Raw genomic sequence first — 57,156 nt, 5'->3', positions numbered from 1 at the left:
CAGCCGGTACAGCAGCTACCGCAACCGGGTCTGGGGGCGCTGGCCGATGGCCGGTCCGACCGAGCTGTTCGGCTCGGCCGGGGAGTACCAGCGGCAGGTCGACGACATGGTGGCCAGCGGCGTCCTGCGCGACCGCGGGATGGTCTACTTCGACGCCCGGCTCTCCCACCGCTACCCGACCGTCGAGATCCGGGTCGCCGACGTCTGCCTGGAGGCCTCGACGACGATCCTGGTCGCCGCGCTGGCCAGGGCGCTGGTCGAGACGGCCGCGCGGGACTGGCGCGCGGGCCGGCCGCCGCTGCCGCACGGCGTCAGCCTGCTGCGCCTGGCCGCGTGGCGGGCGGCGAGGTCCGGAGTCGACGAGGTCCTGCTCGATCCGGTGACCATGCGGCCCGCCCCGGGGGCCGACGTGGTGCGGGCGCTCATCGACCACGTCGAGGACGCCCTCGCCGACACGGGTGACCTGGACATGGTCCGCAGGACGGCCGCGGGCCTGCTCGAACACGGCAACGGGGCCCGTGTCCAGCGCGAGCTGGTGGAGCGCACGGGCAGCCTGAGCGCCATGGTCGCGGAGTGCGTGCGCCGCACGCAGGCGTCGTAGCCCCCACAGGACGCCTCAACGGGTCCACCGTTGCCACACCTATCGTTTTTCGATACATTCCCATCGTGGGTCGATCGACAGTCGTCGGCCCGTGACCGAGGGGTGGAAAGACGATGGGACGAACGACCGTGCTGGCCCTGCGCGCCGTGATCGCGGCGCTCGGGGCCGGTTCCCTGTTCGCGCAGGCGGTACTGCTGCCGCTGCTCGCGGCCGACCTGGACGGCGCCGACGCGGCGCTCGCGGCGCAGCGCACACCGGTCCTCACGATCGTCCTCCTGGGCATCGTGTCGGCTCAGGTCGTCATGACATGCGTATGGCGGCTCGTGACGATGACGCGGCGCGGCACGGTGTTCTCTCCCGCCGCCTTCCGCTACGTCGACACCGTGGCCGGGGCCTTCGCGGCCGCCGCCCTTCTGGTGTTCGCCCTGGGGGTCGTCCTGGCGCCCGGCGAGGCCGTCGCGCCGGGCGTCGTCCTGCTGCTCGGCGGGGTCGGCGTGGCGGTCATGGGCGTCGCGCTGGTCGTCCTCGTCCTGCGGGCGCTGCTCGCCCAGGCCGTGGCGCGGGACGTCGAGGCCACCCGGATGCGGGCCGAGCTCGCCGGGGTGATCTGATGCCGATCGCCGTCGACATCGACGTGATGCTGGCCCGGCGGAAGATGTCCGTGGGCGAGCTGGCGGAGCGTGTCGGGATCACCCCCGCCAACCTGGCGGTCCTGAAGAACGGCCGCGCCAAGGCGGTGCGCTTCTCGACCCTCGCCGCGCTCTGCGAGGTGCTCGACTGCCAGCCGGGCGACCTCCTCCGCTTCGAGGACGAGCCCGCCCGCGCCCCGGCCGAGGCGCCGCTGTGACCTCGGGCGCCGGCGGACCGGCCGTGAGCGGGCCCCCATCCGTGCCGATCTCGTAGAGCTTTGCCGTCGACACCATGGAACCCGGACGAGGCCTCCCATCTCGCAGCTCACGCCCGGCCCCGGGCGTGATAGCACGGAGTGATCGATTCCGAAGGAGACCACGGACATCATGGGTATCTTCAGCCGCCGCCAGACGGCGACCATAGAGCGGACGCAGGATGTCGGACCGGGCGCGCCCTTCTCGACGGCGGCCGGCGCGGCGCCGCTCGACCCCGCACTGCGCGCGCTGACCGGGGAGTGGACCATCGACCGCCCGCACAGCCGCATCGGCTTCTCGGTGCGGCACGCGATGGTCACGACGGTGCGCGGCGCCTTCGGCGACTACGACAGCACGCTCTACTTCGACGGCGCGCGGCCCTCCGCGTCGCGGGCCGAGATCACCATCCAGGTCGGCAGCGTCGACACGGGCGTCGAGCAGCGCGACGCGCATCTCGTCGGCGCGGACTTCTTCGACGCGCGCCGCCATCCGGAGATGACGTTCCGCAGCACGTCCACGCTCCACGAGGGCGGCGAGAGCTTCCGTATGACGGGGGACCTGACCATCCGGGACGTCACCCGCCCCGTGGAGCTGCAGCTCGACTACCTGGGCTCCGTCGTGGACCCCTTCGGCTTCGAACGCGCGGGCTTCGACGGCACCACCACGATCGACCGCACGGAGTGGGGCCTGGTCTACAACCAGCGCCTGGAGGCGGGCGGCACCATGGTGAGCGAGAAGGTGCGCCTGCAGTTCGACATCTCGGCGATCAGGGCCACGCCGGGCAGCGCCACCGGGCTCCCGGCGGAACCCGCGACTGCCTGAAGCCCGCCCTCCCGGGCGTCGCCACCGCCGGTCCGGCGTCGCGCGAACTGCCCTTAAAGGAATGCCGCGGCGGCCCCCGGATGTGGCCCTTCGCCTCGTCCGGTGAGGCGGGGCCGCCGGATATACCTGGGGGTTCGTCCACTCGGAGGTGGTGCTCGTGCACGCACGCAAGCCGGTACACAGGGCCGTAGCGAGCCGGAAGGGACACGGGCGTGCCGAAGCGCCCGCCGGCCCCGACGGGCTGCTGGCCCTCCAACGTCTGGCGGGCAACGCCGCCGTGGCCAGAGCCGTCGAGGAGCAGCGGCACGAACACGGCGCCGGCTGCGGGCACGAACCCGCGGTGCAGCGGTCGGCGGTCCACGAGGTGCTCGGCTCCGCCGGCCGGCCGATCGACACCCCGCTGCGCACGGAGATGGAAGCGCGGCTGGGCGCCGACTTCAGTGACGTACGGCTGCACACCGACGAGGCCGCGCGGAGTTCGGCGGCGGAGATCGGCGCGCGGGCCTACACGTCCGGCCATCACGTCGTCGTCGGCCGTGAGGGCATGGACAAGCACACGCTCGCCCACGAACTCACCCATGTGGTGCAGCAGCGCCGGGGCCCGGTGGCCGGGACGGACAACGGCGCCGGTGTCCTGGTCTCCGACCCGTCCGACCGCTTCGAGCGCGAGGCCGAGGCGAACGCGACGCGCGTGATGAGCCGGCCGTACGCCGGGGAAGGCGCGGTCCAGCGCTCCGCTCACACGGCTCGCGCCGCCGAGGACGCGGCGCCCGTGCAGCGGGCGGACGACGGGCGGGCCGCGGCGCGGCCCCGTACGCCCGACTCCGCCGAATCGTCCGGGTCGGAGGAGGAGGACGGCGGACTGACGCGCGCGCAGGTGAGGTTCAAGGGGGACGCGAGAGTCCTGTGGGACCGCATCAACCGCGTCAAACCGCTGAGCACGAAGCCCGGGTTCAGGAAGGGCGTGAAGGACTGGCTGGGCACCCTGGAGGAGGACCTGCGGATGGCCGTGGGCGGCCGGAAGGAGCGGAGCCCCGTCAATCATTCCGCCGTCACCGGGATCATGGAGGGACTCCATGCCGACGACGTGATGGGGCACAAGGTCAACTACACGTGGTTCCTGCAGCACCAGGACACGGAGGGCATGTTCGACGGAGGCCTGGCGGGCCGCGCCTCGGCCTCGGCGGAGCGCGGTCAGATCTGGTCGAAGATGGGTGCGGCCGAGGCCATCAACGACGCCAACGTGGGCCGGGGCGTGGCCCTGGAGTCGTCGGTCCAGGGCTACATCTTCAACGGCCTCGGATTCGGGCTTCCCCGGTGGGACGACTCCCCGACCATGGGTGAGCTGTGGCTGCGGCTGTCGAGGTCGTACGCGGAGGCGCTCACGGACTGGGTCAGCGCGCACGTGCTGGACGGGATCGACGCCCGAAGCGTCCTCACGACGACCGAGTGGCCCGAGATCAAGAAGAAGATCGAGAGCGGCGAGGTCAACGGCCTGAACGTCTTCGTCTACGCGGCCCACCCCGGTGAGACGAGGAGCGAGCTGCGGCTCGTCGACACGTTCACGGTGCAGACCCAGGAGGATTTCGACGGCATCCCCAGGGTGCCCGGTGACGACGCGTGGCGGAGCAAGCAGGGGAGGATCGACTCGGAGCAGAAGGTCGCGCTGGAGGAGATCTACGCACGCCAGCGGCAGATCAACGGCCTCGACGCCTATGTGAAGAAGGTGTTCGGCGAACACGGCGGCGAGGACAGGATCCGCTTCAGCGCGGTGCGCACACCGAACAGCACAGCGGTCGGCACCTTCGCCCCTCCGCACCGCACCTTCACCGTCCGCAAGCCCTCCGCCTGACCCCGCCGCGGAGGACGGGCCGGGCCGGGGGCGGCCGGCCCGCCCGGTGGGCGGGCCGGGCTCGGGCCTCCCGGCCCCGGCGGTCACTGGTCGTCGACGGCGGGCCCCTCGTCCGGGGCCGGGCGCTCGGTGATCCTCGTGGCGACCCCGCCCTTGACCACCACGTCCGCGGCGACCGACCCGCTCTTGGCAGCGTCGCGCAGGTCCTTCAGCGAGCAGCGCGTCGTGGCCCTGGTGCTGTACTCGCCGCACAGCGTCCCCGCGCCGTACACGCCGGTGCCGCTCGACACGTAGAACTGCTGCTCCTTGCCGTCGACGCTCACGATGTACTTCTCCGGGGCGAGGTACTCCACGGTCCCGCCCGCGAAGGCGCCGTTCACGCCCTTGTCGACGCCGGCCGGGGCGTCGTCCCCCGCGGCGTCCTCGTCGGCGGCGCTGTCGTCGGCCGCCGAGTCGTCGTCCGCCGAGTTGCCCTGGCCGGCCGAGGCGCCCTCGGCGGACGCGGCCGTGGCGGAGCCGCCGGACCCCGCGTCGGTCGCGTCCTCCCGGCAGGCCGTGAGGGTGCACGCCCCGGCGGCGATGGCCGCGGCGATCAGAAGTGTTCGGGCACGGTGGGTGGCACGCATGAGAATCGTCTCCTGTGCGAGAGGGGGACCCGGCGGACGCGCCGGGCCCCGGTGGCTCACTGACACGATCACCATGCGCAGGCGGAAGGCGGCCGGGGCCCCGAGTGGCGCGAGCCATGTCGTTCTTGTCACCGTCGCGGGCCGGGGCCCCCGCGGGGCCGGGTGTGGACCGTGCCGGAACCGCTGGGGCGCGCTTCCCGTTCGACACGGGTGACTGTGCCCCCGCGGGTAGGCGCTTCTGCCCCTGGGCACCCTGACCGGCGGGCGCCGGCCGTCATAGCGTCGCCGGGTGAGCCTTTGGACATCCCTCGAACCCGCCTCGACCACCGTGGCCCCGGGCAGCACGGCGACGGTACGGCTGCGGCTGCGCAACACCGGCGACGTCGTCGACGAGTACCGCTTCAGGCCGGTCGGCGCGCTCGCGCCGTGGACGACCGTCGAACCCGCGGCCCTACGGCTGTACCCGGGCACCACGGGAGCGGTCGAGCTGACCTTCGCGCCGCCCCGCACCCCGGACGCCGCCGCCGGCCCGCACCCCTACGGCGTGCAGATCACGCCCACCGAACACCCCGAGGCGACGACCGTCCCCGAAGGCAGCGTGACCGTCACGCCGTTCACCGAGATCCGGGCCGAACTCGTCCCGCCCACCGTCCGCGGCCGGTTCCGCGGGCGCCCCCGGCTGGCCGTCGACAACCTGGGCAACACCAAGGTGACCGCCTCGGTCTCGGGGTCGGACAACGGCGGTCAGCTCTCGTACGACATCCGGCCGAGCAACGTCCAGATCGAGCCCGGCCGGGCGGCGTTCGTCAAGACCGTCCTCAAGCCGCGGCAGATCACCTGGTTCGGGACCGCGGAGGACCGGCCGTACACCCTGGGCATCACTCGGTCCGGCGACCCCCGTCTCGACGTGGACGGCACCTATGTGCAGAAGAGCTTCCTGCCGGGGTGGCTCGCCACCTTCTTCGGGTTGCTGCTCGCCCTCGCCATCACTTTCGTGATGCTGTGGTTCACCTACGCCCCCAAGGTCCGCACACTGGCCCAGGAGAAGCAGGTGGCGGTGGCTCCCTCCGCCCTGCCCGAGGACACCTCCTCCGAGGAGCCCGCCCCGGAGGAATCCGAGGCCTCCGGGCCCGCCGAGTCCGCGGAGCCGGACTCCCCCGCGGCCACGGAGGAGGGGGGTGGCTCCGGTGACGCGGAGACCGCCGCGGAGTGCGCCGTCGACGAGGACGACGGCCGCCTCTACTGCTCCAACACGCCCGACGCCACCGGCTACGAGAAGCGCTCCTACGACTCGGCCGTGCGGGGTGAGCTGGAGACCCAGTACAGCTGGTTCGAGTGCTGGGGGCACGGCGAGCAGACCCGGAGCGACCACGAGGACGACGGCGACGGTGACGACATCTGGTACTGGACGAAGCTCGACAACGGTTCCTGGGGCAACGTCGCCTCCAGCGACCTCAGCGCCGAGCAGCACCCGGTGCCCGGACTCCAGGAGTGCCGCTGAGCGCGTACGGGCGCCGGCCCCTCCGGTGCACCGGTCCAGCCAGTGGCTGAACAGTTCTTGAGCAGTGGCTGATCTGGTGGCCGGGGGCCATCCGGTCCGACGATGGCGATGCGGGGTCCGTGTGCCCCGGACCCGAAGGGGCGACCCGGGAGGTCCGGCGGTGGCCCGCGCTCGTCATCCTGTCCCGGAAGGGCGGCGAGGCTCCACGAACCACTCCGGGCAGCACTTGGGAGACGTCAGCCTTGCTCAGTTCGGTACCCCTCACACAGCCGTCGCCGGCCGACCACCGCATACCGGTCGTCATCCACACGGCCGACCCGCTGTCCGGCGCGGGAGTGACCCACCACCTCGGGCCGCACCCGGCGATCGAGCTCGTCGACTCCGCGGCCGACCACCCGCCGACCGACGCCTCCCGCGTGGTCGCCGTCTTCGTGGCCGACACCCTGGACGACACCACGCTGATGCGGCTGCGGCGGCTGATGCGCAGGGACGGCGCCCGGACGGTCCTCGTGGTCCACCGGCTGCGGGAGTCGGACCTGCTGGAGATCATCGCCTCCGGCGTGAGCGTCGTGCTGTGGCGGCACGAGGTGTCCTCCGCCCGGCTGTTCGAGGCCGTCACGGCGGCCTCCCGCGGCGAGGGGGACATGCCGGCCGAGCTGCTCGGCCGGCTGATGACCCAGATCGGCTCGCTGGCCCGGACGATCCCGGGCGGCACCGCCGCCCCGACGGGCGGGTTGACGCCGCGTGAGGTCGAGGTGGTCCGCCTGGTGGCCGAAGGCCTCGACACCAAGGAGATCGCGGCCGCGCTGAACTACTCCGAAAGGACGATCAAGAACAATCTGCACGCACTCACCACCCGGCTGCACCTGCGCAACCGCGCCCACGCGGTGGCCCACGCGGTGCGCGAGGGCTACATCTGACGGCCGGTCACCGCGGTGCCGGGGCAGACGACCGGTCGCCCGGCGCCGCCCCACGGCCCGGAACGGCGCCGGGCGACCGCACACAGCGCAGGAGTACCGCGTGATCCACGAAGTGGACCAGCTCATCAAGAACCTGTTGGGAGGGGGTGCCCTCCACGACAGCGGGGTCGACGTCCTCTTCGACGCCCCGACACGGGAGTGGGCCGCGCGGCGCAACGGCCCGACGATCGACGCCTACCTCTACGACATCCGCGAGGACGTGCGCCTGCGCGAACGGGGAACCACCCCGGTCCGTGACACGCGGGGCGCGGTCGTCAGGCACCGCAGGCCGCCGCGGTGGTTCCGGCTGTCCTACCTGGTGACCGCGTGGACGAAGCGGGCGGAGGACGAACACCGCCTGCTCTCCGCCGTCCTCGCGACGCTGCTGCCCCACGAGGTGCTCGCGCCCGACCGGCTGCCCGAGCGGCTCGCGGCCCTCGGCCTGTCGGTGCCGCTCTCGGTGGCCGGGGTGCAGAACGAGGCGCGGTCGGCCGCCGAGATCTGGTCCGCTCTCGGGGGCGAGCTCAAGCCGTCCGTGGACCTCGTGGTGACCGTGCCCTTCCCGTCCTTTCCCGAGTACGACGCGGCGCCTCCGGTCACCGAGGGAGCCGTCGTACGGGTGCGGGACACGACCGGCGCACCCGCCGGGCCGCCCGTGCCGGACACCGCCCATGCCCGCCCCGTGCGCACGGGGCGGCGGACATGAACAGCGCACGCTCCACCGTGCCGTCCGGGACCGACGGCGCCGGCCCGGCCCGTCGGGACCCCACCGGCCTGCTCGCCCCGCTCGACCGGCTGCACGCCCGGGTCGCCGACCTGGTGACACGGCGCTCCCGGCAGGACCCCACGGCCTCCGACCCGATGCGTGGCCTCTTCCTCACCGAGGACGCCGTCGCGCACGCGCTCGCCACCCGAGGCGCCGGCCTCGCGGACACCGGACCCGCTCCGCGACCGCCCGCGGCCGGACTCCTGGACGAGGACTCCGGCGGCGCGCTGCACGCGCTGGCACGGCGCTTCGCCCTCTCCCCCTTCGACACGCAGGTGCTGCTCATCGCCCTCGCCCCCGACCTTGAGCGCGGCTTCGAGCCGTTGTACGGCTATCTCAACGACGACGTGAGCCGACGCCGTGCCACCGTCGGCCTGGCCCTCGACCTGTGCGGGATTCCCGAGTCCGACCCCGCCGCGCGGGGCCGCTTCCGCCCCCGCGCACCGCTGGGCGCGCTCGGGCTGCTCCGGGTGGAGGAGCCCGAGCGCCCGTTCCTGAGCCGTTCCCTGCGGGTGCCCGACCGGGTCGTCGCCCATCTGCTCGGCGACGACACCTCCGACGACGCGCTGGCGGACCGCCTTCACCCGCTGCCCGCGCCCTCCGCACCCGACCCCTCCGACACCCTGCGCCGCAGGCTCGCCGCCCGCCTGGCCTCGGCGCCGCTGACGGTGTACGTACGCGAGGCCCGGCAGGGGGACGGGGCGCCCTGGGTGTCGGCCGCGCTGGCCGAGGCCGGTCTGAAGACCCTGCTCTACCGGCCGGACGCCGCCTCGCCGCCGCCCGGGGCCGGGCACCCCTCGGACCCCGCGGCGGGCCCCCAGGTCGACGTCCGGCCCGAGCCGTGGCACGACCTGCTGCGGGAGGCGCGGCTGCGCGACTGCGCCGTCGTGGTCCATCCGCTGCCGGAGGTGCCGGGCCCGGTGATGCGCGCCCTGAGCGCCGACGACGTGCCGGTGCTCTTCGTGGACGGCCGGCCCTACGACCCCGCCTGGTGCGACGCCGACCCGCTGGTCGTGGACGCCCCCGGACCGGCCACTGGCGGCACCCGGCTGTGGCGGGCGGAGCTGGGCGACACCGCGCTCGCCGCGGACCTGGACCTCGGGGCCACGCTGGCGCCCTACCGGCTCGGCTCGGCGCAGTCGGTCCGCGCGGCGCGGGCCGCGCTGCGGCTCGCCGCGCTGGACGGCGGCACGCTCGACGCCTCCCATGTGCGGCTGGCCGCCCGTCAGCAGGCCGCCTCCGGTCTCGAACGGCACGCGCGCCGCATCAGGCCCGCGGTCGGCTGGGACGATCTCGTCCTGCCACCGGAACCGCTCGCGCGGCTGCGCGAACTCGCCGCCCGTGCCCGGTTCCGCAAACGCGTGCTCGGCGAGTGGCGGCTGAGCGCGGGCGGTGGCAGAGGACGCGGCGTGCTCGGCCTGTTCGCCGGGGACTCCGGGACGGGCAAGACCCACTCCGCCGAGGTGGTGGCCGCCGAACTCGGCCTCGACCTGTACGTCGTGCAGCTCTCGTCGGTGGTGGACAAGTACGTGGGCGAGACCGAGAAGAACCTGGAGCGCATCTTCGCCGAGGCCGACGTGACGGACTCGGTCCTGCTGTTCGACGAGGCCGACGCGGTCTTCGGCAAGCGCTCCGACGTCAAGGACTCGCACGACAAGTACGCCAACATGGAGAGCGCCTATCTCCTCCAGCGCCTGGAGGCGTTCGACGGCATCGCGCTGCTCACCACCAATCTGCGCGCCAACATCGACGACGCGTTCACGCGCCGCCTCGACGTGGTCGTCGACTTCCCGTTCCCCGACGCCGACCAGCGGCTCGCGCTCTGGCGGCACAGCCTGCGGCACGTGCCGTGCGCGGAGGACATCGACCCCACCGCGTGCGCCCGCCAGTTCGAGCTCGCCGGGGGTTCCATCCGCGGCGCGGTGGTGACGGCGGCGTACGCGGCGGCCACCCGTGGCTCTCCGGTGACCGAAGCGGACCTGCTGGAGGGGGCCCGGCGCGAGTACCGCAAGGCGGGCCGCCTGGTGATGGCGGGGCCCGGGTCCCTGTGAGCCGCCGCGACGCCCCGGACCAGGCCCGATCAGCACGACCGAAGGGAAGCCCCGTGCACCGAGACGACACCCGCCCGGCCGCGCGGCGGGGCGGGGGGCCCGCCGGCCGCCCCGTCACGAGCCCCACCGCCGAGCGAGCCGGGGCCCCGGCGGCCGGTGCGGGCCTCGCGCACACACTGACGGCCCTGCAACGCACGGCGGGGAACGCGGCCGTCTCCCGCATGCTGGAACGGCGTGCGCCCGCCGGGGCCCCGGGCGGCAGCCGGCCGGCGGCCCCGCGCTCCCCCAAGGACGACCTGCTGCACGATCCGCGGACGTTCCTCTCCCACTCCGCCCTCGCCCTCGACTTCGCCCTCGGCATGCGGAACCGCATGCCGGACCTCCCGCTGAACAGGGAGGCGTTCGTCCGCCGCATGGGCGACTGGAACCGGCACTGGTTCGTCCTCGTGCCCGACGCCCGGCGCACCCGCGAGGGAATGCCCGCGTACCTGCTCGCGCCGGCCGTGGAGAAGTACGTCGAGGCGTTCGGCGACGACCCGCTGCTCGCCCCGCTCGCGGGTGACCCGCGCCTGGCTCCCGTCCGGGCCGACCAGGAGTACCTGGCCTCGTCGTACGTCCCCTATCTGACGGGAAGCACGGCGAACCCCGAGGAGTCGGTCGGTCACGCCCGCGTCCCGGGGGACGCCGGGCGGCGGGGCAGCGGCTCGGAGTTCGTGTTCACCGCCACGATGAACGGCTGCGCCTTCGCCGTCGAGGGCGCTGCCGACGACGGCGGGTTCACCGCCTGGCACTACCAGTCGCCCAGTTCCGCGACCAACCGCGGCCCGGCCCGCGAGTTCCGCAGGGACCGCTCCCCCACCGACTGGTTCGGTGTCGAGGAGTACGAGACGCCGGGCGACAAGAGCCTGTTCGAGGCGGCCAACATGCTGTGGAGGGGACCGGAGGGCTGGGAGGTGGTCAGCCAGGAGGTCAGGGTCGACCTGTCCGACATGAACAAGGCGCGCATCGCCGCGGTACGGAGCCGTCCGCTGCACCTGACGCCGGGCCACGAGGCCGCGTACACGGCGAGGATCTACACCGGTTTCGCGACGTCCCAACTCGACCGGCACCGACGGCTCCTGGAGCAGGCGCGCAAGAGCGCCGGGCCGGCCGCGCAGCGCGAGGCCCTGGAGAAGAACGTGTTCAAGCCGCTGGAGATGGCGATGGCGAGCGACGCCCTGATGCTGGGGGGCGCGGCCACCTTCCCGGAACTCGCGGGCATCGCGCAGGGCGTCAAGGCCCGGCGCGTGGAGACGGTGGGCCGGGTCCTCGCCTGGGTGGGACGCGAGCTGGAGGGCAGGACCGCGCGGCGCGGGGGCCTGTTCAATCCGGGCGGCGGCGAAGCCGCGCTCCAGCAGCGGCGTGAGCGGATCAAGGCACTCGTCGACGACTTCTCCGACACCTTCTGGGCGGACGACCTCATCGAGGAGGCGAACGCCCGCGCCACCGCGCCGGGTGAGCGACCGGCCGGGACCGGGGAGCGGGGCTGAGCCGGTACGAACGCCGCGGGATGCCGGGAGCGCCGGAGAGACCCGTACCGCGTCGGAGGGCGCACACGACGGACCGTCGTGTGCGCCCTCCGGCGTTCTGGGACCTCGACGACGGTTACCCGTCCGGGCAGTGCCGACTACCCGACCTGCGGGACGCTGGGACGTTTACCCGGCCCCGACCCTCCAGGCAGGCTCAAGGAGTCACTTCGCGTACCCCTTGAGGAGAGCAGAACATGCCGTCGTACCTGTCGCCCGGCGTCTACGTCGAGGAGGTGGCCAGCGGTTCGCGTCCCATCGAGGGGGTGGGCACCTCCGTCGCCGCCTTCGTCGGACTCGCGCCGGCCGGGCCTCTCAACGAGCCGACGCTGGTGACCAACTGGTCCCAGTACGTGGCCGCCTTCGGCGAGTTCGCCGACGGCTACTACCTGGCCCACTCGGTGTACGGGTTCTTCAACAACGGCGGCAGCGCGGCCTACGTCGTCCGCGTGGGCGGTGTGCCGGGCGGTGTGCCCGCCGAGACCGCGACCGGTGGCGCCGCGGGCGACGCGCCCGCGCTGCGGGCCGCCCAGCCCCTCCAGCTCGGCACGTTCACCGTCACGGCCACCGATCGGACTCCGGCCGACGGCCCCCTCACCGTCGAGGTGACCGACGCCGAGGGCGAGGGCCCCGCCGACCGCTTCCGGCTGACCGTGAAGGAAGGCGGCAAGGTCGCCGAGACCTTCGACGTGTCGCCGAAGAAGAACAGCCGCAACTACGTCGTCACCCAGGTCAAGGAGCGCTCCAAGCTGATCGCCGTGCAGGAGTCCGCTCCCGCCGCGCAACTGGCCCGCCCGGACAACCAGACGCTCGCGCTGCCCGTCGCCCCGCCCGTCGTGGCCGCCGACGACCAGCCGGGCCCCGCGGAGTACCTGGGCGACTCCGCCGACCGCACCGGCTTCGGCGGCCTGGAGGCCGTCGACGAGATCTCCATGGTCGCCGTCCCCGACCTGATGGCCGCCTACCAGCGCGGCGCCATCGACACCGAGGCGCTCAAGGCCGTCCAGCTCGGTCTGATCGCGCACTGCGAGCTGATGGGCGACCGCGTCGCCCTGATCGACCCGCCGCCGGGCCTCAACGCCCGCGACGTCCGGGTCTGGCGCCAGGAGACGGCAGGCTACGACTCCAAGTACGCCGCCCTGTACTACCCGTGGGTCAAGGTCTTCGACCCGGCGAACGGCCAGGCACGGCTCGTGCCGCCGAGCGGTCACGTCGCCGGCGTCTGGGCCCGCAACGACTTCGAGCGCGGGGTGCACAAGGCGCCCGCCAACGAGGTGGTGCGCGGCGCGGTCGACGTCGAGATGAAGATCACCCGTGGTGAGCAGGACCTCCTCAACCCCATCGGCGTCAACTGCATCCGGCCCTTCCCGGGCCGCGGCATCCGTGTCTGGGGCGCCCGCACCCTCGCCTCCGACCCGGCCTGGCGCTACCTGAACATCCGCCGGTACTTCAACTACCTGGAGGAGTCGATCCTGATCGGCACCCAGTGGGTGGTCTTCGAGCCGAACGACGAGGCGCTGTGGGCCCGTATCCACCGCAACGTGTCGGCGTTCCTCGTCAACGAGTGGCGCAACGGCGCCCTGTTCGGCTCCCGTCCCGAGGACGCGTTCTACGTCAAGTGCGACGAGGAGACCAACACGCCGGAATCGATCGACCTCGGCCGCGTGGTGTGCGAGATCGGTGTCGCGCCCGTGAAGCCCGCGGAGTTCGTCGTCTTCCGCCTCGCCCAGTTCTCCAGCGGCAGCGGCGAACTGGAGGAGTGAGCAGCACCCCGCCCCGTGGGCGCGGACGCGCCCGGGGCGCGGAAGGGGCGGGCCCGGAAGGGGCGACGCCCGACGTCAGTGACCGAGCAGCAAGCAGAAGGACGCGCACAACAGCATGAGTCTCCAGCCGGGTGACGCTCTCACCTCACATAACTTCGGACTGCAGATCGACGGCGTCATGGTCGAGTACCTCCAGGAGGTCAGCGGCCTGAGCCAGGAGCAGGACGTCATCGAATACCAACAGGTCTCGGCACAGGGCAAGCCCGTCACGAAGAAGATGCCGGGCGTGAAGAAGGCCGGCAACTGCACCGTGGTCAGGGGCATGACGCAGTCCAAGGCGTTCGACGAGTGGATCACCCAGTCGGTGTCCGGGCAGATGGCGACGGCCCGCAAGAACGCCAGCATCATCGTCATGGACTACCAGAACAACCCGGTCAAGCGGTACAACATGCGCAACGCCTGGTGCAGCAAGATCGACGCGAGCACGGTGAAGGCGGGCGAGGCGGCGGCCCTGACCGAGACCGTGACCATCACCTTCGAAGAACTGGTCATCCAGTAATGCGGCGAACGGCTTCTCACTCGTCCGCCGCGCCGGAGGCGCACGAGCCCGTTCCCGCCTCCGCGGTGGTCGGGGAGCGACGGCCGGCGGCCGACCCCGCACCCGGGCTGCCGGGGTGCGCGCTGCGCACCGAGTTCGACTTCGAACTGCCCCGCGGATATGTGGACGAGTCCGGCGCCGTGCACCGCAACGGCACGATGCGGCTGGCCACGGCCCGCGACGAACTCGTGCCGCTGCGGGACGTGCGGGTCCAGGAGAACGCCGCGTATCTGTCGGTGGTGCTGCTGGGCCGGGTGATCACCCGGCTCGGCACGCTGCCGCTGGTGCACGACGGGGTGGTGGAGAACCTGTTCGCCTCCGACCTCGCCTTCCTGCAGGACTTCTACCGGCAGGTCAACGCCGAGGGGCACACCCGTGCCGGAGTCACCTGTCCGCACTGTGAGGAGCCGTTCGAGGTCGAACTCGGCGGGAGCCGCCTGGGGGAATCGTGACGTACGCGACCGACCGTATCCATGAGGAGATCGCGTACCTCGCCTACCACCTCCACTGGGGTCTCGACGACATCCTGGACCTCGAACACGCCGACCGGCGCCGCTACCAGGAGCACGTCGCCGATCTCGTGACGCGCGCCTCGGCGAAGGGGTGAACGAACCATGTCCTTCCTGCAACGCCTCCGCCGCGGGGCTGCGGGCACCGCGCAGGCTCCCGCCGCGGTGGCCGCCCCGCCCGTCAGTGACACTGCCGGGGCGGAGGCCTTCACCGCTCCCGGCCCGTCCTGGCTCGACGCGCCACCCGTGCGGCGCGTGACCGACGACGCGGCGGCCCACGGCACCGCGGTCACCGATGCCCGCTTCGGCTCCCGCCTGAGCACCTGGCAGAACCCGTCGTTCGCGGGCGCCCTCTCCCACGCGGTGAGCAGCCGGGCTCCCGGCGGGCTGATCCACGCCGTCGCGAGCCGCGCCACGGGACCGGTCACGGGCCTCGAACGGCCTGCGGCGCTGCTGCCCGTGGCGGACGCGGTGCCCACGGACGCCCATGTCCCGGACGCCCATGTCCCGGCCGTGCAGCGCACCGCTGTGCCCACCGGCGTACGGGTGGTTCCCGCCGACGGGTCCGCGGCGGGTGCGGCGCGGTCGCTGACCTCCGCCGCGCGGCAGGCGTCCGCGGCGGCTCCGCGCGCTCTGCCCGCCTTCACGGCGGGCGGTCCTCCGCCCGTGGACTCGGCCCCGGCCGCGTACGCCGCCGCTCCGGCGGCGCCCTCGATTCCGGGACCGGACAATCCCCCCCGTCCGGTCCCGGCCCGCCCGGCCCCAGCCCTCCTGGGGCCGGGCATCCCCACCCCGCCCCCCACCGGGACCTCGACCGAGGCCGCGCCTGCCGGGGGCGGGCGGACGGCGGGCCGACAGGGGCTCGGCGCCCCTGTCGGCCATCAGCCCCTCGGGGCCCCGCTGCCGACGCCACCGGCAACCGCGCCACGGCCGGTCACCGCGCGGCGGTCGCCGCACGACCCCAGCGCTTCCGCACCGGTGCAACGTGCCCGACGGGCAACGGGCGAGGTGACCGGTCTCGCGTCGCCGCGGCTGGGGCCCGGTGCGGGTCCTTCGTCGGGGCCTGGTCCGGCTTCGCCGCGTCCGGGGTCGGCCACCGGGGCGCGGGTGGCTCCGGTCGCGGGGGCCACCATGCCTTCGGGCGGGGGACCGACGGTCCCCCCGGCCGCCGATTCCACCGCGGCCCCGGTCGCGGACCCGCCGGCCGCCCCATCCGCGGGGAGCCCCACGGCGTCAGCCACCCGGCCCAGGGCGAGTGCCGTCATGGGGCCCGCCGCGACCCCGGCCGCGGGGCTCGGCGCACCTCGTCAGGGCGCAGCGCCCACCGCGTCTTCGGCCACCCCTGCTTCCGTAGGACCGGCCACGCGTCAGACCGGGCCGGTCACCCCTGCCACGAACGCAGGGGCACGTACCGGCGTCACGCCTGCCGCCGGGGAGCACGTGGCGCGTACGACCACGTTGCCGGGAACGGGGAACGTTGCCGGTTCCCCCCTCTCCCCCGGGCCGGAACCCGTCATGCCGGCGGGGGTCCACAGCGCGGCGGCGCCGACACCTCACCCGGTATCGGACGCGACGCCCGGCGACCTGCCGTCCCACGCCGGCGGACGCCGTGCGGTGGCATCACGGCGTGAGGGCCCGGACGCCTCCCGCACGCCGGACGAGCCCCTGCCCTCGGTGCCCGTGGGCCGCGAGCGGTCCGTCGCGGGCGGCGTGCCTGCGTCCCGTACGGCGACACGCGGGCTCAGTTCCGCGCTCCCTCCGATCACTACGCTCTCCGGAGCCACCGCACCCACCCCTGCCCGGGGCACGGCGCCGGCCGCCGTGCCGCTGCGTGCCCCCGCCCACGGCTCCGGGGCGCCCCTGACCGGCGGGGCCGGCGCGGACGCCGGGTCCGGCGTGCCCGCGCAGCGGGCCCCGGCCACCCGTACGGGGCTGTTCGGAGGCTTTCGGCACCGACGCAAGAGGTCGAGCGGTGCTGAGGCGGTGTCAGCGGCCCGCGGAGGCGCGGACGTTCCGCGGAGCCGCGGCACCGCCGCGCATGCCGACGCGTCCGGTTCGACGCCCCTGGGCGAAGCCAGGTCCGGCCGCCCCGAGGCCGTCACCAGGCGGGCCGGAGCGGTGGCAGCGTCTGCCGCCGTGGGACGGGAGCCGGTACGGGCCGACAGCGGTGAGCGTCGGGCGGACGTACGCGCCGTATCCGCCGGCGAAGCCGTCGGAGCTCCCTCGGTCGGCGGGTCGGGCGGCGGGCCCGGCCCTGCGCGGGGCCGCGCCGGGGGCGGTACGAAGGGCATGCCCGTGCCCCGGAGCGGGGCCACCTCCCCCGAGGTGCAGCGCTCGGCTTCCGTCCCGCGCCGGCGGGGGGACACACGGGTCGGGACGACTGCCGTGAGCGGCGGCACGCCCGCGGCGTCCACCTCGCCCCGGGCCACTGTCGGCGGCCCCGTCACCGTGCCTGGGGCCCCGACGTCAGTGGCGGGGGCTTCCGTGCCGGAGAGGCAGGCGGTACAACGCGAGGCCAGCGCAGCGGCTGCTTCCCGAGGCGGGGGCTTCTCCCGCGACGCGGACGCCTCCCACGGCGCGGGAACTTCCCCTGCCGGGGGCGTCACCGGAAGCTCAAGGCCTTCGCACGGCGCGAGCCCCGCCCGCGTGGCGGGGGTCTCCCCTGCCACCAAGACTGCCGCCAGCACGGACACCACCCGTGACGCGGGGGCTCTCCAGGACGCGGGCACATCCCGAAGCCTGGGGGCTTCCCGCGACGCGGGGACCTCCGACAGCCCGGGGGCTTCCCGCAACGCGGGCACCTCCCACAGCCCAGGGGCTTCCCCTGACGCAGGCACCTCCCACAGCCCAGGGACTTCCCCTGACGCAGGCACCTCCCACAGCCCAGGGACTTCCCCTGACGCAGGCACCTCCCACAGCCCAGGGACTTCCCCTCGTCGCTCGGGGCCTTCTCGCAGTGCGGGAATCTTCCGCAGCACCAAGGTCTCCCCCGGCGCGGGTGCGCCCCCTGCCGCGAGCACCCCCCTCAGCTCGAATACACCCGGCAGCGCGGCCACCACCCACGGAGCGGACGCCTCCCACGCCGCGAACGCCGCTCATCGCGCAGAGCCCTCACCACGCACGGAGCCGTCCCTCAACACGAACGCCTTCCACGGCACGGACGCCCCCCATGCCGCGAACGCCCCCCGCGGTACGGAGCCTCCGCGAAGCGCGAAGGCTCCCCGCGCCGCAGGCGCGTCGCACTTCGCGACCATCTCCCGCAGTACGGAGACCTCTGGCGGTTCGGACACACCTCGCAGCACGGAGCCGTCCCTCAGCACGAAGGCCTTCCACGGCACGGACGCCTCCGCGACCACCTCTCATCGCGCGGAGTCTTCCCTCAGCAAGCAGCCTCCCCGGAGCACGGAGAGCTCCCACGGTTCGGACACACCCCGCAGCACGGGCACTCCGCAGGAAGCGAACGCCTCCCATTCCATGAACACCGCTCATCACGCGGAGCCTTCCCGCAGCCCGGTGGTTTTCCGCAGCACGAAGACTTCCTCCGGCACGGACGCCTCCCATGCCGGAGGCAACCGCCGCGAAACCGAGCCTTCCGGCGGCCCGGAGGCCTTCCGAGGCGTCACCGCTGCCCGTGGAGCGGACGCCTCCCGCACCGAAAGCACCTCCCCCCGCTCGAAGACCCCCCACAGCAGGGGCGCTGCCGGCAGGACGAAGATTCCCCTGCCCGCGGACGCCTCCCGCAGCACGGAGGCCTCTCGCAGCACGGACATGTCCCCGAGCACGGGGACTTCCCACGGCGCGGACGCCTCCCGCACCGCGACTACCTCCCGTCACTCAAAAACTCCCCACAGCACGGGTGCCTTCGGCAGCACAGGGCTGTCCCTCAGCACCAGCACACCCCCCAGCAGCGGAACCGCCCACCACACCTACGCCTCCCGCAGCACGAAAACTCCCCGCGAGGCGGACGCCTCCCCTCTCCCCGAGGCTTCCCGCAGCGGGGGCGCCTCCCGCGTCCCAACCGCCTCCCGCCACGCGGGTATGTCCGGACCCTCCGCCGCTTCCGGCCGCCCCGTCACCCCTGCGGCCACGACCGGCCCGAAGCCGTTTCCCGTCGCGCGCGCTGTCCCGGACGGCAGGGCAGGAGCGGCCCGCACGAGTCGTCCCTCGGCCGCTCGCCTCCCCGTGGCACGGCTCACCTCACCGGCCGCCGCCCACGCCTTGCTTTACGCCGGGGCAAGCGACGCAGAAGGCACCGGCACCCCTGGGCGACCAGCCGACCCCCCGACCCCCGTCACGCCCACGCCCTCGCCCTCGCCCTCACCCACGCATACGACCCCGTCCACGCCCCCGCCGCTCCCCCCTCCAGTACGGGAACAGACGACGGTGGACGGCACCACCCCACCCCCGGCCACGGCCCCCGCCGACCGGTCATCGGCGTCGGCGGGCCCGCCCCCGGCGCGGAGCGGTGGCCCCGGCGCCGTCACCGCCTTCGACCCCCGCGCGCTGACGGACGGCCAGCTCGACGAGTTGACGCACCGTCTGATCGGCCCGCTCACCCGACTGTTGCGCGGCGAGCTGCGCGGCGACCGCGAGCGGATCGGTCAGCTACGGGACGCCCGTCGCTGACCGCGCCCGGCGGTCACGTCCAGGGGCCCCGCGGCCCGACCCCACGGGCGAGTTCACCGACCCCGACCCCGACCCACCCCACCCCCACTGACCCCGACCCACTCCACCCCGCTCCACGGCCACCCCACCCCAACCCGCCCCACCAGTTCGTCCGTCCGTCCAGAGAGAAGACCGACCAGCGATGCCCAGCGACCTCGACCCCGGTTCCACCATCTACTTCACCCTGACCATCGACGGGGAGAGCCTCGGCTACTTCAACGGATGCGAGGGCCTGGCGTCCGAGGTGGAGATGGAGCACCACCAGGAGGGTGGGAACAACGGCTTCGTGTGGCAGTTGCCCTCCCGCGTGACGCACTCCAGCATCCGCCTCACGCGGCCCCTCACGCCGGACACCGCGAAGACCGCGGCGTGGATCTCCTCGGTGGCCACCGGCATCACGCGTCCCACGGCCCAGATCGCGGCGCTGCGCGCGGACGGTTCGGTCGTGGCGCGCTGGGGGCTGATCGACGTGCTGCCCGTGCGCTGGCAGGGACCTCAACTGGATCCGGCGAGCCCGGGGGTGGCCACGGAGGTCCTGGAGATCACTCATCACGGTTTCACGAACTGAGGCTCGGCATGGCAGGCAAGACGAACAAGGCCGGAGCGGGCAAGAGCCTGGTCAAGGCGGCGCTGGCGATCCACGAACCGCCGGTCGGCCACAGCACCACGCCCGGTGCGCTGATCAGGACCTTCAGCTTCGACTTCAACCCCGCGCAGCTTGCGCTCAGCCGCCGCGCCCAGTGGAAGACCACGCCGACCGCCGCGGTACGGGACGGCGCGCTGCCGGAGTTCATGGGCCCCGAGCCGCGCGAACTGACCGTGGACATCTTCCTGGACTCCTCGAACGACCCGGGCGGTAACACCGTGCTGAAAAAGGTGGAGGCGCTGTTCTCCTGCTGCGAGGTGACGCAGAAGAGCATCGCGGCCAAGCAGCCGTCCACGCCGTGGGTGGTGTTCCAGTGGGGTTCCTTCTCCACCGCGCGCTTCACCTCGTACGTGAGCTCCGTACAGGCGACGTACACGCTGTTCGGGACCACGGGGACGCCGATCCGGGCCACCTGTCAGGTGCGCCTGCACGAGATACCCGGCAAGGCGAAGGGGCAGAACCCCACGTCGGGCGCGCTGACCGCGCAGCGCGTGCATCGGGTGGTCGCCGGTGACTCCCTCTCGTCGCTCGCCTGGCGCGAATACGGGGACGCCACCGCCTGGCGTGCCATCGCCGAGGCCAACGGCATCGACGACCCGACACGGCTGGCGCCGGGCGCCGAACTGGTGCTGCCCGCCGGCGAGGAGGTGAACGGCTGATGGCGCAGTCGGCGTTCTCCAGCGTCATCGACGTCCGTGTCGGCGGCAAGGTGCTGCCCGCGCCGATCGCCCCGCTGCTGGTGGGCGGCTGGGTGGATCTCGGCGCCGGGGTGCCGGGTGCCTTCCGGCTGACCTTCCGCGACCCGCGCCGGAAGGTCCTCGGCGAGTTGGGGGCCACGATCGGCAGCAAAGTGGTTCTCGCCCCCGTCGCCGACGGCAAGGGCGCCTCGCGTCCGCTGCTGACCGGCGAGGTCACCGCCCTGGAGACGGAGTACGACGGAACGGGCACCTTCACGGTGGTGCGCGGTTACGACCCGGGCCACCGTCTCCTGCGCCAGCGCCGGGTGGCCGCCTACCGCAACCAGACGGCGTCCGACATCGCCCGCAAGCTGGCCGGCCTCAACGGCATCGCCATCGGCAAGGTGGGCGCCACCAAGACGGTGTACGAGTTCATCAGCCAGGCGAACGTGAGCGACTGGGACTTCCTGTCCCGGCTCGCCGACGAGAACGAGATGGTGATGTCCCTGGACTCCGAGGGGCGGTTCCGGTTCGTGACGCCCGATCCGGCGTCGGGCGCGCCCGCGGTGAGCACCCCCGGCGACAAGAGTCCCTTCGTCCTCCAGGCGGGCACGGACGTGCTGCGCTGCCGGGCCGCGGTCACCTCGGCCGACCAGGTCGCCCGGGTCGAGGCGCGCGGCTGGGACGTCCTGGCGAAGAAGCCGCTCACGGCCACCTCGCCCGCCCTGTCGAACACCGCCGTCAGCATCGGCACCACACCGGGCAGGGCGGGCGGGGCGTTCAAGTCCGCCACCCTCGTGGAGACCCACATCCCGTACGACCGGCAGACGGAGGTCGGGCACGCGGCGGCGTCCCTCGCCGACGACGTCACCTCCGCCTTCGCCGAGCTGGAGGTGACGGTCCGGGGCAACCCCGCCCTGCGCCCGGGGGCGCCGGTGGCCCTCACGGACGTGGGCAAGCCCTTCGAGGGCAAGTACACCGTGACGTCGGTGCGCCATGTCTTCGGCGACGGACGGCACTACGAGACGTGGGTGACGGTCAGCGGACGGCAGTGGCGCTCGCTGTACGGGCTGGCCTCCGGCCCGGGCGGCGCCGCCTCCTCCCCACGGCTTCCGGGTGTGGCGAACGCCCTGGTGACAGATGTGCAGGACCCGCTGAAGGCGGGCCGGGTCAAGCTTCAGTTCCCGTGGCTCGACGACACCTACGTCAGCGACTGGACGCGGACGGTGCAGATGGGCGGCAAGGCGGGCGGCGGCGTCTTCCCGCTGGACGTCGGCGACGAGGTGCTCGTGGGCTTCGACCGGGGCGCCCTCGACCATCCCTTCGTCATCGGCGGGCTCTACAACGGCAAGGACAGGCCGACCGCCGTCAAGGACGTGCCGCTGCACGACGGCGTGAAGAAGCAGGCGGCGCGGCACACCCTGTCCGACCGGCAGGGCAACCGCGTGGACCTGCTCAGCCAGCGGACGGGCGCCCGCAGGCAGGGAGTGCGGCTCGCGAGCGGCGACGACCGGCTGACCATCCACCTCGACCGGACGAAGACCGAGATCACCGTCGACAGCAAGGGCGCCGTGAGCATCCGCGGCAGCCGGTCGGTGTCGGTCGACGCGGGCACCGACCTCACCCTGTCCGCGCGCCGTTCGCTGAGCATCAAGAGCGGTGGCACGCTCACGATCACGGGCCGGGGACCGGTCAACCTGTCCTCCACGACCGGCCCCGTGAACGTGGACGCCAAGGGCGCGCTGAGCCTCAAGTCGCTCGGCGCCGCGTCCCTTTCGGCGACCGCGAGCGTCCAGGTCAACTCGGTGGCCAACGTCAGCATCCGCGGCGTGACCCTGCCGCTGACGGGTCTCGTCACGATCAACGGAAAGCCGGTGCCGCTGTAATGGCCCAACAGTTCGTCGGATCCGGGTGGGCGTTCCCGCTGAGGATCGGCCCCACCGGGGGCATCGCCCTGGTCAGCGGGGAACGGGAGATCGAGGAGGCCATCCGGCTGGTGCTCGCCACCGCGCCGGGCGAGCGGCCGATGCGCCCCGAGTTCGGCTGCGCCATCCACGACCTGGTCTTCGCCCCCGTCAACGAGGCCACGGCCGGCCGCATCCAGCACGAGGTGCACGCGAGCCTGGACCGCTGGGAGCCGCGCGTCGAGGTCGGCGAGGTGGAAGTGACCGCGGGCGCGGAACAGGGCGTGCTCTTCATCGACGTGCGCTACACGATCCGCGGCACCAACAACCCCCGCAGCCTGGTCTTCCCCTTCTACGTCATCCCCTCCCACGACGATTCACCGGACGGAGCCGCGGGCCGGGAACTGCCCGCCCCGGCCGCAGAAAGCGACCATTAGATGGCACTGCCCTCCCCGAACCTGGACGACCGCCGCTTCCAGCAGTTCGTCGACGACGCCAAGCGCTACATCCAGCAGCGCGCTCCGGAGTGGACCGACCACAACGTGTCCGACCCCGGTGTCACCCTGGTCGAGACGGTCGCCCACATGGCCGACCAGATCGTCTACCGCCTCAACCGCGTGCCGGAGAAGAACTACCTGGCCTTCCTCGACCTCGTGGGCATCACCCTCTTCCCCCCGAGGGCGGCCCGCACCGACGTCACCTTCTGGCTGTCGGCGCCGCTGGAGGAGACGCTCGTGGTGCCCGCGGGCACCGAGACGGCGACGCTTCGGACCGAGGGCGAGGAGGCGGTCGTCTTCACGACCGGGACCGATCTGCCGGTGGTGTCGTGCGGTCTCGACCGGCTGCAGGTGCACCGGGCCGGTGAGGCCGTGGCCGACGTGACCGACGACCTCGACGCGGGCAAGGACGTGCACTGCTTCTCCGAGTCGCCGCGCCCCGACGACTGCGTGCTGCTCGGCCTGACCGCGGCCGTGCCGCACTGCGCCGTCGTGCTGGACCTGGACAGCCGGGTCGACGGTGTCGGCGTCGACCCGCGCCAGCCCCCGCTGGTGTGGGAGGCGTGGACCGAGGACGGGTGGACGGCGTGCGAGGTCGACCGGGACGGCACCGGCGGTCTGAACCGGCCGGGCGAGGTGGTGCTGCACGTCCCCGGCGGGCACACCGTGTCCCGGTCGGCGGGGCGCGAGGCGGGCTGGCTGCGCTGCCGGGTCACCGAACCGCGGGCCGGGCAGCCCTTCTACGCCCTGTCGCCCACGGTCCGGGCGGCGGAGGCCTTCACCATCGGCGGCACCACCACGGCCGTCCACGCCGAGACGGTGCGGGACGAGCCGCTCGGGGAGTCGACCGGGCTGCCGGGGCAGCGGATGCGGCTGGCCCACGCACCGGTCGTGGACGACCGGCCGCCGCTGCGCCTGCAGATCGCGGAGGACGGGGGGTGGCGGGACTGGGAGGTGGTCACCGACTTCGCCGCGTCAGGACCCGCCGACCGGCACGTGACCCTGGACGCCACGACCGGCGAGGTGGCCTTCGGCCCGGCCGTGCGGGAGCCCGACGGCACGCTCCGGCAGTACGGCGCGGTCCCGCCCAAGGGGGCGGCGGTGCGGGCACGGCTCTACCGCACGGGCGGCGGGCGGGCCGGCAACGTCGCACGGGGCGCCGTTCGGGTGCTGCGCGGTTCGCTGCCCTACGTGGCCGAGGTCGTCAACCGCGAGGCCGCCCGCGGCGGGGTCGACGGCGAGACCGTGGAGGAGGCCAAGGTCCGCGCACCCGTCACGCTGCGCGCGCAGGAACGTGCGGTGACCTTGCGCGATTACGAGGAACTGGTGCGGCGCGCGGCGCCCGACACGGCCCGGATCACCTGCCTGGCGGGCGAGGAGACCGAGTACGGCGCGCACGCCGTGCGGGTGCTCGTCGTCCCGCAGGCCGTGCCCGACCCCGGCGGGCGGCTCCGCTTCGAGCAACTCGTCCCGGATGACGCGCTGTTGCGCCGCATCACCCGGTTCCTGGACGAGCGGCGCCTCATCGGGACGCGGGTGGCGGTGGGGCCGCCGTTCTACCAGGGCGTCACCGTCGTGACGACCGTGCACGCCTTCCGGGGCACGGACACCGACCGGGTGCGCCGCCGGGCCCTCGACGCCCTCTACCGCCACCTCGATCCGCTGACCGGCGGCAGCGAGGGCACGGGCTGGCCCTTCGGCCGTCCCGTGCAGGCGGGAGAGATCTTCGCCGTGCTCCAGCGCGTGCCGGGTGTCGAACTCGTCGACGAGGTGAAGCTGTATCCCGCCGATCCGCTGACCGGCCGCCGCGGTGAGCCGACCGACCGCATCCCACTGGCCCCACCCGCCCTGGTGTTCTCCTTCGACCACCGGGCCCGTGTCATCGGGGACAACACGTGAGGGGCTCCGTCGACGGACTCGCGTCGTCGCTGCCGATCGGTGAACAGCTTCCCGCCGTGTTCGCGGAGGACGAGCTGGCACAGCGCTTCGTGGAGGGGCTGGACGAGGTCCTGGCCCCGATCCTGGCCGTCCTCGACTGCCTGGACGCCTACTTCACGCCCTCCCTCGCGCCCGTGGACCACACCCGGTGGCTGGGCGGCTGGGTCGGCGCGGAGACCGACGGCGGCGAACCGGAGGACCGGCTGCGCCGCGCGGTCGCCGCCGCGGCCCGGCTGCACCGCATCCGCGGCACGCGTGAGGGGCTCGCGGAGGCGGTGCGGCTCGGTTTCGGCGTCGTGCCCGACATCAGCGAGAGCGGTGGCGCGGCATGGAGCTCCGAGCCGCTCGGGCCCGTTCCGGGCGCCGCCCGTCCTCATCTGACGGTCACGCTCCGGCTGCCCCGGCCGACCCCCGCCGACCGCCACCGCCTCGACGTCCTCGTGGCGGCCGCCCGCCCCGCCCACATGCCCTACACCACCGAAGTCATCGCCACCGATGGCACCGCCACCGAAGGGAATCAGCCCTCATGACCAGTCAGGCCCCGCGCTCCACGGAAGGGGCACGCACGTGCGGCGAGTGCGGCAGCACGGCCGATCCGGACGAGCCGTTCTGCGAGGCGTGCGGCGCCGTGCTGAGCTGGGGCGGCGCCGCACGGCCCGTCCCCCCGTCCACCGCTCAGGAGCCGCCCGCCACGGCGGCCGCCGTGCCGCCCGCCGGTGACGGCGCCGGCACGGCGCCGGAAGCAGGGCGAGGACGCCCCGCGGAGACCCCGGCCGGACCGACGGCGCCGCGGGCTCCCGCCGCCGGCACACCTTCGGCGGCGCCGGACGGTGCACGGCCCGACGCCCCGGCCGACGAGCCCACCGCCGGGGAGACTCCCGCCGATGCGTCGGGAACACCGGACCCGTCCAACCGGGACCGCACGGCCGCCGTCCCCGCCCCCGCGCCCGCCCCGTCGCCGGACGCGATCGCGTCCGCGACCACGCGGGCCCGCAACCTGATCGTGCCTGTTCCTGACCGGCGCCCGCGGCAGGCTTCTCCCGAGGTCACCCCGGTGCTGCCGGGGCGCCCCGAGGCCCAGCCGCTGCGGGTGCGCGCCCCGGGGCGGCCCGACGCCGTCCCGGACGGCGTCCCCTGCCCGTGGTGCGCCACCGGCAACGCACCGGACCGTCACTTCTGCGACCGCTGTGCCATGCCCATGTCCGGCGCCTCCGGTGACGCGGCGGCGCCTGTGTGGTGGCGCCGCCTGCTCGACCGGCGGGACCGGCCCGCGCCATGGGCGGGTGACCGCCCGCGGCTGCGGTTCGGGCTGGACCGCGTCGGCACCTGGCTGTCCGCGGCGCTGGTGCTGGCGCTCGTCGCCTGCGCGGTGCTGTACACCGGCCCGGCCGTCGATGCGGTCCGCGACCACTTCGCCAAGCGGGCGCCCGTCGCTCCCGACGATGTCCGCGCGTCCAGGTCGTACGCGAAGCACGGCGCCCCGCTCGCCTTCGACCGGCTCAACAACACCTGGTGGGGTCCGGGGGTGTCGCAGGCGGGCGACGGCGACTGGCTGGAGGCCCGCTTCGGCAGGCCCACCCGGCTGCTCGACCTCATCATCACGCCCGGGGTGTCCACCAGGGGCGACGAGCTGGACAAGTCGGCCCAGCCGCATCACGTCGACGCCGTCATCACCACGGCGAAGGGGAAGAAGGTGACGCGCAGGCTCACCCTCGACCAGGGGGCGGGTGCGCAGCGCAGGCGCTTCACGGTGGGTGAGGTCACCTCCGTACGGCTCGTCGTCCGCTCGGCGCACCACGCCTCCGCCGACAAGCAACTGGCCATCGCGGAGGTCGAGTTCTTCGGTCCGTCCAGCGCGAACAACGGCTGACGCAGGCGTTCCCGCGGTGGCCGCCCGGTCGACGGCCACCGCGGGAGGCGGTCACGGCGGCGGACTACACTCCCCCGCCACCCGCCGGGCCGGCCGCGGCCGCCATGGTCCTCCGGGTGTCCTCGGTGATGAGGTCGAGGTTGAGGGCGGCGGCCGCCTTCAGCCCGGCGGCCGCCGAGCCGATGGCGGTCTCCGTGAGGCTGGTGACGTTGCCGGCCGCGTACACCCCGGCCACGCTGGTCGCTCCCTGCGGGTCGGTCACGACGTGGGTGCCCGCGACCTGGCCGAAGAGCCGGAGTTCCGCGGTCTCCAGGCCCAGCCCGCCGAGTCCGCCGAGGCGGGCGGTGAAGCGCGGGGCGACCACCAGGCGGTCGACGTCCGTGCGGCGCCCGTCGGCCAGGACGACCCCGCCGAGGCGGTCCCCGTCGGCGTCGAGGTGCGACACCCGCCCCTCCACCACCCGCACGTCCCGCGCGGCGAGCCGGGCGCGCGCCAGGTCGTCGGGGAGGGGCGCGGTGTGGGTGAACAGCGTGATGTCCGCGCTCCACTGGCTCCACAGCAGCGCCTGTTCCACGCCGACCGGTCCGGTGGCCAGCACCCCGATCGCCCGGTCACGCACCTCCCAGCCATGGCAGTAGGGGCAGTGCAGCACCTCGGTGGCCCAGCGTTCGGCCACACCCGGCACGTCGGGGAGTTCGTCCACCAGGCCGGTGGCCAGGAGCAGGCGGCGTGCCCGTACGACGGCGCCCGTGTCGAGCGCGGCCTCGAAGATCCCGTCCGCGCCGCGCTTCGCCGCGACGACCGACGCCTCGGCCGTGTGCGTGCCGAAGTCCGCGGCCTCGCGCCGGGCGATGGCGAGGAAGTCGGCGGGGGCGATGCCCTCGTGACCGAGGTAGTTGTGCATGCTGTGCGCGGGGGCGTTGCGCTGCCGCCCGGCGTCGATCAGCAGGACGGTGCGGCGGGCCCGCGCCAGGGTGAGCGCCGCGTTCAGTCCGGCCGCGCCGCCGCCGACCACGACGGCGTCGTACACACGGGCCCGGGCGTCGGCGTGGGTGCCGGTGTGGGTGTGGGTCATGGGGGTTCCTTCCGTTCGGCGGTGATCCTGCGGCCTGCCGCCGACGGCGCCCAAGGCCTCTTGCCGGTTTGGCAAGATGCGGGGGTGAACCACCGTGACCTGGAAGAAGTGCTGAGCGGAGTCGGGGGCCGGCTGCGGACGCTGCGGCAGCAGCGGCACGCGACACTGGACGACATCAGCGAGCGCAGCGGCATCTCGCCGAGCACGCTGTCGCGGCTGGAGTCCGGGCGGCGCAAGTACACCCTCGATCTGCTGCTGCCGCTCGCGGCGGCCTACGGCCTGCCGCTCGACGAACTCGTGGGCGCGCCCGTGACGGGCGACCCGCGCCTCCACCTGCGCCCCGTGGCCGTGTCCGGGCAGGACCAGACGGTTCTCCCGCTGGTGCGTCACTACGGCGGCCCCCGTGCCCACAAGCACGTGCTGCCGACGGGCACGACGACCGCGTCCGGCGGGGGCCCGCACACCCATGAGGGCCATAGCTGGGTCTACGTCCTGCACGGGCGGCTGCGCATCACCGCGAGCTCCCGGCAGGTGGTCCTGGCGGCCGGGGAGGCGGCGGAGTTCGACACCCGGCTGCCGCACACGCTGGGCAACGCCGGTGACCGGCCCGTCGAGTTCCTGAGCCTCTTCGGCCCCCAGGGCGAGCGGATGCGCACCGTCACCACGTGGGAGGAGCTGCCCGGCCGGGCGCCCGGCGGCGCCGGGGGCGTCGCGGCGCGGGGGTGACGGTCAGCGGGCGGCGGGTGCGGGCGGCGGGGGGCTGCCGAAGACGCCGCGGATCCAGACCTCGGCCAGGGCCGCCACCCGCTCCTCGTCGGTGACGAGCGGCGCCATGCCGAGGAGGGCCGCGTAGAGGTTGCGCTCGCTCATCCACACCAGCGTGGTGGCGAGCGTGGCCGCGTCGACGCCCGCCGGGGCCCGGCCGCTCGCGCGCTCCCGCTCGATCCACACCGTGGCGGGCCGGATGAACAGATCGAGCAGTTCGGCGTAGACGGCGCGCAGTTCGGCGTCGGAGGCCATGGCGTCGGACGCGGCAAGGACCACGGCCGCGTGCTCGCGCCACAGGGCCAGGATCTCGGCGTAGTTGGCGGCGAAGGTGCGCTGGGGCGCGGGGTCCGCGTCCATGGTGGTGAAACCGCGCAGGGCGATCTCCAGCTTGTCGTGCATGACGCGTTCCAGGAGCGCGGCCAGCAGGGAGTGCTTGGTCTCGAAGTAGAAGTAGAAGGTCGGCCGCGAGATGCCGGCCCGGGTGGCCAGCTCGCCCACGGAGATGTCCGCGAAGGGCTTCTCGGCGATCAGCGTCTCGGCGGCGGAGAGCAGCGCCTCAAGGCGCCGGTCGCCCCGGCTCGCGGGTCGGGTCCAGCTACGGGCCTGCGGCTCGGCCCGGTCGTGGGCCGCGCTGCTGTCGGGGCGTCGTGCCGCCACGCGGACTTCCTTTCGTCTGCCCTCGGACCGGTGGGATCGCGCCGGCGCGGGCGTGAGCCATCGTATCCACGTACCGGACTCAACAGGTGTTGGTTTACGCTGACACTTGTTGACCGCGCGCCTCGAAGGTGCGACGCGGCACCGGCATGCCCGTTTCTGAAAGGCACTCACATGGCAACCGTCCTGATCACCGGAGCGTCCGACGGGCTCGGCCGAGCACTGGCCGAGGACCTCGCCGCAGCCGGACACCGGCTGCTGCTGCACGGCAGGAACCCGGAGCGGCTGGCGCAGGTCGCCGCGGCGACCGGCGGAGAGGTCTTCATCGCCGACTTCGCCTCACTGGCCGAGGTGAGACGTCTCGCGGCGGACGTCGCCGCCCGCCACAGCCGGCTCGACGTCCTGGTGAACAACGCCGGCGTGGGCTTCGAGGTCGGCAGCACCAGCCGCGAGACCTCGGCCGACGGCCATGAACTGCGGCTGGCCGTCAACCACCTCGCCCCGGCCCTCCTCACCGAAGAACTGCTTCCCCTGCTGCGCCGGTCGGCGCCCGCCCGGATCGTCAACGTCGCCTCCGTCGGACAGCAGTTGTTCGACTTCGACGACCCCCAGCACGAGCGGGACTTCTCCCAGGCCGACGCCTACTGCCGCTCCAAGCTGGCGATGATCAGCCACACGGCGCACCTCGCCGCACGGCTGGCGGGGACCGGGGTCACCGTCAACGCCCTCCACCCGGCGACGTTCATGGCGACGACGATGACCAAGGCGTCCGGCGTGGACGCGCAGGAACCGCTGGAGAAGGGCGTCGCGGCCACCCGCCGCCTCGTGGACCACCCCGACCTCGCCGCGGTGACCGGAGCCTACTTCCACAGCGAGGAGCCGAGCTCTCCCTCGGACCCCCTGGCACTCGACGACGCGTACACGGACCGGCTGGCCGCCCTCACCCGCCGCCTGATCGACGCCTCGGCCGTCTGACGTCCCTGCGCGCCCCTCACCCACCCGCCCTCGCGGACACCACCCCGCGAGGCGGCACGTCACACCAGGAGCACCTTCATGGCACACACCTTCACCAGCGCCGTCGTCCCCGCCACCGCGGACGCCGTCTGGCGGGCGGTCCGCCCCTTCGACGGTCTCGGCGGCTGGCACCCGGCCATCGACACCTGCGTGCTCAAGGAGGGCGGACCGACCACGGTCGGCTCCCTGCGGCAGCTCCGGTTCGCGGACGGCCTCACCGTGGTGACCGAGCGCCTGACCGCCCTCGACGACACCGCCCGCACCTTCACCTACGAACTGGTCGAGCACCCCTTCCCGGTGCGGCGCAGCGTCTCGACCCTGCGGGTCACCCCGGTCACGGACACCGGCGAGGCGTTCGTCGAGTGGTGGGCCGACTCCGTGGAGGAAGCGGCCGACTCCGCCGGCGCCCAGGCCCTCGTACGGGAGCTGTACGGCAACGGTCTGGCCGCTCTGCGGCAGCGCTTCGCGCCGGCGCGGGACACCCTCACCGGCTGACCGGTCGCGCAAAGTGCCCCACCGCTCGCGTGGACGCGCGTCACCGGCACGGCCCGACCGGCCCGCCGATGACGCGCGTCCCGCCATGTCCGGGGCACTCACCCCGGGGCTGCCGCCCCCGTCACTCCTTCCTCCCGACGGCGTCCACCGGACGGGCCCGGAGCATCAGCCGGGTGGGCAGCATCGCTCCCGCCACGGCGAGCAGCGCCGTCGATCCGACGATCGCCAGCCAGCCGAGCACCGGCATCGTCGGCGCCGGACCGCCGGTCAGGGCCAGCGCGACCAGGGCCAGCGGCGGGACCGACAGCAGGGCGCCGAGGACGCCTCCGACGGCCGCCACCGTGAGGCTCTCCCACCGGACCATCCTCCGCACCTGGGAACGGCTGCTGCCGGTCAGCCGCAGCAGCGCGAACTCGCGGCGGCGGCTCGCGGTGTTCATCGCCTGCGTGTTGACGACCGTCAGAGCGGTGTAGGCGATGATGACGCCGACCACCACATAGTTCACCCAGGCCATCGCCCGCTGCTCCGCGACCTGGGCGTCGACCGCCAGCGCCCCCCTCAGTGCGGTGCCCGGGTAGGCCCTGGCCAGCGCGGCGAGCTCCCGTGCGGTGTCGTCGACGGCGCCGGCCGCCGAGCGGATCAGCACCGACTGGTCCACGCCCGCGGTCGTGTGGGCCAGGAGCAGGTCGTGGTCGAAGGTGAGGTCGGCGAAGCCGAGGCCGCGGTCGTACACGGCGATCACCTCACCGGTGAAGGGCGTGCCGTCCCCGAGGCGCAACTGGGCCCGGTCCCCGACGCCGAGCCCCAGCCACGAGGCCGCCGTGGAACTGAGGGCGACCGTGTCGGGGGCGAGGGCGGACAGGTCTCCCTCACGGGCGTCCAGGTCGACGGTGGCGGCCAGGGCCGACGGCTTCAGGCCCTGCGCGCTCAGGGAGACGGCCTCCTCCGTGCCGAGCAGCGAGCCCACGCCGATCGCCTTGGACCGGACCACGCCGGTGGCGGCCGTCACGCCGGGCAGCCCGGCGGCCCGTTCCGCGAGGCCGGTCGGCACGCCCGCGGGGGAGGTGAGGACGTGATCGGCCACCGTGCCGGAACGGACCTCGTCGGCGGCCCGGCTCAACTGGGTGGTCTGGGTGAAGACGACCGTCGCGGCGAAGGAGACCGCGAGGACTAGCGGGGTCACGGCGGCCGCGGTCCGCGCGGCCCGGGCCCGGGAGTTCGCCGCCGCCAGCCAGCCGGTGACACCGGTACGGACGAGCAGCGGGGTGAGGAGGGCCACGGCGGCACGGCTGATCAGCGGGCCGAGGACGGCGGCGGTGATGACCAGCAGCAGCACCAGGGAGTTGGCGAGGCCGACCAGGGTGAGGAAGTCGGTGCGGTGACCGAGGCCGAGACCCAGTACGGAGACGGCCAGGGCGAGCAGGACGCCGCCGGTCACCAGCCGCCCGCGGCCGAGCCGGGCGGGTTCGGCCGACGCCTCGCGCAGCGCCTCGGTGGGGCGGACGCGGGCCGCCCGCCGGGCCGCGACGAAGGCCGCGGCCACCGCGGTCAGGACCGTGGCGCCCACGGCGGCGAGGAACGGCAGTGGACCCACGACCGGCCGGAAGTCCGGTGGCACCAGACCGCGTCCGGCGAACTGGCCGCTCAGCCAGTACACGACCCCGACGCCGAGCGGGCAGCCGAGCACGCCCGCGACGAGGCCGGCCGCGGCGGACTCCGCCGTGATCATGCGGTGGAGCTGGCCGGGTGTGGTGCCCACGGCGCGCAGCAGGGCCATCTCCCGGCGGCGGTGGCGGACGGCGAGGGAGGTCGTGGCGCACAGCACGAACACGGCCACGAGCAGGACGTTGCCGCCGATGGCGGTGGCGAGTTCCACCAGGTTGGCCGCGCCGACCGCGATGTCGGTGAACTCCGCCTCACCGCGCCCGTCGCCCGTGTACACGGCCGCGCGGTGCCCCGCCAGCGCCCGTTCGACGCCGGAGGCCACCGCCGAGGCGGGGGCGCCGGGTTCGGTGAACACCCCGAAGGCGTCGACGGCCCCGCCCGACCGGGGCGCGAGCCGCTGCATCGCGGCCGCGGGGGCGAACAGCACCGACTGCCGCGGCGTACGGCGGTCGTCGAGTGCCACGAGCCCGGACACCTCGAAGGTGAGCGGGGTGGACGACGTCATGAGCCGTACGCCGTCGCCGGTCCGCAGCCCGGCCCTGGCAGCGAGGTCGGCGTCCAGGACCACTTGGCGCGAGCCCTGGGGGCCGTGCCCCTCCACGAGGCGGAATCCTCCGAGGACGCGGCTGCTCCAGGTGTGCGCCTGCGGCGCGGCGCCGTTCGCGCCGGTCACGGTCCGGTGCCCGGCCACCAGCCGGACCGTGGCCCGGCGGTCGGGCACCACGGAGGCGACCCCGTCGACCGCGGCGATGTCGCGGACCAGGGCGGCGTCGAGGCGCGGCCGCTCGGGCAGCGGCCGGGAGCTGCGGTAGTCGGACCCGTCGGCGGACTTCACGTCGAGGTCGACGGAGTGCCGCCCCGCGACGATCACCGGGGCCTTCTCGTACCGCTCGGGGGGCAGGGCGGAGCGCAGCCCCGACTCCAGGAGGACGCCGCAGGCGCTGATCACGGCCGCGCCCACCAGGAGGGCGGCGAACGTGGCGGCGAAGGCGCCGCCGCGGGCGCGCAGTGTGGCGAGGGCGATGCGCAGCATCAGTGGGCCCTCCGCAGCTCGGACATGACGCTCTTGACCTGTTCGGCGGAGGGCGCGTCCAGCCGGCGCGCCACGCGTCCGCCCGCCAGGAAGACGACCCGGTCGGTGCGCCGGGCCGCGGCGGGGTCGTGCGTGACCATGACGACGGTCTGGTGCAGGTCGGTCACCGCCTGGCGGAGCAGGGCGAGGATGTCGTCGGCCGTGTCCGGGTCGAGGGCGCCGGTCGGCTCGTCCGCGAAGATCACCTCGGGGCGGGTGATGAGGGCGCGTGCGATGGCGACCCGCTGCTGCTGTCCGCCGGAGAGTTCCGCGGGGCGGCGGCCGAGGAGCCCCGTGAGACCCACCGCCGCCGTGACCCCGCGGACCGAGTCGTGGTCCGTGCCCGCCCCCGCCAGTCGCAGCGGCAGGGTGATGTTCTGCTCCACGGTGAGCGAGGACAGCAGGTTGAAGGACTGGAAGACGAAGCCGATGCGGGTCCTGCGGAACCGGGTCAGCTCCTTCTCGTCCAGCTCGCCGAGGTCCTCGCCGCCGAGCCGGACGGTTCCGGACGTCGGCCGGTCGAGTCCGGCCGCGCAGTGCAGGAAGGTGCTCTTCCCCGAGCCGGACGGGCCCATGACGGCGGTGAAGCTGCCGGCCGCGATGCCGGCGCTGACGTCGTCGAGTGCGACGACCGCGGACGGCCCCCGGCCGTACTCCTTGGTCACCTGCGTCAGCCGTACGGCGCTCCGTGACGGGTCGATGCCGATGGGGGTGCCGGACGGAGTTCTCCGGCCGCGTGCTCCGAGCATGGGGGAACCTCTGGGTGGATTGCGGGTGGTGGTCCCCCAAGTCCACCGGCCGCACAGGCCCCTGACCTCCGCCCTCACGTCGAATCACGGCCTCCGCCGGGCGGCCGAGGCAGGCGCCGGTTTCCACCGTCCGGACGAGGGCGTACGCCGCTTCGGCACGCGGCCGGCGGCGCGTCTCCTCCTCAAGGAGGGGGCCGGAAGGAGGAAGCCCGGCGCCCGGTCCGGGACCTGGGCAGGGGAAACCTTCGTGACCAGCGCGTTTACCGTGGACACCATGAGAAAGTCGGGGCCCTTCGCGGGTCATCAGGTGCCTGCTGCGGTGACGGACGTGTCACTGGCCGTCCTGGCGGCGGCGTCGTGCCTCACACTGCCGGAAGTGATCCCGCCCGGCGGGGACACCATCCGGCCGCCGGATCACTGGTGGCTCGTCCTGATGCTCGTGTCGAGCCTGCCGCTCGCCGTGCACCGCAGACTGCCGCTGGTGAGCCTGCTGGTGATGGCGGCCGCTTCCGGGACGCTCCAGCACCTGTCCTACATCCCGCGGCTCTCCGGGCCCGACGGCACCTCGATCGGCCCCACCTATCTGGCCGTGGCCGCCGCCGTGTTCCTGACGGCCGTGCGCCGCACGCCGTGGCGGACGACTTTCGTGGCCGCGGTGTTCATTCCGCTGAGCGCGCTGACCGAGGCGTTCATCGCGCCGGCGGGGCACCGGATCGCCGCGCTGGTGACCGACGCCGTGCTGCTGCTCGCGGCGTGGGCCCTCGGCCGGCTGTCCCGGGCCCGGACGGCCGTCAGGGACGAGGCCATGCAGCGGGCCGCCGCCCTGGAGCGTGAACAGGCCGCCAACGCCCGGGCGGCGGTGATGCGGGAGCGGGCGCGGATCGCCCGCGAGCTGCACGACATCGTGGCGCACAACGTCAGCCTCATGGTGGTGCAGACCATCGCGGCCGACCGGATACAGGACCGGTCCCCCGACAAGGCGCACGAGCTGCACGCGACCGTCGAGCAGACGGGCCGCGACACCGTAAACGAGCTGCGCCGGCTGCTCGGCGTACTCCGCACCGACGAGGAGGCGGCGGAGGACGCGCCGTCGAAGGAACCGCCCCAGCCGACCATCGACGCGCTGCCCTCACTCGTCGACGCCGTGCGCGCCACCGGCCTGGACGTCGACCTCCAGGTGTCCGGGACACCGGCTCCGCTGCCCGCCGGGTACCACCTGACGGTGTACCGCGTCGTGCAGGAGGCCCTGACCAACACGGTCAAGCACGCGGGCGCGACCCGTACCCGGGTCCGTCTGCGGTGGGGGGAGGAGCCGGGACGGCTGCACGTGCGCGTCTGCGACGACGGGCCGGGCGGCGCCGACGGGACCGCGGCGCGGCCCCCGGTGCCCGCCGGCGGTCCGGGTCATGGTCTGCTGGGGATGCGGGAACGCGTCGCCGCCACCGGCGGCACCCTGCACACCGGTGCGCGGCCCGGGGGCGGGTACTGCGTCCACGCCGTGCTGACACTGCCCGAACACGACGGCGCCCGGAGCGACGCGAGCGTCGCCGACAACGGAGGAACTGCGCACCATGCCGCCCATCAGCGTCCTGCTGGCCGACGATCAGCCGATGATCCGGACCGGCTTCCGGTACATCCTGGAGGCGGAGCCCGACATCGAGGTCGTGGGTGAGGCCGCGGACGGCCGGGAAGCCGTCGAGGAGACCCGGCGACTGTCACCGGACATCGTCCTCATGGACATCCGCATGCCGCAGACGGACGGCGTGGAGGCGACCCGCCTGATCGTGGAGAGCGGGCTGCCCGCCCGGGTCATCATCCTGACCACGTTCGACCTCGACCAGCACGTGGTCGACGCGCTGCGGGCCGGAGCGAGCAGCTTCCTCGTGAAGGACGGCCCCGCCGACTCCCTGGTGGCGGCGATCCGTACGGTGGCCGACGGCGAGGCCGTGCTCGCGCCCCGCGTCACCCGGCGGCTGCTCGACCGGTTCGCCGGCATGCCCTGGGAGGCCGCTCCCCCCGTCCCGCCACGCCTCGACGTGCTGACCGGCCGTGAACTCGACGTGCTGCGGACCCTGGCGCGCGGCCTGTCCAACGCGGAGATCGCCGCCGAACTGAGGATCGGCGAGACGACGGTGAAGACGCACATCGCGCACATCCTGGAGAAGTTCCACCTCCGCGACCGGGTGCAGGCGGTGATCCTCGCCTACGACTCGGGGCTGGTGGGCCCGCCGCACGCGGGCCACCGGCCGGCGTGGTGAGGCGTGCGGCTCAGTACATGGCGTACGACGAGACGCGGTTGTCCCATGCGGCGGGGGCGACCCACTTCTGGTGCGGGCCGATCTCGATCGATTCCCCGCCGTAATTCTTGTCGGCGAACATGATGACGGTGTAATCGCTGTCATTGATGACCGAGGAGATGCGGTCGTTCTCGGCCGCCGGCAGTTGAGGCGTCCAGACGGCCCGGTTCTCCAGAAGCCCGGTGAAGTCGGCGCCGTCGTAGACGCAGACGGGCGCCGGGTGGGAGTGCGGACACACCGCGTCGGCCGATTCCGCCGCCCCCGCGCTGCCGGCGCCCGCCAACAGCAGGGAGAAGGACCCCGCCGCCACCGTGCACACGAGTGCGGAGCGAATGGCTGCACGCATGAAATGCCTCCTCTTTCTCGTCACTTGTCCTGCTCGATCACTCGCAGATTCAAATCTCGGGCGGACCGGGGCGTCAACGCCCTTTCGGGCGCGTTCATCGGAGCCGTTCGGGCACCACGCCCCTGCTTTCGGCGCCCCAAAACGGCCGATGTCGCAGGTGGGCGTCGAGACGCGCGTGCAGGGCGAGGAACCCGTCCCTGTCGTGGCGCAGCGCCTCCTCCACGACCACGTGGGCCACCACCGGGTCGATGGCCAGGCCGGCCGGCTCCCGCGAGGTGAAGGACCGCTCGCGCAGCCGGCGGAACATCTCGGCGGCATGCGGGCCGAGTTCGGTGCGGAGCAGGTCCTCGGTCACCGTGCCCGCGAGCGCGCACATCCGCAGCGCCGTCAGGCACCGGGCGGACGGCGAGGTCCCGACGAACCGGGCCAGCAGCGCCGCCGTGACGCCTGCGGACGGCCGCCAGTCCACCGGCCCGCGGGCCGCGTCGGCCGACGCGAGGTGCAGTGCCAGCACGTTCCCCGCGCAGAAGGCGAGGACGCGCGGGCGCGGCGCCGGCGGCACCGCGTGGGCGTCCATGATCCGGTGCGCTTCCTCCCTGGTCGCCCGGCCGAGGCGACGTACGCGGGCACAGCTCGCCCAGCCGGGGTCGGCGGTCCACATCGGATGGGGCGCCCGCCGGCCCGCGAGGACGGTCACCGCACGGTGGGACACCCCCGGGAGGAAACCCTCGCGCAGCCACGTCTCCAGACCCGCCGCCCGGTCCACGTCGTCGACCAGGAGCACGGCGTCCGGCACGTCGGCGGCGTGCCGCACGGCGCGGGCGAAATCCCGGCGGGAGGGCCGCAGGCAGGCGCCGCTCACCCGCACCGCGGCTCGCCCCGTCCGCCGTGCCTCGTCGGCGAAGCGGTGCAGCAGGGTCGTCTTGCCGGTGCCCGCCATGCCGTGCAGGTACAGCACCGGGGCGGCGTCGGGCTCACCCCGCAGCGCCGCCGTGAAGGACGCGAGTTCCCCGTAGTGGTGGGCCATCGACCGCTTCCCGTCCCCCGTGCCGCCGGTCCCCGTGACCCGGCGCTCTCCATTCTCGGAAGCCCGGCCGCCCCCTGCCTCCGCTGAGCAGACGAAAGCCCGGCTCCGCCGCGTGGACGAGCGCGTCGCGCCTCTCGTCCTCGTGGAGGAGGCGGGGCGCGGTGAGCAGCGTGAGCAGGGGCGAGCAGTTTCTGACCAGGTCCGTGGCTTCCGATGGCGGCGCGGGCGGCGGATGCTTGCCCGGTGTTCGCCAGGAACATCTGCATTAAGGCGTCGTCATGCCCCTCGTTGACCTGTCCGAGGCGGCCCCTCGTGCCGTCCGGACCGCCGGAGCGGACGAGGTGGTCACCTACCCCGTCAGCGCCGTCCTCTCGCTGCACAGAGAGCGGACGGTGACGTTGCTCCGCACACTGCGCAGCCAGCACGTCCTGCCGGCCCTGAGCCACCGCTGGGGCTCCGAGAAGGCCTACGGGGCCCTGCTGCACGCCCCGGGCGCGCCGCTCACCGTCCTGGACGTGCCGGGCCCGCGGTGGGTCGTGGGCCTGGAGCAACGCGTACGGGCGCTGAGCAACATCTCGGCGGTGATGGTCCTCGCCCCCGAGGGCACGGACTCCGTCGCCCTGCTGCGGGCGGGCGCCGTGAACGTCGTCCCCAGGGACACACCGCCGAAGGAACTGGCCGGCCGCATCGTGGCGGAACGGCGGTGGCTCGACGCGAGGCCCGCCCGGCGCAGGACGGCGAGGGCCGCGCCGGGGCACCGCTCACCGCGGCTGCGGCAGGCCTCGCAGCTGACGCTGATGGACATCATCTGCTCCGCCGCACGCCCCTGGTGCTGCCATGAGCTGTGCCTGCTGCTCGGCACCGCGGCGGAGCCGATGAACCGGCGGGCGCTGCGGGCCCGGGTGGCGCGGCTCGACGAGCGCCTGGCCGCCGACGGCCTGTCCGTCGACTGCGCGACGCAGTGGGGGCGCACCGCCTTCCTGGGGCTCACGGCGAGCCGCGAGGAGAACCGCCCGCAGCGCGGGCGTTCACGCAAGGGGTGTTCCTAGTCGGGTGTCTCTCCCCGCGTCTCCCACAGCCACAGCCGTTCGCGCACGTCGTCGACGGCGCGTGCCAGGTGGCGGCGGTAGGTGCTGAACGCCATGTTCAGGCGGCGCGCCACGGCCTCCTGGGTGGCGGAGCTCCGGAACGTCATGGTCAGCACGGGGTGCAGCGGACGGGTCCGAGGGGTGGTCTCCAGCCGCTGCACCGCCTTGTCGAGCAGTTCCTGGAGCACCGCGACGGGCGTGGCGTCCTCGCGCCGCGTGACCATGTGGCAGCGCAGCAGCGGACTCGTGGCGAGCGCGTCCGGATCGAGCCAGTTGCGCAGCGCGTCCCGCACCGCGACGTCGAACTCCTCCCGGGTCAGCGGCGGCACGGCCGGTCTGGGCTCGTCCGCGGGCTTTCCGGGTGGTCCGCTCAGCAGCCGCGCGTCGATGCCCTCGGCCCATTCGTCCACCCCCACCGCACGCCAGTCGTGGCAGAACAGGCCCCGCCCGCCCGCGGCCCGCGGGTCGCGGCCCGACGGACGGAACATGTCCATGTAGGTCATGAGCGGTTCCCAGAACCCGGGCCGGTCGATGACGACGCAGGACCAGGCGCAGTGCTTGGCGCGCAGCAGTTCGTACACGATCCGCATGTGGACCAGGTCCCAGGCGCGCGACGGCAGATGGTGGGCCTCGGGGTGCACCATGAAACGGGCCAGACCGAGGTGTTCGCCCTGGCGGGGCGGCGCCATGGCGCAGACCGCGTCCCACGCCTCGGCGGTCACGGGGTCGGCCTCCCGCGTCCGGTCGTCGAGTTCCTCGACGCGCAGCCAGGCCATGAAGCCCAGCAACTCCCCCGTGCTGTACCTGCGGTGCGCGCGGAACGCCGCGGGCTGCCGCTCGAGCCAGTGGGCCACGGCCCTGGCGCTCGCGTCCCCCTCCGTCTCGCGCGCCATCCGCACCAGCGCCGCCGTCTCCTCGGGGCGGACGGTGTCCTCGTAGGCGCCGCTCTCGTCCCGGCCGCCGTGGAACCTGCGGATCCAGGACGCCCTGGAGATGATGTAGTTGTACGCGCCGGTGGCCCGCAACGCCTCCTCGTCGGCCGCGTTGCGGATGCGCTCCACCAGGTGCCGGCGCACGGCCCGGTGCATGGCCTTGTACTGGGCCGGGTCGCGCCAGCGGAAGTCGCTGTCGAGCGCGTCGCGTATGACGTCGTGCGGGTAGACCCCGAAGCGGCCGGACCGGACGAAGGGAAGCTGGCGCAGCCAGGCGAAGAGTTCGGGCACGTCCTCGTCGGGCAGCACGGCGCGGAGCAGGTCCTCGGTGGTGTCCAGGGCGTGGCCGCACACCTCCAGGGCGCGTCGGTGCGCGGGCGAGGGGAGTTCGCCCACCAGCAGCGAGAGGAGTTGCTCGATGACCGTGCGCGAGGGCGTCCAGACCACGTCGTCGGCGCTGTCGTGCCCGGCGACCTCGGCGGCGAGGCGCAGTGCCAGCGGGTTGCCGCCGGCGAAGTCGAGGAGCGGGGTGTGGCGGGCGGGGTCGGCGCCCTGGACGGCCAGGAGTGCCGCCGCTTCCGCGGGGCCGAGTTCCTTCAGCGGCAGCACCTCCATGAGCTCGCTCCAGCCGAGGTCCGCGCGCCAGAGGGGGTCCGGGGGGAGCCGGCCGGCGAGAACGACGAGCACTCCGGAGGGCAGGCCGGGCAGGAAGGTGTCGCGCACCCACTCCTCGATGCCCCGGCACCGTTCGAAGCTGTCGACCAGCAGGACGGCGTCGTCCTGACGGAAGACCTCCCCCGCCGCCTCCGTGAAGGCGCTCGGCGAGGGGTAGATGGTCCGCATGTCCACGGTGACGACGGGGCGGCCGGTGGCGCGCGCCTCGGCCGCGTACCGCTGGAGCAGGGCGCTCTTGCCGATCCCTCCCGGCCCGTGCACCACGATGACCATGGGTGTTCCGGGAGCACCGTCCAACGCTCCGCGGAAGAGGAGGATCTCCTCCTGCCGGCCCACGAAGTTCTGCATCCGCGCCGAAGCGAGCTTGTCGGCGAGCCGCCCGCCCGGCGCGGACGCGCCGGGGCGGGCACTGTCAGCCGTGGAGCGGGAGGCGGAGTCCTTCATCGCCATGCCGTTCCTTTCCTTCTTGAGACGCACCTGAGATGCACCGCACTGATCTGAGTCACTGCTTCCGCAGCGGGGGCGGCGACCGTCACCCACCGTTACTTGAAATGCACACGTAGCGCTTAACCTTTCAAGTAAAACGTGCCCGGTCCGCCGCCCGGCGGGCGTGCGTCGCGGTCGGCGGGCGCGTCACGCGCCCACGGCCCTCCGGCGCCGCGCGCAACCCTGATGAACTGCCCTTATGACGCTCTGCCTTGCAGGAGTACGACGTGTCGCGCAGCCCTCCGGTCACTTTATAGGAGCAGTCGACGGCCTCGATCTCCGTTGTCCCGCGGCGCGCCGCGGGCCATGACCGGGGCGACGCCGCCCGGTTCGGCGCCGCCTGCCTGGTCACAGAGGGTAGGACAGGGGGCGGGCGGTCGACATGAGCCGTCGCGGCGGTCCCGGGGCCGCTGCTCGAATTCCGCTCAGTTCCCGCTCGCCCCCTGCCACTTGTGCCCAGCTCCCCTCGGTCCCGGCCGGACTCAGCGCCCCACGTGGTGACCGCCCTCCGCGGGGAGGACGGCGCCGGTGGTCCAGCGGCTCTCGTCGGAGAGCAGGAACAGGGCGGCCCGCGCCATGTCGTCGGCCGGGGCCACGTGGTTCATCGGCGACATGGAGGCCAGGTGGTCCTGCATGGCGGCGGGGAGCATGTCCCACATCTCGGTGCGTGTGGAGCCCGGCGCGAGGGCGTTGACGCGCACGTTCATGGAGGCGAGTTCGAGGGCCGCGCTCTTGGTGAGGCCGTTCACGGCCCACTTCGAGGCCACGTACTCGGAGATGCCCGCCACACCCACCATGCCGCCGATGGAGGAGACGTTGACGATCGACCCCCCGCCCGCGGCGAGCAGCGCGGGGATCTCGTACTTCATGGACAGGAAGACACCCTTGGCGTTGACCGACATGATCCGGTCGTAGACCTCGGTGGGCTTGTCGTGCACGAGGGTTCCGTCGCTCGTGACACCGGCCGCGTTGAGCGCTCCGTCCAAGCGGCCGAAACGCCGGACGGCGGTGGCCACCGCGCTTTCGACGGAGGCCTCGTCGGTCACGTCGAGGGGAACGGCGATCACCTCGTTGTCCGCGGTGGAGACCTCGGCCGCCAACGCCTCCAGCCGGTCGACGCGCCGGGCGCCCGCGACGACCGTCGCGCCCTCGGCCGCGAAGCGCCGGGTGGCGGCCTCGCCCATGCCGGCGGACGCACCCGTGATCAGAATGACCTTGCCCTCCAGACGGCGTGCTTCGAGGGTCAGGGGGGCGGGGTTGCGGTTGGCATGCGTGGTCATGAGAACACTCCGTAAGTGTGGTGGTGGGAAACAGCGCGAGGGACTCCTCGGCGGCCGTCTCCCCCACCCTGCGGCCGGCCCGGCGCCGCCACCAGAGACCTGGTCTGCCTGGGTCCCGCAGGGCCAGGCTGTTCTCGTGGCCGTGAGCGACGATGGAGCCATGGACCGTCGAGAACTCGCCCGCTGCCTGCGCGTCTGGCGCGACCGCCTCAACCCGCAGAGCGCCGGACTGCCCGCGGGCGGTGTGCGGCGCGCCCCCGGGCTCAGGCGCGAGGAGGTCGCCCGGCTCGCCGGGCTCTCCGTGGACTACCTCACCCGGCTCGAACAAGGGCGCGCCGGGCATCCGTCGGCCTCCGTGGTGGAGGCGCTCGCGCGGGCGCTGCGCCTGTCGGACGAGGAGAACGCCCACCTGTTCCGGCTCGCCGGACACGCCGACCCGCGGGCCCGCCCGGTCACCAGGCACCTCACCCCCGGGGTGCAGCGCATGCTCGACCGGCTCGCCGACACCCCCGTCCTCGTCCTCGACGCCACCTGGCAGACGGTCGCCGCCAACAGCCTGCTGACGGCGCTGCTCGGCGACATGACGGAGGGAACCGCACGCGAACAGAACCTGCTGTGGCGGCACTTCACCGGTCTCCCCTCCCGGGTGGTGGCCACCGCCGAGCAGGACGCCGCGTTCGAGGCCGCCGCCGTCGCGGACCTGCGCGCCGCCGCCGGACGCTTCCCCGACGACGAGCCGTTGCGCACCCTCATCTCCGACCTGCGCGGGGTGAGCCCCCGCTTCGACCGCCTGTGGCAGGAGCACGCCGTGGCGCACCACACCTCCAGCCGTAAGACGATCATGCATCCGCAGGTGGGGGCGCTGACCCTGGACTGCGACGTCCTCACCGTGGAGGGCAGCGGCCTGCGGACCGTGATCTACAGCGCCGTCCCGGGATCGAGCGACGACCACGGCCTGGCGCTCCTGCGCACGATCGGCACCCAGTTCGCCTCGCCCCTGACATGAGACCGGACCCGGAGGCCGCGTCCGCCCCCGTCCTGCGGGCGGGCCCGACCGCCAGCCGTGGCAGGAAGCAGGCCACGAGCGGCCCGATGGCCAGCGCGTAGACGGCCGTGCCGACGCCCGCGGTGCCGCCGAGCAGCCATCCGCCGGCCAGGACGGAGCACTCGATGGCGGTCCGGGCGAGGAGGACCGGCACACCGAGCCGCGCGAGCCCGGTCATCAGACCGTCCCTGGGGCCGGGGCCCAGGCCGGCGCCGACGTAGAGACCCGTGGCGACGGCGATGCCGACGGTGCCGAGACCGAGGAGGCAGATCCGCCACGGCAGCGCCTGCGGCGGAGGTATCACCTTCAGCGCCTGGTCCAGCACGGGGCCGACGAGGACGGCGTTGGCCAGCGTCCCGACGCCGGGACGCTGCTTCAGCGGCAGCCAGAGCGCGAACACGGCGGCCGAGACGAGAAGGACGACGGCGCCCAGGCTCATCCGGGTGCTCCGGGCGACGCCCTGGGCGAACACCGTCCACGGGTCCGCGCCCAGCTCCGCACGGACCAGCAGCGCCGTGCTAACTCCGTACAGGGCGAGGCCGCCCAGCAGACGGGAGCCGCGTTCGAGGCCCCGGCCCGTGGCGGCGGCCCTCATGACCGCGCGACGGCCGCCGCGATCAGCGCCTCGGCCGCCTCCCTGGCGTCGGCCGCGGCACCGGCAGCCGCTTTTGGCCCCCGCACCAGCACCCGCCCGGCCAGCCCGTCGACCAGCAGCAGCAATTGCGAGGCGAGCCGTTCCGGGCGCACCGCTCCGGCCCGTGCGCACAGGCCGGCAAGCAGATCCAGCAGCCATGCCTTCTCCTCCCGGACCGCCTGGCGAACGGGGGCGTCGGCATCGGTCACCTCGGCCGCGGCGTTGAGGAAGGCGCAGCCCCGCCGGCCGCTCCCCCCGTACCACTCGGCCAGCCACGAGAACACCGCCAAGGGGCGATCCGCGGGGTCTTCCACCCCGGCCAGCCATGTCTCCAGCTCGGCGGCCCTGCGCTCGTGGCGGTGGCGCAGGGCGGCCGCGGCGAGTTCGTCCTTGCCGGTGAAGTGCGCGTAGAGGGTCGGCTTCGACACCCCTGCGGCCTGCGCGACGGCGTTCACGTTCGTGGCGACGAGGCCCCGCTCGTAGAAGACCGCTTCGGCGCTCTCCATGAGGAGGTCTCTGGTGTTCTTCCGAGGACTCATGGAACTTAACTTACCAGTCAGGCAAGTCGAGGGCCGGCCGTCGGGGGCGCCTCCGGGGCGACCGAGCAGAGCGGACAGAAGTCGAACCCCAAGTGACCAGCGAAAACGTTCCGGCGCCCCCTAGGGTCTTGGGCGGCCGACGGCTTGCGGGCGACGGCCGTGCTTTTCGAGCGGGACGGAGATGGAGAAGGCATGAGGCGACCGGGGCCGAGTCGAGGGGAACGCGTCACGGGAGGCAGCGGGAAAGCGGCCTTCGACGCCGTACGGCAGCAGGGCGGCTCCTTGCCGGTGCTCGTCCTCTGCACCGTCGCGCTCGCCGGCGCGGCGGGGCTGCTGGCGACCGCGCTGGCCTTCGGCCTGGCCTGGCCCCGCTTCACCGAGGCGTGGCACGACCTGCTCGCGGCCAGGCGCTCGGAGGACTCCAACCCCGCCCATCCCGAGTCGGTGCTGCTGCCGGGCCTCGGGGCGCTGCCCGCCGTCCTGCTGATCGCGGGCGGCGTCGGCGCCGTGGTGCAGACGGCATGCGCGCTGTGCGTCACCACGACGGAAGCCGGCCGCATGGGAGCACGGCGGCTGTGGCGGAGGACCCGGCCCCGGATCGGGCGGGTCGCCGCCGTCCACGTGCTCCGCGGCGCCCTCGTGCTGGCGGCCGCGCTGGCGAGCGGGGCCCTCTGCCTGGGCGTGGCTTCCATGGTGGACGCCTGCACGGGGCTCGACCCGTTCAGCAGCGAAGGGCCGTTCACCCCGAACGGGATCGTGCTGATGCTCGCCCCGGCCGCGGTCCTGGTGCGCGCGGCTCTGGCACTGGCCCCGGCCGCCGGCGCGGTGGACGGCCTCGCCCCCGGGGCCGCGCTGCGGCGCTCGTGGTCGCTCACGCGGCGGCGTGCCGCCTGGCCCTGGCTCCTGGGCGCCTGCCTGGTCGGCGCCGGGTGCGCGGGCGCCGTCTGGCTGCTGGTGCGGCGGGCCGCCGCGCCGCTGCACGCGGTCGTGCGCGACACGGCCCTCACTCATGTCACGCCCAACACCTACGTCGCGTACGCGGCCGGAGAGCTCGCGCCGGTGGCGGCGGCAGCGCTCCTGTGCGCCGCGCTCGCCCTGCCCCCGGCGCACACCTGTCTCACGGCCGCCTACCTCCGGCTGCGCGCGGACGCGGCGGTGGATTGAGCGCCGGTCGGGGGGCGCCCCGGCGGAAGTGAGCAGAGGTGAGCGGCTCGCACCGCCCCTGGTGAGCAGTCGCCACCGGCACGATGGAGCAGAGGTGGGGGACCGGCCGCGCGGCCGGTGCCCCGATCCGTACGGGCGCCGGGCCCGGGGCGCCGGGACGGCGCTCCGGCCGGACCCACGTTCCCCAGCCGAAAGTACGTCGTTCGATGCGCATCCTGTTCTCCGGCACACCGGCCTACGGCCACCTGCTGCCACTGCTCCCCCTGGAGAGGGCCGCCCGCGAGGCCGGCCACACCACGGCCTTCCTGACCCACGAGTCCCTCGGCGACTCCGTCGCCCCCGCCCCGGTGATCCCCGCGGGGGCCTCGCTCGAGGAGACGCTGGGTGAGTTCCACCGCAGGACCGGTGCGAACGCCGCCGAGGACATGAGCCCCGCCACGGCCGGCGAGTTCTTCGGCGGCACCCGTGTCGACCTGGGCGCCGACGCGGCACACGAGTTCGGACCCGACCTGGTCATCGCCGAGACGGCGGACTTCCTCGGCCCCCTGGCCGCGTCCCACCTGGGTGTGCCGTGGGCGTCCCACGGCGTGGGCATCGCGCTGGAGGCTCCGCTCGCCGAGGCCATGCGGGCGGCGGCCGCCGCCCGCGCCGCGGCCCGCGGCATCGAGCCGGCCCCGCCGTTCGCCACGGTCGACCCCTGGCCCGACTGCCTGCAGCGCGCCGGCTGGGAGGCCCCCGCCGGCCGGATCGCCGTCCGCCCCGAGGCCCATGAGCCCGGGACCGGCACCGCCTGGGAAGCGCCCGCGTTCCCCGGCAGGGAACATCTCCCGCGGGTGCTGGTCACCCTGGGCACGATCGTCGACGACAGCCGGGCGCTCACGGAGATCATCACCTCGCTCACCGCCCTGGACGTCAACGTCGTGGCCGTCCTGCCGCCGTCGGCGGCGGACAAAACGCTGCCCGTGTCGGGCCCCGGCGTGCACGTCACCGGCTTCGTGCCGATGAGACTCCTGCTCCAGGGCGTGGACGCGGTCGTCTGCTCAGGCGGTGCGGGCACCGTGCTCTCGGTGCTCGGCGCCGGCCTCCCGCTGGTGATCTGGCCCCTCGGCCTGGACAAGCCCCTCAACGCCGAGCGGTGCGCGGCCCTGGGCGCCGCCGAGGTCATCGGCGGGGCCGGGGACGCGGGCAAGGCCGTCACCCGGGTGCTCGATGAACCGTCCTACCGTGCCGCGGCCCGGTCCGCGGCCGCCGACATCGGGGCGATGACCCCGGCCGCGGACGTGCTGCGCCTGCTGGCCGCGCGTCTCGGCTGAAGGGGGGGAGGCACAGCATGTACGCGATACGACAGTACGAGTTCGGGCCGCCGGAGACCCTCGTGTACGAGGAGACGGCGCCTCCCTCGCCCGGTCCCGGCGAGGTGCTCATCGCGGTGACGGCCGCGGGCGTCCACCTCATGGACACCGTGCTGCGCGCCGGGCGGGAGATGGGCATGGCGCTGCCGCGGCTGCCGATGACGCCGGGCAGGGAGGCCGCGGGCGTGGTCGAAGCGGTCGGCGCCGGTGTCGGGGAGGACTGGCTCGGCGCGCGGGTGGTCGCCTACCTCGGGCACGAACGCAACGGCGGTTACGCCGCGCTCGCCGTGGCCCCGGTGGAGGCACTGCACCGGGTCCCCGCCACGCTCGACGACACGGCCGCGGTCGCCATGATCGGCACGGGCCGCACCGCCGTCGGCGTCCTGCGGCAGGCCGCCCTCTCGGCCGATGACGCCGTGGTGGTCACGGCGGCGGCCGGCGGGCTGGGCACCCTGTTCGTCCAGGAGGCGCGACGGGCGGGCGCCCTGGTCGTGGGCCTGGCGGGCGGGCGGCACAAGACCGCGCTCGCGCTGGAGCACGGCGCGCACGGCGCCGTCGACTACACCCGGCCCGACTGGCGCGAGCGGCTGGCCGACGAGCTGAAGGGCCGCCCCTCCACCGTCGTCCTGGACGGGGTGGGCGGCCGGCTCGGCCGGACCGCCGCGGAGTCCCTGGGCGCCGGCGGCCGGCACCTGTACTTCGGCTGGGCGTCCGACGAGGGCCACTTCACCCGGTTCGACGCGGACGAACTGGAGAAGTACCGCATCTCCTCCGAGATGGTGGTGGGGCCGTCCCTGTTCGCACTGCCCGGAGGCGTCCGCGGGCTGGAGGAGACGGCCCTGTCCTGGGCGGCGACGGGACGGCTGCGTCCCGTGGTGCGGTGCTACCCCCTCGCCGAGGCGGCCGAGGCCCACCGCGCGCTGGAGGGCAGGGCGAGTGTGGGGAAGGTGGTCCTGCGCCCCGGGGCGGGGTCCCGCCGCTGACGGCGCGTCCGGCTCGTCGGCCGCGGTGCTCGTCGGCCACCGTGTCCGGCGGGCGGACCGACGACGTGCTCACGGAGGCGAGAGGGGGCGGCCCTCCTCCTCGTGCCGCCACATGATCTCCTCGATGCGCGCGGTCGCGGCCGCCAGGTGGCGCCGGTAGGTGCTGTACGGCAGCCCCAGCCGTCGGGCGGCCGCCTCCTGGGTCGGCGCACCCTCCAGGAACGCCATGGTGGCGGCGCGGTGCGTCCTGTCGCCGTCGCGGTCGGTGACCAGGGTGGCGATGGCGTTGGTGAGCACCTCGCGCAGGGACATGCCGTGCCCGGCGACGAGGCGGCTGGCGCGCAGCGGGTTGGCCGCAAGGGCGGAGGGCCTGCGCAGGTCGCGCAGGGCTGAGCGGACCGCGGCGGCGAACTCCGCCCTGTCCGGCGTGGGTGTGCCCGTCGCGGCAAGCCCGTCCCCCTCGCCGTGCGGCCATGGCCCCGCGAGTTCCCCGCGCGGCCCGGAGGCGATGGGGTCCACGGTGAGGCCGCCGCCCGCGCCCGTGAGCATGTCCTCCTGCTTGCCCGCCAGCCAGGCGCCGGGCGGCGTGTCCCGCCAGTCGTGGGCGAAGAGCCGGTACGCGGACCCGCCGACGGTGACGGGCCGCGGCAGGGGCGTCATGTCGCAGAACTCCATGTGCGCGTCCCAGAACCCGTCGTCGCGCAACACGATGAACGACCACGAGGGCCGCGCGTCCCGCAGCAGCTCGCCGAACATGCGCCAGAGCATCAGGTCCATCACCGGTGAGGGCCGCTGGTAGTGCTGGGGATGGACGTGGAACCGGCCGAGGGCGATGCTCTCCCCGGGCGCGAGCGGGCCGTGTGCCGCGGCGTGCTCCCAGGCGGCGGCGGTCACCGGGTCCTCTGCCCGGCCCTGGAAGGGGGCGGGCCGCAGCCAGGCGGAGAAGGCCGCGGCGCGCGTGCGGCCTCTGAGGCGCTGCACCCGGAAGTCCTGCGGCCTGGCGTCGAGCCAGTACCTGACCACCTCGGCCGACTCGCCGCCCTCGCCCTCCTCGGCGAGCGCGAGGACACCGGCCCTGAGCGAGGGGTCGTAGGGGCGGTCCTCGACCAGGCCGGGGGTGTGCCACCCGTGGCTCTCGGCCATGTGGCCCTGGGACCGGTAGAGGAACTGCAAGGCGCCCACCGCGTGCAGCAGCCCGTCCGCCGAGGCGGTGCCCACGCGGTCCAGGAGGTGCGCGTGGATGCGCCGGTACAGCCGGTCGTACCCGTCGGGGTCGCGCCACCGCAGGTCGGCCGCGAGTGCCTCCCGCACGACGTCGTGCGGGAACAGGCCTTGCGCGCAGTGCTCGACGTACGGCTGGTCCCTGAGCCAGGAGAACAGCTCGGGCGCGTCCTCGCCGGCCACGGCGCGCAGCAGCGTCTCGGTGGTCAGGTGGGCCTGGGCGCAGATCTCCAGGGCCAGGCGGTGCCGGGGTCCGGGCAGCGCCCCGAGGACCTGCCGCAGCAGGTGCGCGATCGTCTCGGGGGCGGGGGTCCAGTCGCCCGGCGCCACGAGCCCGGCGTTCTCGGTCCCCGCGACGTGCGCGGCGAGCACGAGGGCGAGCGGGTGGCCCGCGGCGAAGGCGAGCAGCGGCTGGTGGCGGTCGGCGGCGACGCCCTTCCGCACCAGGAGGCGCCGTGCCTCACCGGCGTCCAGATCACCGAGCGGCACCGGGGCGAGCAGCCCCGCCCAGCCGGGGTCGGCGGACCAGCGCACGTCCGGGGCCAGCCGCCCCGCCACGACCACGACGGTGTCCTCGGGCAGGTCGAGCAGGAACTCCTCGTGCAGCCAGCCCTCCAGGTCCTGGCATTGCTCGAAGGTGTCGATCAGCAGCAGCGTCCCCGGCTCCCGCGCTCCGGCCGCCGCCGCCTCGAAGGCCGGCGGGGTCCCCGGGACGGTCCGGCCGTCGACGTGCACGACGGGTCTGCCGGCGGCGCGCGCCTCCTGGGCGTAGCGCCGCAGGAGCGCCGTCTTGCCGATGCCGCCGGGACCGTGCACGTACAGCACGGTCGGCGCCCCGGGCGTCCCGGCGAGAGCGTCGCGCAGCAGCCGCAGCTCGGCTTCCCTGCCGACGAACAGCTCGTCCCTCGTCGCGTGGACGCGGTCGGCGATGGTGCCGCGTCGCGGTGCCCCCATGACCCGCCTCTTCCCGGCCCCGCCGGCACAAGCGAAAGGCCGGTTCCGGATGTCTCCGAAACCGGCCTGACCTACGACTCCTTCGAGTCGGGACGACAGGATTTGAACCTGCGACCCCTTGACCCCCAGTCAAGTGCGCTACCAAGCTGCGCCACGTCCCGGTGTGTCCGCCGCGGTGCCCCGCGTGATCACAAGAAGAACTCTACCCCACGGCCGAGGGTGCTCCGTTCCCCGGTGACCGTCGTCAGGTCCGCGCGACAATCCAGGTATGAGCACTGCACCGCGACCGTACGAAGATGACCGCGACCGGGACCGGGACGCCGAGGGCCGCGCCCGCAACCAGCGCCCGCGCGACGGCCTCGGCAGGCCGCTCCCGTACGGCGCCGAGGGCGTGGCCCGGCAGCCCGAGGGCGTCGTGCGCACGCCCGGGGAGTCCCTCGCCGAGGCGCAGGAGCTGCTGGACACGGGGCGGCCCTTCCACGCGCACGAGGTCTTCGAGGACGCGTGGAAGTCGGGCCCGGAGGAGGAGCGCGGCCTGTGGCAGGGCATGGCCCAGCTCGCGGTCGGCCTCACCCACGCGGCCCGCGGCAACGCCACGGGTGGCGCACGGCTGCTGCTGCGCGGGGCCGCGGCGGTCTCCGCCTGGACCGAGGAGACGGGCCGCCCCCGGCCGTACGGAATCCGCGTGCCCGAGCTGATCGACTGGGCGCGGACCCTGGCGGAGGAGCTCGCACGCGAGCAGCGGCCGGTGGAGGCGGACACCCGTGCCCCGCGGCTGCGGGAGAGCCAGGAGGGCAGCGGCACGGGGGCGTAGCGGCGCGGCGGGGCAGGAGGGCGGCCGCGCCCGGGGGCCGGGTTCGTCACCGGGGCGGACTCGCCCCGCATGCAGCCGCCGCGCCCCGGTGTGAGGGTGACCGTGTGACCACCACCGAGCAGCCGGCGCCGGAATCCGCCCCCGCCGCAGCGCAGGCACAGGCGCCGCCCGTACTCGACCGTCGCCGCCGCAACGTCGTCTTCGCCACCATCGTGCTGGGAATGCTGCTCGCCGCGCTCGACCAGACCATCGTCGGCACCGCGCTGCCGACGATCGTGTCGGACCTCGGCGGGGCGGAGCACATGTCGTGGGTGGTCACGTCGTACCTGCTCGCGGAGACCGTCGCCACGGTGCTGGTCGGCAAGTTCGGTGATCTCTTCGGCCGCAAGGTCGTCTTCCAGATCTCCGCGGTCATCTTCATCACCGGTTCGTTCCTGTGCGGCCTGTCGACGAACATGACGCTGCTCATCGCCTGGCGGGCGATGCAGGGGATCGGCGCGGGTGGCCTGATGGTCACGTCCATGGCGTTGATCGCCGACGTCATCCCGCTGCGGGAGCGCGGCAAGTACCAGGGGGCGATCGGCGCCGTCTTCGGAGTCTCCACCGTGATCGGGCCGCTGCTCGGCGGGCTCTTCACCGACCACCTCACGTGGCGCTGGGCGTTCTACGTCAACGTGCCCATCGCGATCGTCGTGGTCCTCGCGGCGGCCCGCACCATCCCCGTCGTGAAGTCGGCGGTGCGTCCGGTCATCGACTACCTCGGCATCGCGCTCGTCGCGATCGGGGCGAGCGCGCTGATCCTCGCGACGAGCTGGGGCGGCAACCAGTACGCGTGGGGCTCCCCCGTGATCCTCGGTCTCTTCGTCGGCGGCCTCGTCGCGCTCGCGCTGTTCTGCGTGGTGGAGACCCGGGCGGCGGAGCCGATGCTGCCGATGCGGCTCTTCGGCAACCCGGTCTTCACGGTCTGCTCGGTCCTCAGCTTCATCGTGGGATTCGCGATGCTCGGCGCGATGACGTTCCTGCCGACGTACCTCCAGTACGTCGACGGCGACTCGGCCACGATCTCGGGCGTGCGGACGCTGCCCATGGTGATCGGCCTCCTCATCGCCTCCGTCTTCAGCGGCAACGTCGTCAGCAAGACCGGCACCTACAAGATCTTCCCGATCGTCGGCTCCCTGGTGATGGCGCTCGGGCTCTTCCTGCTGTCCCTCATGGACGACACCACGAACACCTGGCTGGAGTCGCTGTACATGTTCGTGCTCGGCGCCGGGATCGGGCTGTGCATGCAGGTGCTGACCATCGCCGTGCAGAACACCGTCCCGTACGGGGACCTGGGCACCGCCACCTCGGGCGTCACCTTCTTCCGCACCCTGGGCAGTTCCTTCGGCACCGCGGTCTTCGGCACCATCTACGCCAACACCCTCGCGCCGAACCTCAAGGACGGCATCGCGGACGCCGCGCGGACCGGGACGGCGGACCCGGGTGCGATCACGAAGGCGGCGCAGAGCCCGCAGGGGGTGCACGAGCTGCCGGGCGCGGCGGCGGCGCCCGTGGTGCGGGCGTACGCGGACACCCTGCACACCGTCTTCCTGTGGACCGTCCCCGTGGCGCTGCTCGGGTTCCTCGTGTCGCTGTTCCTCAAGCAGGTGCGGCTGCGCGACAGCGCCCGCGAGAGCGCGCCCGACATGGGCGAGGGCTTCGCGCAGCCGACCAGTTCGGACTCCGGGGTGCACCTCCAGCGGAGCGTCGCGCACATCGTCCGCAACGTCGGCATGAGCACCGCGCGCGGCATCATCAGGGACTCCGACACCCGGCTGGACATCGCGGGCGCCTGGGCGGTCATGCAGGTCTCGCTCTTCACCCGGATGGTGGGCCACGCGAGCCTCGGTCTGATCGCGGCCCGGCGCAGGATTCCGGCCGAGGTCCTGGTGCCCGCCTTCGACCGCATGGTGGAAGAGGGCTTCCTGACCCGTACGGGTACGTACTTCTCGCTCACCCCGGCCGGGGAGCGCGAGGCCGGGGCGATCTCCGCGGCGTGGTCGCGGTGGCTGGGCGAGGAGGTCGAGAAGGACCTCGGGCGTCCGCCGGACGAGGAGCTGACCGCGGCGGTCGACTCCATCGCCAAGCGGCTGCTCGCCGAGGACCTGGAGCAGGGGTTCACCCCCGAGACGGCGGGCGCCACGGTCGCCCGCTGAGGGGCGCGCTCGGCGGGGCGGCGGTCGCGGGCGCCGGGTCAGCCGCGCTCGACGAGGAGAGCGCTGCCCTGGCCGACGCCGACGCACATGGTGGCGAGGCCCCGGGTGGCGCCGGTGCGGCGCATGCGGTGCAGCAGGGTCGTGAGGATGCGGGCGCCGGAGCAGCCGAGGGGGTGGCCGAGGGCGATGGCCCCGCCGGAGGGGTTGACCAGGTCGGGGTCGAAGCCGAGGGCGTCGACGCAGGCGAGGGCCTGTGCGGCGAACGCCTCGTTGAGCTCCGCCTCCTGGACGTCCGCGACGCTCCAGCCGAGCCGGTCGAGGACCTTGCGGGTGGCGGGCACGGGGCCGAGGCCCATGACGTCGGGGTGCACGCCCGCCGAGGCGCCGGCGGCGTAGCGGCCGAGGGATTCCAGGCCGAGGTCGTTCAGGGCCTCCTCGCTGACGAGCAGCAGCCCGGCGGCGCCGTCGTTCATCGGCGAGGCGTTGCCGGCCGTGACGGTGCCGCCCTCGCGGAAGACGGGCTTCAGGCCGCTGAGCTTCTCGTACGAGGTGTCCTCGCGCACGCACTCGTCGGTGTCGACGACGGCGCCGTCGGGCCGGGTGACGGGGAGCAGTTCGTGGTCGAAGTGGCCGTCCTCGCGGGCGGCCGTCGCGAGCCGGTGGCTGCGCAGCGCGAAGGCGTCCTGCCGTTCGCGCGAGACGCCGTGGCGCTCGGCGACCTCCTCGGCGGTCCGGCCCATCGCGAGGACGCCGTGCAGGTCCTTCATCCTCGGGTTGGTCAGGCGCCAGCCGAGGCGGGTGTCGGCCGTCTCCATGCGGTGCGGCAGGGCCTCGTCGGGGCGGGGCAGCACGAAGGGGGCGCGGCTCATGGACTCGGAGCCGCCCGCCAGGACGATGTCGGCCTCGCCCGCCGCGATGGCGCGGGCGGCGGTGGTGACCGCTTCGAGGCCGGAGGCGCAGAGCCGGTTCACGGTCGCGCCGGGCACCGAGTCGGGCAGGCCCGCGAGGAGGGCGGCCATGCGGGCCACATTGCGGTTGTCCTCGCCCGCCTGGTTGGCGGCGCCCCAGTAGATGTCGTCGATCCTCGCGGGGTCGAGCGCGGGGATGTCGGCGAGCAGTCCCCTCATGACGCCGGCGGCGAGGTCGTCGGGGCGGACGGAGGAGAGGGCGCCGCGCAGTCTGCCGATGGGGGTGCGGCGGGCGGCGGCGAAGTGGACGGTGCGCACGATACGGCTCCGGATCGTTGCTCGGGTCTCGCTGCTATTAATTAGCGCTGCTAGTTTTGGAGTGTAGGCGTCGGACGGGAACCGGGGAAGGGGTCACCGTCCTGCCCGGCCCCGCTTCCCCCCTCGTGGCGCGGAGGAGGGCGGTCAGCCGCGGCCCGCCGAGAGCGCGATCAGCACGGCGCCGCCGCGCGGGTCCACCCTGCCGGTCCACTGGCCCGGCACGCGGAAGGGTCGGTTCGGCACCGCCGGGCGTCGGCGGCGGGCGCGGAACAGCTCCCTGCCGTCCTGCGTGACCGTCAGCCTCGGGGACGGGACGAACTCCGTGACCCGGAGCGTGAAACCGTCGTCCGGCTCGTCCACCGTCAGGCGGTTGGGGGCCGCCCAGGCGAGCGGGGGCGTGACCCGGACCGGCACCGCGGCCGGGGGCCAGTCGCCGTCGAGGAGGTGGCGCAGCACCGCCGCCGAGGCGAGGGAGCCCTCGTGCGCGGCCGTCCGCGCCGGTTCGACGGCGTGCAGCACGTTGCCCACCGCGAAGACCCCGCGGTGGGCCGTGCGGAAGGCGCTGTCGACCGCGGGGCCGCGCGTGCCCGGGTCCATGGTGAGGCCGCCGCGCCGGGCCAGTTCGTGGTCGGGGACGAACTCGCCGGTGAAGACGACGGTGTCGCAGGCGAGCCGCGCCGTCCTGCCGTCCCTGTGCCGCAGCAGCACCCCCGAGAGGCGGCCGCGCCCGAGGAGTTCGGTGACGGTGGCGTCCGTGAGCAGCGGGACGCCGTGCCGCAGCCGGGCGTCGGCGGCGCGGGCGCGCGGCGCCTGGTGGCGCGGGTGCCCGGTGACCAGGGCGGCGACCTCGACGCCCGCCTGCCGCAGGGTGTCGAGGGCGGCGAAGCTCACCGGTTCCGCGCCGACGACGACGGCCCGCGTGCCGATGTGCTGCCCGTGGCGGTGGAAGGACCGCTGCAGCTCGCCCGTGGTGAACACGCCCGCGGGCCGGGTGCCCGCCACCAGGCGGGCCGCGCGCGGCCGTTCGCGGGCCCCGGTGGCGAGGACGACCGCGCGGGCGGTGATGCGTTCGAGGCCCCGGGGGCTGGTGGCGTCCAGGGTGAGCGGGCTCGCCCACCCGGTGACGCTGACCCCGGTCCGCAGCACCGCGCCCGCGTTCACGGCCGCCGTCACACAGCGCTCGGCGTACTGCGGTCCGGTCGTCCCGAAGCGCCCGAAGCCCCTGTTCGGGCAGTGCCGCGGGGCTCCGCCCGCCTCCTGGTCGCGCTCCACCACCTCGACCTCGCCCACGCCGGCCGCGGCGAGCCCCGCGGCGGTGGCGAGGCCGGCCGGGCCCGCGCCCACCACCAGGACGTCGACGAACCGCTCCACGCTCATCGGGACACCGGCCCTTCGCCGCCTTCGAGGAGTGCGCGCACCTCGGCGCCGCAGAAGAACCCCTGGCAGCGCCCGCCGCGCGCCCGGGTGCGCCGCCGCAGTCCGTCCAGGGAGACGGGCGGCACCGTCGAGGCGAGCGCGTCGCGGATCTCGCCGCGCGTCACGCGCTCGCAGTGGCAGACCACGGCGCCGTACGCGGGGTCGGCGGCGATGAGGTCGGCGCGCTGGTAGGGGCGGGGGAAGGCCTCGCCGATGGCGGGCATGCGGACGGGGTCCGGTTCGCCGGCGTCCTTCAGGTCGAGACCCACGTCGCCGAGGAGTCCGGCGACGTGTTCCGCGAGGGCGAGGGACGCGGTGAGGCCGGTGGAACGGATGCCGCCGACCGTGACGCAGCGCTGTTCCTTGTGGGCGCTGATGCGGTAGTCCTCGTGCTCGGTGGCGGCGCGCAGCCCGGCGTAGACGGCGGTGACCTCCTCGTCGAGGAGTGCGGGGAGGATGCGCCGGCCCTTCTCGCGCAGTCCCGCGATGCCCTCCTCGGTCGATCCGGTGGCCGTCTTGTCGTCGAGGTCCTCGGCGGTGGGGCCGAGCAGGACGTTGCCGTACACGGTCGGGGCCACCAGGACGCCCTTGCCGAGCGCGGTGGGGACGGGCAGCAGGATGTGGCGGACGAGGCCGCGGGCGAGCTTGTCGAAGACGAGGAGCTGGCCCCGGCGGGGGGTGACGCCGAAGTCGTCGCGGCCGAGCATGCGGTCGACGGTGTCGGCGTGCAGGCCCGCCGCGTTGACGAGGTACCGGGCGCGCACGACGCCGCGTCCGGTGCGCAGCACGTGCAGCCCCTCCGCCGCGTCGATCCGCTCCACGCGGCAGCCGAGCAGCAGGTCGACGCCCGACCGCACCGCCTGGGTGGCGTACGCGAGAGTGGTCGTCCAGGGGCAGATGATGCTCTCGCCGGGGACGTCGAGCGCGCCGAGGGCGCCGGGGCCGAGGTGCGGTTCCCTGGCCCTGACCTCGTCGGGCCCGATGAGGCGGGCCGCGTCGTAGCCGTTGCGGACCGCCTTCTCCAGCAGGCCGGGCAGCGCCGCCAGTTGCTCGTCGTCCCAGGCGACGAGCAGCGCGCCGACCGGCTCGACGGGGATGCCGGACTCGGCGGCGTACGCGGCGAGGAGCCGCTGCCCCTCGCGGACGAGCCGGGCCTCCAGGGAGCCGGGCACGGCGTCGAAACCGGTGTGCAGGATCGCGGTGTTGGCCTTGGACGTGCCCTCGCCGACGTCGTCCGCCGCGTCCACCACGGCGATGCGCGGGCCGGGGTGCCTGGCCAGCTCGCGGGCGATGGCC

Annotated in this window: 48 protein-coding genes, 1 tRNA gene and 1 pseudogene (2 of these 50 running past the window's edge); 34 read left to right on the top strand and 16 right to left on the bottom strand. The window is 74.1% G+C overall.

Features of this window, described 5'->3' with window-relative positions; all coding sequences use genetic code 11:
* From DCW30_RS14935 to DCW30_RS14915, 5 genes are all read left to right on the top strand, one after another.
* A protein-coding gene (locus tag DCW30_RS14935) for a glutamate--cysteine ligase 2 (protein ID WP_076688570.1) crosses the window boundary here: on the top strand, window positions 1–601 show its 3' portion. The gene continues 536 nt to the left of window position 1, outside the view; only the last 601 of its 1,137 coding nucleotides appear in the window; the start codon falls outside the window, past its left edge; it ends in the stop codon at window positions 599–601.
* A 113-nt stretch (window positions 602–714) separates the two neighbouring features.
* Window positions 715–1,212 carry a DUF2975 domain-containing protein gene (locus DCW30_RS14930; RefSeq protein WP_076683004.1) on the top strand — a complete coding sequence of 166 codons (498 nt, stop codon included), beginning with the start codon at window positions 715–717 and terminating at the stop codon, window positions 1,210–1,212.
* The gene (locus DCW30_RS14925; RefSeq protein WP_062778982.1) at window positions 1,212–1,448 is read left to right on the top strand and encodes a helix-turn-helix domain-containing protein; all 237 of its coding nucleotides are present in this window, start codon (window positions 1,212–1,214) and stop codon (window positions 1,446–1,448) included. Before DCW30_RS14930 ends, DCW30_RS14925 begins: the two co-directional genes overlap by 1 nt.
* Before the next feature lie 169 nt (window positions 1,449–1,617).
* Entirely contained in the window at window positions 1,618–2,307 is a 690-nt protein-coding gene (locus tag DCW30_RS14920) for a YceI family protein (protein WP_076683006.1), read from the top strand.
* Window positions 2,308–2,548: 241 nt separating this feature from the next.
* The gene (locus tag DCW30_RS14915) at window positions 2,549–4,159 is read left to right on the top strand and encodes an eCIS core domain-containing protein (protein WP_237283524.1); all 1,611 of its coding nucleotides are present in this window, start codon (window positions 2,549–2,551) and stop codon (window positions 4,157–4,159) included.
* A gap of 83 nt (window positions 4,160–4,242) precedes the next feature.
* Here the strand turns inward: DCW30_RS14915 and DCW30_RS14910 are convergent, their stop codons facing one another.
* Window positions 4,243–4,785, bottom strand: coding sequence for a hypothetical protein (locus DCW30_RS14910; protein ID WP_062778986.1), 543 nt, complete (start codon window positions 4,783–4,785; stop codon window positions 4,243–4,245).
* A gap of 289 nt (window positions 4,786–5,074) precedes the next feature.
* Between DCW30_RS14910 and DCW30_RS37465 the strand changes: the two genes are divergently transcribed.
* The 17 genes from DCW30_RS37465 to DCW30_RS14825 all read left to right on the top strand — a co-directional run bounded on the left by DCW30_RS37465 (window position 5,075) and on the right by DCW30_RS14825 (window position 26,694).
* A complete protein-coding gene (locus tag DCW30_RS37465) occupies window positions 5,075–6,286 on the top strand; it encodes a COG1470 family protein (protein WP_237283320.1) in 1,212 nt (403 codons plus the stop codon).
* A 242-nt stretch (window positions 6,287–6,528) separates the two neighbouring features.
* Window positions 6,529–7,206, top strand: coding sequence for a helix-turn-helix transcriptional regulator (locus DCW30_RS14900; RefSeq protein WP_076683008.1), 678 nt, complete (start codon window positions 6,529–6,531; stop codon window positions 7,204–7,206).
* A gap of 100 nt (window positions 7,207–7,306) precedes the next feature.
* The gene (locus tag DCW30_RS14895) at window positions 7,307–7,951 is read left to right on the top strand and encodes a Pvc16 family protein (RefSeq protein ID WP_076683010.1); all 645 of its coding nucleotides are present in this window, start codon (window positions 7,307–7,309) and stop codon (window positions 7,949–7,951) included.
* Window positions 7,948–10,062 (top strand): ATP-binding protein, encoded by a 2,115-nt coding sequence (locus DCW30_RS14890; protein ID WP_079249891.1) that lies wholly within the window; start codon window positions 7,948–7,950, stop codon window positions 10,060–10,062. Before DCW30_RS14895 ends, DCW30_RS14890 begins: the two co-directional genes overlap by 4 nt.
* 53 nt (window positions 10,063–10,115) lie before the next feature.
* A complete protein-coding gene (locus tag DCW30_RS14885) occupies window positions 10,116–11,591 on the top strand; it encodes a hypothetical protein (RefSeq protein WP_076683012.1) in 1,476 nt (491 codons plus the stop codon).
* A 233-nt stretch (window positions 11,592–11,824) separates the two neighbouring features.
* Window positions 11,825–13,390: a phage tail sheath family protein gene (locus tag DCW30_RS14880; RefSeq protein ID WP_076683013.1), complete on the top strand. Its 1,566-nt coding sequence runs from the start codon at window positions 11,825–11,827 to the stop codon at window positions 13,388–13,390.
* A gap of 115 nt (window positions 13,391–13,505) precedes the next feature.
* On the top strand, window positions 13,506–13,949 hold the full coding sequence (locus tag DCW30_RS14875; RefSeq protein ID WP_076683015.1) for a phage tail protein: 444 nt from the start codon (window positions 13,506–13,508) through the stop codon (window positions 13,947–13,949).
* Window positions 13,949–14,440: a hypothetical protein gene (locus DCW30_RS14870; protein WP_076683017.1), complete on the top strand. Its 492-nt coding sequence runs from the start codon at window positions 13,949–13,951 to the stop codon at window positions 14,438–14,440. Before DCW30_RS14875 ends, DCW30_RS14870 begins: the two co-directional genes overlap by 1 nt.
* Window positions 14,437–14,595 (top strand): DUF6760 family protein, encoded by a 159-nt coding sequence (locus tag DCW30_RS36685; protein WP_162933545.1) that lies wholly within the window; start codon window positions 14,437–14,439, stop codon window positions 14,593–14,595. Before DCW30_RS14870 ends, DCW30_RS36685 begins: the two co-directional genes overlap by 4 nt.
* Window positions 14,596–18,880: 4,285 nt before the next feature.
* The gene (locus DCW30_RS14860) at window positions 18,881–19,123 is read left to right on the top strand and encodes a hypothetical protein (RefSeq protein ID WP_076683021.1); all 243 of its coding nucleotides are present in this window, start codon (window positions 18,881–18,883) and stop codon (window positions 19,121–19,123) included.
* A gap of 181 nt (window positions 19,124–19,304) precedes the next feature.
* Window positions 19,305–19,730 (top strand): phage tail protein, encoded by a 426-nt coding sequence (locus DCW30_RS14855; RefSeq protein ID WP_062781421.1) that lies wholly within the window; start codon window positions 19,305–19,307, stop codon window positions 19,728–19,730.
* Between the two features lie 8 nt (window positions 19,731–19,738).
* Window positions 19,739–20,467, top strand: a complete 729-nt coding sequence (locus DCW30_RS14850; RefSeq protein WP_076683023.1) for a CIS tube protein — start codon at window positions 19,739–19,741, stop codon at window positions 20,465–20,467.
* A complete protein-coding gene (locus DCW30_RS14845; protein ID WP_076683025.1) occupies window positions 20,467–22,371 on the top strand; it encodes a VgrG-related protein in 1,905 nt (634 codons plus the stop codon). Before DCW30_RS14850 ends, DCW30_RS14845 begins: the two co-directional genes overlap by 1 nt.
* Window positions 22,371–22,826, top strand: a complete 456-nt coding sequence (locus tag DCW30_RS14840) for a GPW/gp25 family protein (protein ID WP_062781416.1) — start codon at window positions 22,371–22,373, stop codon at window positions 22,824–22,826. The genes DCW30_RS14845 and DCW30_RS14840 overlap by 1 nt, the downstream gene beginning before the upstream one ends.
* Complete coding sequence (locus DCW30_RS14835) at window positions 22,827–24,785, top strand: putative baseplate assembly protein (RefSeq protein ID WP_076683027.1); 1,959 nt, start codon at window positions 22,827–22,829, stop codon at window positions 24,783–24,785. It begins immediately after the preceding gene.
* Window positions 24,782–25,354: a phage tail protein gene (locus DCW30_RS14830; protein WP_076683029.1), complete on the top strand. Its 573-nt coding sequence runs from the start codon at window positions 24,782–24,784 to the stop codon at window positions 25,352–25,354. Before DCW30_RS14835 ends, DCW30_RS14830 begins: the two co-directional genes overlap by 4 nt.
* Window positions 25,351–26,694, top strand: a complete 1,344-nt coding sequence (locus DCW30_RS14825) for an NADase-type glycan-binding domain-containing protein (protein WP_119271198.1) — start codon at window positions 25,351–25,353, stop codon at window positions 26,692–26,694. Before DCW30_RS14830 ends, DCW30_RS14825 begins: the two co-directional genes overlap by 4 nt.
* Window positions 26,695–26,758: 64 nt before the next feature.
* Here DCW30_RS14825 and DCW30_RS14820 read toward each other — a convergent pair whose 3' ends face one another.
* Entirely contained in the window at window positions 26,759–27,769 is a 1,011-nt protein-coding gene (locus DCW30_RS14820; protein WP_076683031.1) for an NAD(P)/FAD-dependent oxidoreductase, read from the bottom strand.
* Window positions 27,770–27,853: 84 nt separating this feature from the next.
* Here DCW30_RS14820 and DCW30_RS14815 point away from each other — a divergent pair, with 84 nt between their 5' ends.
* On the top strand, window positions 27,854–28,495 hold the full coding sequence (locus tag DCW30_RS14815; protein WP_076683033.1) for a cupin domain-containing protein: 642 nt from the start codon (window positions 27,854–27,856) through the stop codon (window positions 28,493–28,495).
* Window positions 28,496–28,498: 3 nt separating this feature from the next.
* Here DCW30_RS14815 and DCW30_RS14810 read toward each other — a convergent pair whose 3' ends face one another.
* Window positions 28,499–29,194, bottom strand: a complete 696-nt coding sequence (locus tag DCW30_RS14810) for a TetR/AcrR family transcriptional regulator (protein WP_079249893.1) — start codon at window positions 29,192–29,194, stop codon at window positions 28,499–28,501.
* A gap of 171 nt (window positions 29,195–29,365) precedes the next feature.
* Between DCW30_RS14810 and DCW30_RS14805 the strand changes: the two genes are divergently transcribed.
* Window positions 29,366–30,166 (top strand): SDR family NAD(P)-dependent oxidoreductase, encoded by an 801-nt coding sequence (locus DCW30_RS14805; protein ID WP_076683035.1) that lies wholly within the window; start codon window positions 29,366–29,368, stop codon window positions 30,164–30,166.
* Window positions 30,167–30,244: 78 nt separating this feature from the next.
* Window positions 30,245–30,700: an SRPBCC family protein gene (locus DCW30_RS14800; protein WP_076683037.1), complete on the top strand. Its 456-nt coding sequence runs from the start codon at window positions 30,245–30,247 to the stop codon at window positions 30,698–30,700.
* 121 nt (window positions 30,701–30,821) lie between these two features.
* Here DCW30_RS14800 and DCW30_RS14795 read toward each other — a convergent pair whose 3' ends face one another.
* Together DCW30_RS14795 and DCW30_RS14790 are read right to left on the bottom strand one after the other, a co-directional pair.
* A complete protein-coding gene (locus DCW30_RS14795) occupies window positions 30,822–33,398 on the bottom strand; it encodes an FtsX-like permease family protein (protein WP_076683039.1) in 2,577 nt (858 codons plus the stop codon).
* Window positions 33,398–34,186, bottom strand: coding sequence for an ABC transporter ATP-binding protein (locus DCW30_RS14790; RefSeq protein WP_076683041.1), 789 nt, complete (start codon window positions 34,184–34,186; stop codon window positions 33,398–33,400). The genes DCW30_RS14795 and DCW30_RS14790 overlap by 1 nt, the downstream gene beginning before the upstream one ends.
* Window positions 34,187–34,460: 274 nt before the next feature.
* Here DCW30_RS14790 and DCW30_RS14785 point away from each other — a divergent pair, with 274 nt between their 5' ends.
* Both DCW30_RS14785 and DCW30_RS14780 read left to right on the top strand, forming a co-directional pair.
* On the top strand, window positions 34,461–35,858 hold the full coding sequence (locus DCW30_RS14785; protein ID WP_162933546.1) for a sensor histidine kinase: 1,398 nt from the start codon (window positions 34,461–34,463) through the stop codon (window positions 35,856–35,858).
* Window positions 35,758–36,444, top strand: a complete 687-nt coding sequence (locus DCW30_RS14780) for a response regulator (RefSeq protein ID WP_076683043.1) — start codon at window positions 35,758–35,760, stop codon at window positions 36,442–36,444. Before DCW30_RS14785 ends, DCW30_RS14780 begins: the two co-directional genes overlap by 101 nt.
* 10 nt (window positions 36,445–36,454) lie before the next feature.
* Here the strand turns inward: DCW30_RS14780 and DCW30_RS14775 are convergent, their stop codons facing one another.
* Window positions 36,455–36,829 carry a peptidase inhibitor family I36 protein gene (locus tag DCW30_RS14775; RefSeq protein ID WP_079249895.1) on the bottom strand — a complete coding sequence of 125 codons (375 nt, stop codon included), beginning with the start codon at window positions 36,827–36,829 and terminating at the stop codon, window positions 36,455–36,457.
* Window positions 36,830–36,923: 94 nt separating this feature from the next.
* On the bottom strand, window positions 36,924–37,856 hold the full coding sequence (locus DCW30_RS14770; RefSeq protein ID WP_076683047.1) for an AAA family ATPase: 933 nt from the start codon (window positions 37,854–37,856) through the stop codon (window positions 36,924–36,926).
* Between the two features lie 278 nt (window positions 37,857–38,134).
* On the opposite strand from DCW30_RS14770, the gene DCW30_RS14765 reads away from it, so the two are divergent.
* A complete protein-coding gene (locus DCW30_RS14765) occupies window positions 38,135–38,905 on the top strand; it encodes a hypothetical protein (RefSeq protein WP_076683049.1) in 771 nt (256 codons plus the stop codon).
* Here the strand turns inward: DCW30_RS14765 and DCW30_RS14760 are convergent.
* Window positions 38,902–41,001, bottom strand: coding sequence for an ATP-binding protein (locus DCW30_RS14760; RefSeq protein WP_237283321.1), 2,100 nt, complete (start codon window positions 40,999–41,001; stop codon window positions 38,902–38,904). The two genes, DCW30_RS14765 and DCW30_RS14760, sit on opposite strands and share 4 nt — an antisense overlap.
* A 518-nt stretch (window positions 41,002–41,519) precedes the next feature.
* A complete protein-coding gene (locus DCW30_RS14755) occupies window positions 41,520–42,317 on the bottom strand; it encodes an SDR family NAD(P)-dependent oxidoreductase (RefSeq protein WP_062781381.1) in 798 nt (265 codons plus the stop codon).
* Between the two features lie 160 nt (window positions 42,318–42,477).
* On the opposite strand from DCW30_RS14755, the gene DCW30_RS14750 reads away from it, so the two are divergent.
* Window positions 42,478–43,323, top strand: coding sequence for a helix-turn-helix transcriptional regulator (locus DCW30_RS14750; protein WP_076683051.1), 846 nt, complete (start codon window positions 42,478–42,480; stop codon window positions 43,321–43,323).
* A 70-nt stretch (window positions 43,324–43,393) separates the two neighbouring features.
* Here the strand turns inward: DCW30_RS14750 and yczE are convergent.
* Window positions 43,394–43,957: pseudogene (yczE, locus tag DCW30_RS38350) on the bottom strand (membrane protein YczE); the annotation flags it as partial.
* A complete protein-coding gene (locus DCW30_RS14740; RefSeq protein WP_076683053.1) occupies window positions 43,954–44,535 on the bottom strand; it encodes a TetR/AcrR family transcriptional regulator in 582 nt (193 codons plus the stop codon). The gene DCW30_RS14740 and the pseudogene yczE, both read right to left, overlap by 4 nt.
* Before the next feature lie 192 nt (window positions 44,536–44,727).
* Between DCW30_RS14740 and DCW30_RS14735 the strand changes: the two genes are divergently transcribed.
* The 3 genes from DCW30_RS14735 to DCW30_RS14725 all read left to right on the top strand — a co-directional run bounded on the left by DCW30_RS14735 (window position 44,728) and on the right by DCW30_RS14725 (window position 48,034).
* Window positions 44,728–45,699 (top strand): hypothetical protein, encoded by a 972-nt coding sequence (locus tag DCW30_RS14735; RefSeq protein ID WP_123985572.1) that lies wholly within the window; start codon window positions 44,728–44,730, stop codon window positions 45,697–45,699.
* Window positions 45,700–45,905: 206 nt separating this feature from the next.
* Window positions 45,906–47,012: a glycosyltransferase gene (locus tag DCW30_RS14730; protein ID WP_076683057.1), complete on the top strand. Its 1,107-nt coding sequence runs from the start codon at window positions 45,906–45,908 to the stop codon at window positions 47,010–47,012.
* A gap of 17 nt (window positions 47,013–47,029) precedes the next feature.
* A complete protein-coding gene (locus DCW30_RS14725; RefSeq protein WP_076683059.1) occupies window positions 47,030–48,034 on the top strand; it encodes a zinc-binding dehydrogenase in 1,005 nt (334 codons plus the stop codon).
* 69 nt (window positions 48,035–48,103) lie between these two features.
* Here DCW30_RS14725 and DCW30_RS14720 read toward each other — a convergent pair whose 3' ends face one another.
* Both DCW30_RS14720 and DCW30_RS14715 read right to left on the bottom strand, forming a co-directional pair.
* Entirely contained in the window at window positions 48,104–50,209 is a 2,106-nt protein-coding gene (locus DCW30_RS14720; protein WP_079249896.1) for an ATP-binding protein, read from the bottom strand.
* Between the two features lie 87 nt (window positions 50,210–50,296).
* Window positions 50,297–50,370: transfer RNA gene (locus DCW30_RS14715), tRNA-Pro, on the bottom strand.
* Window positions 50,371–50,477: 107 nt separating this feature from the next.
* On the opposite strand from DCW30_RS14715, the gene DCW30_RS14710 reads away from it, so the two are divergent.
* Window positions 50,478–51,023, top strand: a complete 546-nt coding sequence (locus DCW30_RS14710) for a DUF309 domain-containing protein (RefSeq protein WP_062781365.1) — start codon at window positions 50,478–50,480, stop codon at window positions 51,021–51,023.
* A 104-nt stretch (window positions 51,024–51,127) separates the two neighbouring features.
* On the top strand, window positions 51,128–53,218 hold the full coding sequence (locus tag DCW30_RS14705) for an MDR family MFS transporter (protein WP_076683060.1): 2,091 nt from the start codon (window positions 51,128–51,130) through the stop codon (window positions 53,216–53,218).
* Window positions 53,219–53,256: 38 nt separating this feature from the next.
* On the opposite strand, the gene DCW30_RS14700 is transcribed toward DCW30_RS14705, so the two are convergent.
* The 3 genes from DCW30_RS14700 to DCW30_RS14690 all read right to left on the bottom strand — a co-directional run.
* On the bottom strand, window positions 53,257–54,444 hold the full coding sequence (locus tag DCW30_RS14700) for a thiolase family protein (RefSeq protein WP_076683062.1): 1,188 nt from the start codon (window positions 54,442–54,444) through the stop codon (window positions 53,257–53,259).
* Window positions 54,445–54,588: 144 nt separating this feature from the next.
* A complete protein-coding gene (locus DCW30_RS14695; protein ID WP_076683064.1) occupies window positions 54,589–55,821 on the bottom strand; it encodes an NAD(P)/FAD-dependent oxidoreductase in 1,233 nt (410 codons plus the stop codon).
* A protein-coding gene (locus DCW30_RS14690) for an FAD-dependent oxidoreductase (protein ID WP_076683066.1) crosses the window boundary here: on the bottom strand, window positions 55,818–57,156 show its 3' portion. It continues 98 nt past the right edge of the window; the window shows 1,339 of its 1,437 coding nt (coding positions 99–1,437); the start codon falls outside the window, past its right edge; the stop codon is at window positions 55,818–55,820. Before DCW30_RS14690 ends, DCW30_RS14695 begins: the two co-directional genes overlap by 4 nt.

Source organism: Streptomyces alfalfae (genome assembly GCF_004127445.1).
GTDB classification, from domain to species: domain Bacteria; phylum Actinomycetota; class Actinomycetes; order Streptomycetales; family Streptomycetaceae; genus Streptomyces; species Streptomyces alfalfae.
Note: the sequence above shows the minus strand (reverse complement) of the source record. Positions and strands in the feature narration are given on the sequence as shown.

Excerpts from the sequence above, each read along its gene's own strand:
- DCW30_RS14925 (WP_062778982.1), top strand. The coding sequence starts at position 1,212 with ATGCCGATCGCCGTCGACATCGACGTGATGCTGGCCCGGCGGAAGATG.
- DCW30_RS14835 (WP_076683027.1), top strand. The coding sequence starts at position 22,827 with ATGGCACTGCCCTCCCCGAACCTGGACGACCGCCGCTTCCAGCAGTTC.
- DCW30_RS14750 (WP_076683051.1), top strand. The coding sequence starts at position 42,478 with ATGGACCGTCGAGAACTCGCCCGCTGCCTGCGCGTCTGGCGCGACCGC.
- DCW30_RS14795 (WP_076683039.1), bottom strand. The coding sequence starts at position 33,398 with ATGCTGCGCATCGCCCTCGCCACACTGCGCGCCCGCGGCGGCGCCTTC.
- DCW30_RS14800 (WP_076683037.1), top strand. The coding sequence starts at position 30,245 with ATGGCACACACCTTCACCAGCGCCGTCGTCCCCGCCACCGCGGACGCC.
- DCW30_RS14820 (WP_076683031.1), bottom strand. The coding sequence starts at position 27,769 with ATGACCCACACCCACACCGGCACCCACGCCGACGCCCGGGCCCGTGTG.
- DCW30_RS14825 (WP_119271198.1), top strand. The coding sequence starts at position 25,351 with ATGACCAGTCAGGCCCCGCGCTCCACGGAAGGGGCACGCACGTGCGGC.
- DCW30_RS14775 (WP_079249895.1), bottom strand. The coding sequence starts at position 36,829 with ATGCGTGCAGCCATTCGCTCCGCACTCGTGTGCACGGTGGCGGCGGGG.
- DCW30_RS14845 (WP_076683025.1), top strand. The coding sequence starts at position 20,467 with ATGGCGCAGTCGGCGTTCTCCAGCGTCATCGACGTCCGTGTCGGCGGC.
- DCW30_RS14920 (WP_076683006.1), top strand. The coding sequence starts at position 1,618 with ATGGGTATCTTCAGCCGCCGCCAGACGGCGACCATAGAGCGGACGCAG.
- DCW30_RS14790 (WP_076683041.1), bottom strand. The coding sequence starts at position 34,186 with ATGCTCGGAGCACGCGGCCGGAGAACTCCGTCCGGCACCCCCATCGGC.
- DCW30_RS14850 (WP_076683023.1), top strand. The coding sequence starts at position 19,739 with ATGGCAGGCAAGACGAACAAGGCCGGAGCGGGCAAGAGCCTGGTCAAG.
- DCW30_RS14710 (WP_062781365.1), top strand. The coding sequence starts at position 50,478 with ATGAGCACTGCACCGCGACCGTACGAAGATGACCGCGACCGGGACCGG.
- DCW30_RS14805 (WP_076683035.1), top strand. The coding sequence starts at position 29,366 with ATGGCAACCGTCCTGATCACCGGAGCGTCCGACGGGCTCGGCCGAGCA.
- DCW30_RS14875 (WP_076683015.1), top strand. The coding sequence starts at position 13,506 with ATGAGTCTCCAGCCGGGTGACGCTCTCACCTCACATAACTTCGGACTG.
- DCW30_RS14755 (WP_062781381.1), bottom strand. The coding sequence starts at position 42,317 with ATGACCACGCATGCCAACCGCAACCCCGCCCCCCTGACCCTCGAAGCA.
- DCW30_RS14890 (WP_079249891.1), top strand. The coding sequence starts at position 7,948 with ATGAACAGCGCACGCTCCACCGTGCCGTCCGGGACCGACGGCGCCGGC.
- DCW30_RS14780 (WP_076683043.1), top strand. The coding sequence starts at position 35,758 with ATGCCGCCCATCAGCGTCCTGCTGGCCGACGATCAGCCGATGATCCGG.
- DCW30_RS14735 (WP_123985572.1), top strand. The coding sequence starts at position 44,728 with ATGAGGCGACCGGGGCCGAGTCGAGGGGAACGCGTCACGGGAGGCAGC.
- DCW30_RS14695 (WP_076683064.1), bottom strand. The coding sequence starts at position 55,821 with ATGAGCGTGGAGCGGTTCGTCGACGTCCTGGTGGTGGGCGCGGGCCCG.
- DCW30_RS14760 (WP_237283321.1), bottom strand. The coding sequence starts at position 41,001 with ATGGCGATGAAGGACTCCGCCTCCCGCTCCACGGCTGACAGTGCCCGC.
- DCW30_RS14770 (WP_076683047.1), bottom strand. The coding sequence starts at position 37,856 with ATGGCCCACCACTACGGGGAACTCGCGTCCTTCACGGCGGCGCTGCGG.
- DCW30_RS14720 (WP_079249896.1), bottom strand. The coding sequence starts at position 50,209 with ATGGGGGCACCGCGACGCGGCACCATCGCCGACCGCGTCCACGCGACG.
- DCW30_RS14840 (WP_062781416.1), top strand. The coding sequence starts at position 22,371 with ATGGCCCAACAGTTCGTCGGATCCGGGTGGGCGTTCCCGCTGAGGATC.
- DCW30_RS14880 (WP_076683013.1), top strand. The coding sequence starts at position 11,825 with ATGCCGTCGTACCTGTCGCCCGGCGTCTACGTCGAGGAGGTGGCCAGC.
- DCW30_RS14910 (WP_062778986.1), bottom strand. The coding sequence starts at position 4,785 with ATGCGTGCCACCCACCGTGCCCGAACACTTCTGATCGCCGCGGCCATC.
- DCW30_RS14870 (WP_076683017.1), top strand. The coding sequence starts at position 13,949 with ATGCGGCGAACGGCTTCTCACTCGTCCGCCGCGCCGGAGGCGCACGAG.
- DCW30_RS14765 (WP_076683049.1), top strand. The coding sequence starts at position 38,135 with ATGCCCCTCGTTGACCTGTCCGAGGCGGCCCCTCGTGCCGTCCGGACC.
- DCW30_RS14855 (WP_062781421.1), top strand. The coding sequence starts at position 19,305 with ATGCCCAGCGACCTCGACCCCGGTTCCACCATCTACTTCACCCTGACC.
- DCW30_RS14725 (WP_076683059.1), top strand. The coding sequence starts at position 47,030 with ATGTACGCGATACGACAGTACGAGTTCGGGCCGCCGGAGACCCTCGTG.
- DCW30_RS14740 (WP_076683053.1), bottom strand. The coding sequence starts at position 44,535 with ATGAGTCCTCGGAAGAACACCAGAGACCTCCTCATGGAGAGCGCCGAA.
- DCW30_RS14930 (WP_076683004.1), top strand. The coding sequence starts at position 715 with ATGGGACGAACGACCGTGCTGGCCCTGCGCGCCGTGATCGCGGCGCTC.
- DCW30_RS14730 (WP_076683057.1), top strand. The coding sequence starts at position 45,906 with ATGCGCATCCTGTTCTCCGGCACACCGGCCTACGGCCACCTGCTGCCA.
- DCW30_RS14785 (WP_162933546.1), top strand. The coding sequence starts at position 34,461 with ATGAGAAAGTCGGGGCCCTTCGCGGGTCATCAGGTGCCTGCTGCGGTG.